The organism is Providencia sp. PROV156, assembly GCF_028480905.1.
GTDB lineage: Bacteria > Pseudomonadota > Gammaproteobacteria > Enterobacterales > Enterobacteriaceae > Providencia > Providencia hangzhouensis.
On the sequence record NZ_JAMPPE010000005.1, the window covers coordinates 57,672 to 115,342 of the forward strand.

At 40.7% G+C, this 57,671-nt stretch carries 46 protein-coding genes (2 of these 46 cut by a window edge); 38 read left to right on the forward strand and 8 right to left on the reverse strand.

Annotation, left to right across the window (positions count from 1 at the left end; genetic code table 11):
• The 10 genes from PSF31_RS04910 to PSF31_RS04955 all read left to right on the forward strand — a co-directional run.
• Positions 1–731, forward strand: the 3' portion of a protein-coding gene (locus PSF31_RS04910) for an efflux transporter outer membrane subunit (protein WP_096864503.1). The gene continues 682 nt to the left of window position 1, outside the view; 731 of the gene's 1,413 nt are visible here — the last part of the coding sequence; the start codon falls outside the window, past its left edge; the stop codon is at positions 729–731.
• Positions 728–1,981 (forward strand): beta-ketoacyl-[acyl-carrier-protein] synthase family protein, encoded by a 1,254-nt coding sequence (locus PSF31_RS04915; RefSeq protein WP_164560881.1) that lies wholly within the window; start codon positions 728–730, stop codon positions 1,979–1,981. The genes PSF31_RS04910 and PSF31_RS04915 overlap by 4 nt, the downstream gene beginning before the upstream one ends.
• On the forward strand, positions 1,978–2,787 hold the full coding sequence (locus tag PSF31_RS04920; RefSeq protein WP_096864427.1) for a MaoC family dehydratase: 810 nt from the start codon (positions 1,978–1,980) through the stop codon (positions 2,785–2,787). Before PSF31_RS04915 ends, PSF31_RS04920 begins: the two co-directional genes overlap by 4 nt.
• A 19-nt stretch (positions 2,788–2,806) precedes the next feature.
• Positions 2,807–3,058, forward strand: a complete 252-nt coding sequence (locus PSF31_RS04925; RefSeq protein ID WP_004259523.1) for an acyl carrier protein — start codon at positions 2,807–2,809, stop codon at positions 3,056–3,058.
• A 1-nt stretch (position 3,059) separates the two neighbouring features.
• Complete coding sequence (locus tag PSF31_RS04930; protein WP_004259521.1) at positions 3,060–3,800, forward strand: SDR family NAD(P)-dependent oxidoreductase; 741 nt, start codon at positions 3,060–3,062, stop codon at positions 3,798–3,800.
• Between the two features lie 410 nt (positions 3,801–4,210).
• Positions 4,211–6,655, forward strand: a complete 2,445-nt coding sequence (locus tag PSF31_RS04935; protein ID WP_096864428.1) for a DMSO/selenate family reductase complex A subunit — start codon at positions 4,211–4,213, stop codon at positions 6,653–6,655.
• An 11-nt stretch (positions 6,656–6,666) separates the two neighbouring features.
• A complete protein-coding gene (locus tag PSF31_RS04940; RefSeq protein WP_004259506.1) occupies positions 6,667–7,284 on the forward strand; it encodes a DMSO/selenate family reductase complex B subunit in 618 nt (205 codons plus the stop codon).
• Between the two features lies 1 nt (position 7,285).
• On the forward strand, positions 7,286–8,137 hold the full coding sequence (locus PSF31_RS04945; RefSeq protein WP_094962375.1) for a DmsC/YnfH family molybdoenzyme membrane anchor subunit: 852 nt from the start codon (positions 7,286–7,288) through the stop codon (positions 8,135–8,137).
• Between the two features lie 63 nt (positions 8,138–8,200).
• Entirely contained in the window at positions 8,201–8,839 is a 639-nt protein-coding gene (gene dmsD, locus PSF31_RS04950; RefSeq protein ID WP_096864429.1) for a Tat proofreading chaperone DmsD, read from the forward strand.
• Positions 8,840–8,948: 109 nt separating this feature from the next.
• Positions 8,949–9,695 (forward strand): GntR family transcriptional regulator, encoded by a 747-nt coding sequence (locus tag PSF31_RS04955; protein WP_096864430.1) that lies wholly within the window; start codon positions 8,949–8,951, stop codon positions 9,693–9,695.
• 31 nt (positions 9,696–9,726) lie between these two features.
• On the opposite strand, the gene PSF31_RS04960 is transcribed toward PSF31_RS04955, so the two are convergent.
• The 4 genes from PSF31_RS04960 to PSF31_RS04975 all read right to left on the reverse strand — a co-directional run bounded on the left by PSF31_RS04960 (position 9,727) and on the right by PSF31_RS04975 (position 14,787).
• Positions 9,727–10,710 carry a PfkB family carbohydrate kinase gene (locus PSF31_RS04960; RefSeq protein WP_096864431.1) on the reverse strand — a complete coding sequence of 328 codons (984 nt, stop codon included), beginning with the start codon at positions 10,708–10,710 and terminating at the stop codon, positions 9,727–9,729.
• The gene (locus PSF31_RS04965) at positions 10,697–11,716 is read right to left on the reverse strand and encodes an ADP-ribosylglycohydrolase family protein (protein ID WP_096864432.1); all 1,020 of its coding nucleotides are present in this window, start codon (positions 11,714–11,716) and stop codon (positions 10,697–10,699) included. Before PSF31_RS04965 ends, PSF31_RS04960 begins: the two co-directional genes overlap by 14 nt.
• Before the next feature lie 85 nt (positions 11,717–11,801).
• A complete protein-coding gene (locus PSF31_RS04970) occupies positions 11,802–13,073 on the reverse strand; it encodes a nucleoside permease (protein WP_004259450.1) in 1,272 nt (423 codons plus the stop codon).
• A 307-nt stretch (positions 13,074–13,380) separates the two neighbouring features.
• On the reverse strand, positions 13,381–14,787 hold the full coding sequence (locus PSF31_RS04975) for a cytochrome-c peroxidase (RefSeq protein ID WP_004259445.1): 1,407 nt from the start codon (positions 14,785–14,787) through the stop codon (positions 13,381–13,383).
• A 580-nt stretch (positions 14,788–15,367) separates the two neighbouring features.
• On the opposite strand from PSF31_RS04975, the gene PSF31_RS04980 reads away from it, so the two are divergent.
• The 6 genes from PSF31_RS04980 (at position 15,368) to PSF31_RS05005 (ending at position 25,297) form a co-directional block, all read left to right on the forward strand.
• A complete protein-coding gene (locus PSF31_RS04980) occupies positions 15,368–17,068 on the forward strand; it encodes a lysophospholipid acyltransferase family protein (RefSeq protein WP_096864433.1) in 1,701 nt (566 codons plus the stop codon).
• A 214-nt stretch (positions 17,069–17,282) separates the two neighbouring features.
• Positions 17,283–17,945, forward strand: a complete 663-nt coding sequence (locus tag PSF31_RS04985; RefSeq protein WP_096864504.1) for an ABC transporter ATP-binding protein — start codon at positions 17,283–17,285, stop codon at positions 17,943–17,945.
• A gap of 14 nt (positions 17,946–17,959) precedes the next feature.
• Positions 17,960–18,940 carry an ABC transporter substrate-binding protein gene (locus PSF31_RS04990; protein WP_096864434.1) on the forward strand — a complete coding sequence of 327 codons (981 nt, stop codon included), beginning with the start codon at positions 17,960–17,962 and terminating at the stop codon, positions 18,938–18,940.
• A 72-nt stretch (positions 18,941–19,012) separates the two neighbouring features.
• The gene (locus PSF31_RS04995) at positions 19,013–20,668 is read left to right on the forward strand and encodes an ABC transporter permease (protein WP_096864435.1); all 1,656 of its coding nucleotides are present in this window, start codon (positions 19,013–19,015) and stop codon (positions 20,666–20,668) included.
• 224 nt (positions 20,669–20,892) lie between these two features.
• Positions 20,893–23,178 (forward strand): AAA family ATPase, encoded by a 2,286-nt coding sequence (locus PSF31_RS05000; RefSeq protein ID WP_164560880.1) that lies wholly within the window; start codon positions 20,893–20,895, stop codon positions 23,176–23,178.
• 1 nt (position 23,179) lies between these two features.
• Positions 23,180–25,297 (forward strand): UvrD-helicase domain-containing protein, encoded by a 2,118-nt coding sequence (locus PSF31_RS05005; protein WP_164560879.1) that lies wholly within the window; start codon positions 23,180–23,182, stop codon positions 25,295–25,297.
• A 61-nt stretch (positions 25,298–25,358) separates the two neighbouring features.
• Here the strand turns inward: PSF31_RS05005 and yghU are convergent, their stop codons facing one another.
• Entirely contained in the window at positions 25,359–26,198 is an 840-nt protein-coding gene (gene yghU / locus PSF31_RS05010; protein WP_096864441.1) for a glutathione-dependent disulfide-bond oxidoreductase, read from the reverse strand.
• A gap of 497 nt (positions 26,199–26,695) precedes the next feature.
• Between yghU and PSF31_RS05015 the strand changes: the two genes are divergently transcribed.
• From PSF31_RS05015 to PSF31_RS05045, 7 genes are all read left to right on the forward strand, one after another.
• Positions 26,696–28,213: a class I adenylate-forming enzyme family protein gene (locus tag PSF31_RS05015; protein ID WP_096864442.1), complete on the forward strand. Its 1,518-nt coding sequence runs from the start codon at positions 26,696–26,698 to the stop codon at positions 28,211–28,213.
• Positions 28,214–28,280: 67 nt separating this feature from the next.
• On the forward strand, positions 28,281–29,849 hold the full coding sequence (locus PSF31_RS05020; protein WP_094962384.1) for an acyl CoA:acetate/3-ketoacid CoA transferase: 1,569 nt from the start codon (positions 28,281–28,283) through the stop codon (positions 29,847–29,849).
• Between the two features lie 26 nt (positions 29,850–29,875).
• On the forward strand, positions 29,876–30,613 hold the full coding sequence (gene fabG, locus PSF31_RS05025; protein ID WP_096864443.1) for a 3-oxoacyl-ACP reductase FabG: 738 nt from the start codon (positions 29,876–29,878) through the stop codon (positions 30,611–30,613).
• Between the two features lie 9 nt (positions 30,614–30,622).
• Positions 30,623–31,807: a thiolase family protein gene (locus PSF31_RS05030; protein WP_096864444.1), complete on the forward strand. Its 1,185-nt coding sequence runs from the start codon at positions 30,623–30,625 to the stop codon at positions 31,805–31,807.
• A gap of 120 nt (positions 31,808–31,927) precedes the next feature.
• The gene (locus tag PSF31_RS05035) at positions 31,928–33,268 is read left to right on the forward strand and encodes an MFS transporter (protein ID WP_004259371.1); all 1,341 of its coding nucleotides are present in this window, start codon (positions 31,928–31,930) and stop codon (positions 33,266–33,268) included.
• Between the two features lie 33 nt (positions 33,269–33,301).
• The gene (locus tag PSF31_RS05040; protein WP_096864445.1) at positions 33,302–34,465 is read left to right on the forward strand and encodes a glycerate kinase; all 1,164 of its coding nucleotides are present in this window, start codon (positions 33,302–33,304) and stop codon (positions 34,463–34,465) included.
• A 14-nt stretch (positions 34,466–34,479) separates the two neighbouring features.
• Positions 34,480–35,634, forward strand: a complete 1,155-nt coding sequence (locus PSF31_RS05045) for a CdaR family transcriptional regulator (protein WP_004259365.1) — start codon at positions 34,480–34,482, stop codon at positions 35,632–35,634.
• Positions 35,635–35,646: 12 nt separating this feature from the next.
• Here PSF31_RS05045 and narL read toward each other — a convergent pair whose 3' ends face one another.
• The gene (narL, locus tag PSF31_RS05050; protein WP_004259360.1) at positions 35,647–36,303 is read right to left on the reverse strand and encodes a two-component system response regulator NarL; all 657 of its coding nucleotides are present in this window, start codon (positions 36,301–36,303) and stop codon (positions 35,647–35,649) included.
• A 21-nt stretch (positions 36,304–36,324) separates the two neighbouring features.
• A complete protein-coding gene (gene narX / locus PSF31_RS05055; protein ID WP_096864446.1) occupies positions 36,325–38,067 on the reverse strand; it encodes a nitrate/nitrite two-component system sensor histidine kinase NarX in 1,743 nt (580 codons plus the stop codon).
• A 331-nt stretch (positions 38,068–38,398) separates the two neighbouring features.
• Between narX and PSF31_RS05060 the strand changes: the two genes are divergently transcribed.
• From PSF31_RS05060 to narI, 5 genes are all read left to right on the forward strand, one after another.
• Positions 38,399–39,799, forward strand: a complete 1,401-nt coding sequence (locus PSF31_RS05060; RefSeq protein ID WP_094962389.1) for a NarK family nitrate/nitrite MFS transporter — start codon at positions 38,399–38,401, stop codon at positions 39,797–39,799.
• Positions 39,800–39,866: 67 nt separating this feature from the next.
• Complete coding sequence (locus tag PSF31_RS05065) at positions 39,867–43,628, forward strand: nitrate reductase subunit alpha (RefSeq protein WP_096864447.1); 3,762 nt, start codon at positions 39,867–39,869, stop codon at positions 43,626–43,628.
• On the forward strand, positions 43,628–45,169 hold the full coding sequence (gene narH / locus PSF31_RS05070; protein ID WP_004259350.1) for a nitrate reductase subunit beta: 1,542 nt from the start codon (positions 43,628–43,630) through the stop codon (positions 45,167–45,169). Before PSF31_RS05065 ends, narH begins: the two co-directional genes overlap by 1 nt.
• Positions 45,166–45,888, forward strand: coding sequence for a nitrate reductase molybdenum cofactor assembly chaperone (narJ, locus tag PSF31_RS05075; protein WP_096864448.1), 723 nt, complete (start codon positions 45,166–45,168; stop codon positions 45,886–45,888). Before narH ends, narJ begins: the two co-directional genes overlap by 4 nt.
• Positions 45,885–46,562: a respiratory nitrate reductase subunit gamma gene (gene narI / locus PSF31_RS05080; protein WP_004259342.1), complete on the forward strand. Its 678-nt coding sequence runs from the start codon at positions 45,885–45,887 to the stop codon at positions 46,560–46,562. Before narJ ends, narI begins: the two co-directional genes overlap by 4 nt.
• A gap of 116 nt (positions 46,563–46,678) precedes the next feature.
• On the opposite strand, the gene PSF31_RS05085 is transcribed toward narI, so the two are convergent.
• Positions 46,679–47,461: an IclR family transcriptional regulator gene (locus PSF31_RS05085; protein WP_228677404.1), complete on the reverse strand. Its 783-nt coding sequence runs from the start codon at positions 47,459–47,461 to the stop codon at positions 46,679–46,681.
• 245 nt (positions 47,462–47,706) lie between these two features.
• On the opposite strand from PSF31_RS05085, the gene PSF31_RS05090 reads away from it, so the two are divergent.
• The 10 genes from PSF31_RS05090 to PSF31_RS05135 all read left to right on the forward strand — a co-directional run.
• Positions 47,707–48,702 (forward strand): 2-dehydro-3-deoxygalactonokinase, encoded by a 996-nt coding sequence (locus PSF31_RS05090; RefSeq protein ID WP_164560877.1) that lies wholly within the window; start codon positions 47,707–47,709, stop codon positions 48,700–48,702.
• A gap of 33 nt (positions 48,703–48,735) precedes the next feature.
• Positions 48,736–49,362: a 2-dehydro-3-deoxy-6-phosphogalactonate aldolase gene (locus tag PSF31_RS05095; RefSeq protein ID WP_004259334.1), complete on the forward strand. Its 627-nt coding sequence runs from the start codon at positions 48,736–48,738 to the stop codon at positions 49,360–49,362.
• An 18-nt stretch (positions 49,363–49,380) separates the two neighbouring features.
• Complete coding sequence (locus PSF31_RS05100) at positions 49,381–50,817, forward strand: N-acyl-D-amino-acid deacylase family protein (RefSeq protein ID WP_096864451.1); 1,437 nt, start codon at positions 49,381–49,383, stop codon at positions 50,815–50,817.
• A gap of 13 nt (positions 50,818–50,830) precedes the next feature.
• Positions 50,831–51,223, forward strand: coding sequence for a RidA family protein (locus PSF31_RS05105; RefSeq protein ID WP_004259329.1), 393 nt, complete (start codon positions 50,831–50,833; stop codon positions 51,221–51,223).
• A 24-nt stretch (positions 51,224–51,247) separates the two neighbouring features.
• Complete coding sequence (locus PSF31_RS05110; protein ID WP_096864452.1) at positions 51,248–52,699, forward strand: sodium:solute symporter family protein; 1,452 nt, start codon at positions 51,248–51,250, stop codon at positions 52,697–52,699.
• 21 nt (positions 52,700–52,720) lie between these two features.
• Positions 52,721–53,974 (forward strand): amino acid deaminase, encoded by a 1,254-nt coding sequence (locus PSF31_RS05115; RefSeq protein ID WP_004259325.1) that lies wholly within the window; start codon positions 52,721–52,723, stop codon positions 53,972–53,974.
• 244 nt (positions 53,975–54,218) lie between these two features.
• On the forward strand, positions 54,219–55,178 hold the full coding sequence (locus PSF31_RS05120) for a D-2-hydroxyacid dehydrogenase (RefSeq protein WP_096864453.1): 960 nt from the start codon (positions 54,219–54,221) through the stop codon (positions 55,176–55,178).
• A 30-nt stretch (positions 55,179–55,208) separates the two neighbouring features.
• Positions 55,209–56,018 (forward strand): class I fructose-bisphosphate aldolase, encoded by an 810-nt coding sequence (locus PSF31_RS05125; RefSeq protein ID WP_004259316.1) that lies wholly within the window; start codon positions 55,209–55,211, stop codon positions 56,016–56,018.
• A 36-nt stretch (positions 56,019–56,054) separates the two neighbouring features.
• Complete coding sequence (locus tag PSF31_RS05130; protein WP_164560876.1) at positions 56,055–57,095, forward strand: zinc-dependent dehydrogenase; 1,041 nt, start codon at positions 56,055–56,057, stop codon at positions 57,093–57,095.
• A gap of 20 nt (positions 57,096–57,115) precedes the next feature.
• A protein-coding gene (locus PSF31_RS05135; protein WP_096864455.1) for a xylulokinase crosses the window boundary here: on the forward strand, positions 57,116–57,671 show its start. 947 nt of this gene lie beyond the right edge of the window; the window shows 556 of its 1,503 coding nt (coding positions 1–556); the start codon lies at positions 57,116–57,118; the stop codon falls past the right edge of the window.

A 57,671-nucleotide genomic window follows, 5' to 3' on the forward strand; every position in this document is an offset into this window, starting at 1 on the left:
TTAGTCGAAAAAATGAATTACGACGGCTCATTAAAGAACGTGACAGCTCCCGTAATGCATTAGCGCTATTGTTAAACCGCCCTGCAGAGCAACATGTGCGTGAGCTCACCGCACTTAATCGAAATCAACGGATTGAAATTCTTAACGCGACACCGTTGGTCGTATTAGCACAGCGGCCGGATATTCAAGCTGCCGAGTCACGTTTACGTTCCGCGCTTGCTGATTCTGACGCTGCTAAATTGAGCTTCTACCCGACACTGTCTTTGCAAGGTGCGCTTAATGCGGGTAGCCAGCTGTTTTCTCAATGGTTTAGTGACCCGACACGGGTTGTTGGGGGTTCGATTTCTTTGCCATTTATTCAGTGGAACACAGTGAAATTGACCATTGAACAATCCGACTTACAAGTGCAACAAGCTGCGGTGGCATTTCGTAGTGCAGCTTATACCGCCTTGTCAGAAGTCGATAATGCCATGGAAGCCCGTTTTGCCGCGGATGAAATTCGTCAGCAATTACAACAGTCATTATCACTTAGCCAGCAGCGGCTAAAGCTAACCAGCAGCCGTTACCGAGCTGGTGCTGTGGATTATCAAACACTGCTTAATGCGCAAGATGACCTTTTAACTATTGAAAATTCATTAGCTCAAAATCAATACGATTATCTTTATGCAACGCTACAGCTTTGGTTAGCACAAGGTGGCGGTAGCGCCCAACAGGAGGACAACCCATTATGAACCAAAAATCTCAATTTAAGCGCGTTGTTGTCACAGGTTATGGGGCAGTCACTCCTTTGGGGGATACGGCTTCAGCATGTTGGCAAGCGATTATGGATAAAAAGCTCGGTTATCGTTACGTTGATAAAACTGCGCAAAATATCCACAGCCATTTTTTGGGGCTTATTGATAATGAACCCAGCTTAAAAGGGGTTCCTGCGGCTATTCGTCGTCGTTTACCACGCCATACGCGTTTAGCCTTGGGGGCAGCGCGAGAAGCCATGGATATGGCCTTCGCAGGCACGCCATTAACTGATTTTTATGACCCACTGATGTGCGGTGTCATTATGGGAACAGGATGGGCAGGGCTTGATGAAAGTTATATGTCAGTCAGTGAATTCGAAGCGACAGGGATGACCTCGCCTTTCAACTGTTTTTATGCAATGCCAAATGTGACAACGGCGGCTTGCAGCCAGTTTTGGAACCTGCGTGGATATCAAAACACGACCATCGCGGCTTGTGCGACAGGCACTATTGCGATTGGTGATGCTTTTGAAGCGATTCGTCATGGACGAGCCGATATGATGCTCGCTGGTGCAGGAGAGTCCTTGCGGACAGATTGTGCTGTATGGAATATCGATGTTCTTGGTGCTTTAACACGTGAAGCGGAAGACTCGACTCGTGCCAGTTGCCCATTTAGCGCAGATCGTAGTGGTTTTGTCCTTTCTGAAGGTGCGGCCGTGTTGTGTTTAGAAGAGCGTGAGAGCGCTATTTCTCGTGGGGCCACCATTTTGGGCGAGATTACGGGGTATGCAAATTTTTCTGATGCTTTTGATTTTACATCACCAGCAGAAGATTGTGTTGCTCGGGTGAAAACTATTGAAATGGCTTTACAACAAGCGGGAGCCGCTCCTGAATCTCTCGATTATATCAATGCCCATGGGACCTCAACAGCTCTTAATGACTTAAATGAAACAGAATCATTGAAAAAGGCATTAGGTGCGGCAGCTTACCAAGTCCCAATATCCAGTACGAAATCCTATACCGGACATTTAATCGCCGCTGCTGGTAGCTTTGAAACCATTATTTGCTTGCAAGCGATGGCGCATGGCGTGATGCCCGCAACCGCTAACTTACATCACCCGGACCCGCAATGTGACCTCGATTATATTCCTAACGAACACCGTATTGGTGAAGTTAAGCGTGCACTAAACCTGAGTTTTGGCTTCGGTGGGGCAAACGCGGCGCTGATTTTAGAGAAAGCGTTATGAGAACGTTACGTTATACCCTTGAGGATGCAAAACAGTGGGCATCATTTTCTGGTGATGATAACCCGATTCATTTCGACCTTGAATGGGTCAAAGCGAAGGGCGGAGATCAACTGAGTGTGCATGGCATGCGTGCACTACTCGATGTGAAACAATTCGCGAGTGAGTCATTAAATCACCCATTATTGGCTTCACAAGAGGTTATCGACTCTGAGTTTATCAAATGTGTCGTGCGGTTACGCAATCCGCTATGGAACGATAAAGATTATCAATTAGTTGCACGAAATAAAGCGGGATCGGTGGCTTTACTCTCTTCTGATGAGCAACAAAACTGCTTAACTTGCCAATTGTCACTCACCCCTCCACCGGTATTACATGAAATCGCGAATGAAATAATGATTTCGACCGCAGAGATGGTGAAATTGCAGTCAATATTTTCTCAGTTTTCCAACGAAATGTATGAATGGCAGTTTATTGACGCAGTTTTGTTCTGGTACTTAATTCATGATAGCTCGTTATTTGAACAACAAGAGATCGCACAATGGTTGCCGATCGGCTCAACATTGAAAGATATTTTTTGCCGTTATCCTATCGTACAAACCCACCAAGAGGTGGTGTTTGACCGTGAACTTCTAACGAAATGGGCTCCTATCACCTCTCCTGAGCCTATTTACCTACGTATTTTGCCGGCCTTAGTGATCGCGGATAGTGAGAGTGGTCGATTAGTGAGTATTAGTATCGCCGCCCGCTACAGAGAAAAAATAATAAATAATTCAATAACATTGAAAGTTAATTCAATAACTCAATAAGAATGCAAGGATAAAACAAATGAGCCAATATCAAGAAATTTATATCAAAATTAGTGACATGATCTGTGATGCAAAAGATTTAGAAGCAGAAGAGTTGAATGCGGAGATGACTTTAGTCCAGTTAGAGTTCGATAGCTTAGATTATGTTGAACTTATGGTGCTTGTTAAACGTGACTTTAATGTTGCTTTAGATGCGGAATTTTTCCTAGAACATCCAGAAATTTCGGTGAAAGCGCTGTGTGAACATATTGATAAGGAGTCGAAATCTTAAAATGGCAAATAATCAATGGATACTCGTGACGGGAGGAAGCCGGGGAATTGGGCTCGCACTAGTTAGTGAATTGCGACGCCACTGGAATGTGGTTTTTACTGGGCGTAGCGTTGATGGCGTTAATGAAACACAAGCGAATCTTGAAAACCCCAATTTAGATACATGGGTGAAAGGATCCCCGTGTGATGGTAAGAATGAAGCACAAGTTGACGCGCTTTCTAGCTCGTTATTGGAACAATTTGGGGCTCCTACGGCTATTATTCATAATGCGGGTATCACTAGGGACGCCTTACATATTCATCAAGATGCTGAAATCTGGCGAGATGTGCTAGAGAATAACGTCATTTCCGTGATGAATTGGCACCGTAAATTATTACCTGCAATGTTGATGGCGGGGAGCGGCTCAATCGTATTGATGTCATCAATTACTGGGTTAAAAGGCAATATTGGCCAAACAGCTTATGCGGCGAGTAAATCAGCGATGATGGGGTTGACGCGTTCATTGGCTCATGAAGTTGGGCGTTTTGGGTTACGTGTGAATTGTATTGCTCCGGGGCTTATTGATAGTGATATGACCCGTGCAATGCCTGAAGCTAAATTAAAAGCTATGTGCCAAAACATCCCGTTACGCCGCTTAGGGCAACCCCAAGAAGTGGCAGAGCTAGTTGAATTTTTGATTGGCAATAGCAGCCAGTACTTAACAGGTCAAACATTGGTCTTAGATGGTGGATTAACGGCGTAATTGCCCGTTTTAAGTGCTGTTAGCAGAACAAATATTCACTCGATAATTTATATTTTATATTTCCCCTTAAACGTCTTAGTCGATTTTCGTTTAAGGGGTTTTTTATGAATTGAGACTCGGAAATAAATGAAAAACAGTAAACTCAAGTTAAAGAAGAATGGAATTATATTTATTTCAATTTAATTCATTATTAAACATTAAAAATAATTATATTAATTTTAATCTGGCTTGAATGACTCGATATAACGCATTAAAACCACACAATTTATATTGGATTATTGATCGTGCACAATACCTCACGGTGCCTCGGTTATAGAATGGTAATTGGAAGTCGATAAATAAATTAAAGATAAAAATAAATTTCAAAAAAGCCATTTTAAAACTTTGAAGCAATGTTAAGTGAGGCAGATATGAGTAAAGCATTATCTGAGGGAGTACTCCAATCGGAGATCAGCCGCAGGAAGCTAATGCAAACCAGTACCGTCGGGGGACTCGCACTTGCAAGTGGAGCGCTAAGTTTACCTTTTAATAGTATTGCTGATACCAGTGAAATCACACCCAAAACAGCCATACCTGAAGAAAAAATAGTTTGGAGCGCATGTACCGTTAACTGTGGGAGTCGCTGCCCACTGCGTATGCATATTGTTGATGGGGAAATAAAATATGTCGAAACCGACAACACCGGCGATGATGTTTACGGAAATAAGCATCAAGTTAAGGCCTGTCTACGTGGGCGCTCAATGCGCCGTCGTGTCTATAACCCTGACCGCTTGAAATACCCGATGTTGCGCGTTGGGGCACGTGGTGAAGGTAAATTCAAACAAATTAGTTGGGATGAAGCCTACGATTTAATCAGCGATAATCTAAAACGGATTATTGCCGATTATGGCAATGAAGCTGTGTATTTGAACTATGGAACTGGCACATTAGGTGGCACAGTTGCACGTTCATGGCCGCCAGCGAATTCACCTATCGCCCGTTTGATGAACTGCATGGGCGGCTATTTAAACCATTACGGTACCTATAGTACAGCACAAATCAGCTGTGCGATGCCTTATACCTATGGTAGTGGGGCAGGTAATAGCGTTTCCGATATCGAAAACTCCAAGTTGGTGGTTCTGTTCGGAAACAACCCTGCCGAAACCCGTATGAGCGGTGGTGGGATCACTTATCAATTAGAGCAAGCGCGTGAGCGTTCTAATGCAAGAATGATAGTGATCGACCCGCGTTATACCGATACTGCTGCTGGACGAGAAGATGAGTGGATCCCGATCCGCCCCGGAACAGATGCTGCATTGGTGGCAGGGATCGCCCATGTGTTGATCACTGAAGATATGGTTGATCAACCCTTCTTAGACCAATATTGCGTGGGTTATGATGAGAAAACGCTACCCGCAGATGCTCCGAAAAATAGCCACTACAAGGCATATATTTTAGGGCAAGGGGATGACGGTGTAGAAAAAACACCACAATGGGCTGCGCAAATCACTGGTATTCCTGCTGATAAAATCATCAAATTAGCACGTGAAATCGGTTCCGCAAAACCTGCTTATATTAGCCAAGGTTGGGGGCCACAACGCCATTCGAACGGCGAGCAAACCGCACGTGCGATTGCGATGTTACCGATTTTAACCGGTAATGTTGGTATAAATGGGGGAAATACGGGGGCTCGTGAAGGGAACTATGATATTCCATTTGAGCGGATGCCAACGTTAGAAAACCCAGTCAAAGCAAGTATTTCCGTATTTTTATGGACTGATGCGATAGAGCGCGGCCCTGAAATGACTGCAACTCATGATGGGGTAAGAGGTAAAGATAAACTGGATGTTCCAATTAAGTTTATTTGGAACTACGCCAGCAACAGTTTAATCAATCAACACTCTGATATTAATAAAACGCATGACATTCTTCAGGATGATAAAAAATGCGAAATGATAGTAGTGATTGATAACCATATGACGGCTTCAGCGAAATATGCGGATTTAGTCCTGCCAGATTGTACCGCGTCTGAACAGATGGATTTTTGCTTGGATGGTGCCGCTAGTAATATGGGCTATGTGATTTTCGCTAGCCAAGCCATTGAACCACGTTTTGAGAGCAAAACGGTGTATGAAATGTGTACACAAATCGCACGCCGTATGGGGGTTGAAGAGAAATTTACCGAAGGGCGAACCCAAGAAGAGTGGCTACGCCATTTGTATGAAATTTCACGACAAAAGTTACCTGAGCTACCTGATTTTGAGACATTCCAGCAGCAAGGGATTTACAAAAAAATGAACCCACAAGGGCATGTCGTGGCACACAAAGCTTTCCGCGAAGACCCAATTGCGAACCCATTAAATACCCCGTCAGGAAAGATTGAGATCTATTCATCACAATTAGCGGATATCGCGAAAACATGGACGCTAGCGGAAGGTGATTTGATATCAGCACTCCCAATGTATTCCCCAGGCTTTGAAAGCCATGATGATAAGCTCACCGAAAAATATCCACTGCAATTGAGTGGCTTCCACTATAAATCGCGCGTTCACTCCACTTACGGCAACATTGATGTGCTTAAGGCTGCTTGTTTACAAGAGATGTGGATCAACCCTATTGATGCAAAACGTCGCAATATTAAAGATGGTGACATGGTGCGTATTTATAACGATAGAGGGGAAGTGCAGATCGCTGCCAAAGTGACTCCACGCATCATCCCAGGGGTTGTGGCCATGGGGGAAGGGGCGTGGTACGCGCCTGATGAAAACAAGGTGGACCATGGTGGTAGCCTAAACGTCCTGACGACTCAACGCCCGTCACCGTTAGCGAAAGGTAATCCGCAACACAGTAATTTGGTTGAAGTGGCAAGGGTATAGGGAGATAAATCATGACAACACAATATGGTTTTTATATTGATTCTGCACGGTGCACGGGATGTAAAACTTGTGAATTAGCGTGTAAGGACTACAAAAATTTATCTCCTGCGGTGAATTTTAGGCGCATTTATGAATATGCGGGGGGAGATTGGCAAGAAGATAACGGTGTGTGGCATCAAAACGTATTTAGTTATTATTTGTCGATTTCATGTAACCACTGTGAAGACCCTGCTTGTGTGAAAGTGTGCCCAAGTGGCGCGATGCACAAACGTGAAGATGGCTTTGTCGTTGTGGATGAAAGTGTGTGTATTGGTTGCCGCTATTGCCATATGGCCTGCCCATACGGTGCGCCGCAATTTGATAGCGAAAAAGGGCATATGACCAAGTGCGATGGTTGTTATGAACGTGTTGCCGTCGGTAAAAAACCGATTTGTGCCGAGTCTTGTCCACTGCGTGCATTAGACTTTGGTCCTATTGATGAGTTACGTGAGAAACATGGCAATTTGGCAGAGATTGCGCCACTACCAGAAGCGCACTATACCAAGCCCAATATTGTCATTAAACCCAATGCCAATAGTCGCCCTGTCAATGATACGACAGGCCATTTAGCCAATCCTCGGGAGGTATAACATGGGCAATGGATTACACGAATGGCCGCTGATTTTATTTACGGTATTAGGCCAAAGTATTGCAGGTGGCGTGATTGTGACAGGGCTTGCTTGGTTATCGACAGATGATAAGCCACAAAAACAGCGCATTGTGAACGCAATGTTCGCGTTATGGGTATTGATGGGCTTAGGATTTTTGGCATCGATGATGCATATGGGCTCACCGATGCGTGCATTTAACTCGATGAACCGTGTGTTTGCGTCATCATTAAGTAACGAAGTGTTGTTTGGCTCCATTTTCTTTGCTTTGGGCGGCTTATGGTGGCTGTTATCTGCAATGAAAAAGATGCCAACAGGGTTAGATAAAGTGTGGTTAATCATCACCATGTTGATGGGGCTGTTATTTGTTTGGGCAATGACACGAGTTTATATGATAAGCACGGTGCCAACATGGAACACACCACATACCACTATCGGCTTCTTTATGACCCTGTTTGTTGTCGGACCAATCTTAGGCACTTTGCTATTACGAGTGGCTAAATTTCCGTTTAATAGTGGTAAATTAGCGGCGATTAGTATCGTGGCTTATATTGTGACTATCGCGTCAGTACTACTGCAAAGCGGAGAAATTGCGCTAATTGCCACTTCTGTACAAAAAGCAGTGGATTTAGTCCCTGATTTTGGTGTTTTACAAGTGATACGTTTAGTGGTGACCAGTCTCGGGTTGCTGCTATGGATTTTGCCTGTTGTGCGACAAAATCAGCCTTCGGTATTGAGTTTACTTCTTGGTACCGTGCTGGTACTGATTGGTGAATTTATCGGTCGTGGGCTATTCTATGGTTTACACATGACAGTCGGCATGGCTGTGGCTTAATTGGTAAACCTTTCAGCGCAGGAGATGATTTCCCTGCGCTGATAACTTCAGAGACAATCAAATATGCAAGAAGCACGCTTTCTTGAACACGTCGCAGTGACAGGGCGAGTTCTGGGGTCTTTATTTTATTTCTCACCAGAAAATGAAAACAACGCAGAGATTATTTCGATTTTACAAGAGCCGACTTGGCATGAAGAATGGCCATTTGCGTTACCTTCTTTAGCGGAAATTAGCCTGCTTTTGCAATCCAGTGCTCAGGAAAATGAACCACTCAGTGAGGCATGGCAACGCTTGTTTATCGGGCCCTATGCTTTACCCGCTCCCCCTTGGGGCTCAGTCTGGCTAGACAAAGAAAGAATTGTTTTTGGTGATTCAACCGTTGAGCTGCGCCAATGGATGCGAGCCAAAGGTGTTGAACCCGTAACGACACAAAAAGAGCCAGAAGACCACTTTGGGCTGATCTTGATGTTAGCGGCTTGGCTCGCTGAGCAAAATCGCAGAGCTGATTTAGAAGAGTTACTCGCTTGGCATCTATTACCTTGGTCGGCACATTTTCTCGAAGTATTGATAGATTCGGCTAACAGCGATTTTTACCGTGCATTAGCAATATTGGCAAAAGAAACATTGGATGGATATCAACAGCAATTAACTTTACCTATATTAGAGAAAAGCGTGTACCTCAGTGGAAATGGTACCCTGTAGCATTTTGTTTTTCATTGGCAATAAATTTATCTAATTCAATTGCCTGCAATTAATCTATGGATAGTGGTACTATGGATTATTGCTGCGATTTTTAGGTGACTAACTCAATATGAATGATGCGCATTTATCTTTGATCCAACAACTTTGTACCCGTCTTGCTGAAATAGACAATACACCTTTATATGTAAAATTTGCTGAAACGGTGAAATTTGCCGTGCGAACAGGGGTTTTACATCAAGGTGATATGCTGCCCAGTGAAAGGGAGTTAGGTCAACAAACAGGCGTGTCGCGTATTACCGTTCGAAAAGCGTTAGAGTTACTTGAGCAAGAAGGCGTTATCATTCGGTCACAAGGCTACGGTACCCAAATTAGTGATAAGTTTGAGTATTCGCTCAAAGAAGCTAAGGGTTTTTCACAACAAGTTGTTTTACTTGGAAAAAAACCAAACACACTTTGGGTCAATAAAAGTATCGTGCCTTGTTCACAGGAAGTCGCAGAGTCGCTAGCGCTCCCCATCAATAGTGATGTATTTATGTTAAAACGCATTCGTTACGTGGATGAGCAGCCTGTCTCTATTGAGGAATCATATGTTCCTATTGGGCTGATTGGTGACGTAGACGATATTGGTTTATCTTTGTACGATTATTTCCGCAGCCAAAATATTTATCCTACGCGAACAAAGAGCAAGGTAAGTGCTCGAATGCCAGATGAAGACTTTCAAACGCACATTAAATTAGAAAAGACCGTGCCTGTTTTAGTGATTAAGCAGGTGGCTTTCGACCATAAAAATATCCCTATTGAATACAGTTTCAATCAATGCCGTAGTGATATGTATGTATTTGTATCTGAAGAATAAAAAGAGGGATGACCTCTTTTTATTCTGATGATTAATATTGCTGTAAATACGCGGCGAGTTGCTCAGACGAAGGCGCACAATCACCTCCGCGATGGCTAACAACATAGGATGCGACAGCATTTCCAAGTAATACGGCATCTTGTAGTGCCCAGCCGGACGCCAATGCAGCAATCACGCCTCCTGCATGGCTATCCCCTGCACCAATGGTATCGACAACGGTAGTTTTAAATGGTGCCACCCAGCCTGATGAACGACAACTTTCTTGAAAGAACGCGCCTTCTTTGTCGACTCTAACAATCACGGGAACTAAAAATTGAGAATGCCAAATATTGGCTAATGCTTCTGTATCCATTCCTTGGTGTGCGATACCAGGGAACAGCGTGACGATATGTTCGACTTCTTGACGGTTCAATGAAATGATAGGTTTTAAAGCCATCAATCGTAATAATTGTGTTTTCGAAAGGTCGGCGATCCGAGGGCCAAAATCAATAAATAAAGTGACGTTATCGGAGAGTGATTCCAGCCATGAAAGCAGAGTTTCGCCACATTTTGCTGCTAATTGGTAGCCAGAAAGATAGACAATGGTGTTAGATGTAATTGGTAAATCATCTAATGTATGGCGTTCCCACTGGTTTTCCACACCGCTAATTGAAAGAAATGTCCTTTCTCCATCGGGTTCGACTAAGGCTAAACACCAGCCATTATCACCTTTATTCGTTTCTATAACTGAACTCACACCTTTTTTATTGAGTTGGTTGCGGATGATATCTGCCCACACACCTTGCCCAATAGGTAATGCATTGAGTGATTGGATACCAAGGCGTTGCAAGGCCACAGCAATATTCAGAGCACATCCACCGATATTGACACTTTGTTGGTGCAATTCGATGTCACTTCCGCGATAAGGCAGTGAATACGCATCTGCAATCACATCAATAACGGCTGCGCCAATCAGGCAGACAGGACGATGTTCTGCTTGTAATGGAAGATGGGCAATAAGTTCAGCGGTTTTCATAAGCTTTTTCTCTTGCAGTTCTCAATGCCATAAAGGCTTGGCTATACTGTGTAAAATCAAGTTGATTCACATCATCTAATTGTTTTTTAAGTTGTTTGTCGATGGCATCAATGCCATGCAGTGCGCCACAAATGGCGGTGGCCATTGCCCCTATGGTATCGGTATCTCCCCCTAAATTAGCACACAGAATGGCACAGCGGTTGGGATCGGTTTCCGCTAATTCAACCATAGCAATGGCGGCAGGAACTGACTCAATGGTGCTAGTACCAGCGCCAACGAGTTGATAAAGCTGTTCCATTGCTTGCTCGGTGCCAATTGTGTTTTTCACCGTGTGTAAAGCAAGTTCAATACGTGCAGCTATTGATGGGCTAAAGGTTGTGACATGTTTTTCTTGTGCTAACTTCGCAATAGCGGGTAATTGGTCGCGAATTTGTGACCAATCTTCGCCATCTATTGCTTTAGATATTGCCCAAGCGATAGCGACCGCACCTGCAATTGCTACATCCGATTTATGAGTTGGCGATGAGGCGAGTGTAATTTCATCAATAAATTCATTAATAGAATGAGTTGGCAGTAAACAACCGAGTGGGGAAACTCGCATTGCGGCACCATTTGTCATGCCGTTGTTTTCTAACTGAGAAATTGGAGTCCCTTGTTTTATTGCATTTAATGCAATTTTAGAGGTTGGCCCTAGGACATTTTTGTTAAAGGCATCAAATTGCTCTGCCCATTTTAGAATATTACGTCCAATAAGTTCAGGGTTTACTTTGCCACCACATTCTATAATCGCGTCCGCAAGTGCGAGGGCCATTGAGGTATCATCTGTAAATTCTGCCGTATTGAAGTAGCAAGCTGCATTATTTTCTTTTGGCCCAGGTAAGAAGCGGTCTATCCAACCAAAATGTGCTTTAACACGAGAACGAGGCCATAATTCAGAAGGCATTCCCATTGCATCACCTAAGGCTTGGCCATAAAACGTGCCTAAAATACGGTTCTCTTTGTTCATTATAATTCCTTCAATTTTGGCTAAAAATAGCGCCTTCATGTGTTGGTTGTTGGTTAATAAAGGCGTTTAATTAATGATTGCTTGACTAATTGGATGTGGGTTTTACGCCACTTTTATTAATATCAATTTCTTGAATATCACGACTCGACTCTTTAAACATCAACATGAAGACAATCGTGATTACGACGATCATGGCAGCGCCGAAGCCCCACATACCGGCCCAGTTAAAGGTCTGGCCGTTGACAGGTTCACCGTAAGAAAAAAGTTTTTCCATCATTTGGCCACCTAGGCTATAACCCAGTAAGCTACCAAAGCCTTGGCAACAGAGCGTAATTAAGCCTTGAGCCGCTGTTCGCATATGCACAGGGGTCTTTTTGTCGACATAAATATATGCAGTGACATAGTAAAAATCGTAGCTAACTCCATGTAATAAAATACCGAGGAAGAGTAATCCATAGGTAAATAAGTGGTCTGCATCACCATAGATAAAGAAAGCATAACGGATAGCCGCAGTGATTAAACCAAGAAGTAATACCTTTTTGATACCAAAACGTTTGGTAAAGAAGGGCAAAGCAAGCATAAAAAAGATTTCGGAGAATTGCCCTAAGGTCATCCACCCCGTAGCATTTTTCATCCCAACTTCAGTAAGGTAGCCGTTAGCAAAAATATAGTAAAAGGCTAAAGGCATGGCGAAGAGGAATGAGCACACGAAAAATACTAAGAAATTCCGGTCTCTTAACAGTACAATGGCATCCAATCCAAGCATGACTTTAATACTCATTTTGCCTGTTCCTTTTGGTGGGGTGTCTGGCAAGAAATAGGTAAAAAAGCCCAGTAAAGCCGAGCTAGCGGCTGTCACTAAGAGTGGAATATTGGTCGCAGAAATATCACCAAAGCCCATCATGGAAGGTAAAAAACCACATGCAATACCCGATGCAATCCAGCCGATAGTCCCCATTACACGAATACGAGGGTAATCACGTTCCACATCTTCCACATTGGAAAAAGCAATACTATTGGTGAGCGCAATGGTTGGCATGTAAGTCAGTGCATACGCTAATAGTAGAGGGAAAAAGCTAGAAAATTCAGTTTGTTGAGCTGCGAAAAACATAAAAACTGCCCCTGCAAACATCAGTACCGCCAGGACTTTTTGTGCAGCAAAAAATCGGTCAGTAATTGATCCTACAAGGATCGGAGAGATAATTGCAGCAATGGCTGTACAGGCGTAAGACCATGCTATTTGAGAAGGGGTAAAGCCACTTTTATTCAAAAATAGCCATAAGGGAACAAACCAAGCTCCCCATATAAACCATTCAATGAACATCATGAATGAGAGTTTTGCTGTCGTTTTTTTCATCTTTCATTCCTTTATACGGCTAATTATAGGTATTGTAGGGTACGCAAACAACAATACCATTTAATAATACCTTTTAAATACCATTTGATAAAAACTTTGAGCTAGATAACATTGTTTCGTATGAATAGGAAACAGAAACTTTTTAAGTAATAACACAGTGAGGAAGAGGTGTTCGATAATGTGAATTGCTGTGAATACAGGTCAAGTCAGGGTTGTAGGTAGCTTATACGGCAGTGTTATATAAAAAATAGCACCGTTATTATTTGAACGGTGCTATTAGTTTTTTATATCAATCAGCTATTGATATTTACTGTTGTGACTCACTTTGTTGCACATAGGGTGTATATACCCCTGTTAAACTCTTAAGGAAGGCAACAATATCATCGACATCTTTTTGTGGCAGTTCTTTACCCACTTGATAACGCAGCATCAGTTTCACTGCTTCATCTAAGGTTGCTACATCGCCGCGGTGGAAATACGGTGCGGTTAGCTCGACATTACGTAGTGTTGGGACTTTTTGGCGTAACTTATCGCGCTCATCAGAGGTGACATTCATACGACCAATATCTTGAGCAGTGATTTCACCGAACTCATAGTCTTTTTTCAGACCCAGAGGTTCGAAGGAACGACCACCTAAGATCACGCCACCATGGCAGGTTGCACATTTGTTCTCTTTAAATAACTGGTAACCATGGAGCTGCTGTGCGGTTAATGCAGTTTTGTCGCCTCTTAACCAATTATCAAACGGAGAGTCTGGGGTGATTAAGGTTTTTTCGAACTCAGCAATCGCATCTGTGATGGTGTCACCTGTAAAACCTTCTGGGTAAACCGCATTAAAATCTTGTTTTAAGACAGGGTCTTTGTCCAATTTTTCAATGATTTCATCCCATGACTTTGATGCCATTTCGATAGGATTTAATGGTGGGCCACCGGCTTGGGCTTGTAAATCAGGTGCTCTACCATCCCAAAACTGCTCGACATTAAATACAGAGTTAAACACCGTTGGCGCATTGATTGGGCCTACTGCGCCACCAACACCAATTGATGTTTTACGGCCATCAACACCACCTGCATTGAGTGCGTGGCAGTGTGCACAAGAAATTGTGCTATCCCCTGACAGGCGTGCATCATGATACAAGCGGAAACCTAATGCGACTTTTGCATCATCAACATCCAGTGATTTTGGAATTGGTTGAATTGGTTCGTTGCGATGTTCAGCAGCGGTATCTTGGCTGGCATAGTGCTCTTCCCGCTGTTTAGCTATCCAATTCAATAGGTTATTACGTTCTTCATCACTGACACTGCTGGCCCAATGAAGTGCAACATAACGTGTTGGAGGCATGGTGTGGTTCTGCATAACCCACTCAATTTTATTTAATTCACTTTGTGGTACAGGTTCTCCTGCGATGAGTGCAGCGCGAGCAGCCTCAAGGTTGAATGACTTATAACCTAGCTGAATATCGTATTCCATCAGTTGCTTAGCAATGGGGAATGATGCGTAGGCAGGTAAATCAGTTGACGGTGTGTGACAGTAATCGCATCCCTTTTCGGCAAAGAATTGGAGGACTTGATTATTTTCTGCAATTTTAGATGTCTGAATGTCATTATTTTCTCTTCGTTGATTATCGTGATACCACACATATCCAGATAATCCAAAATAACCGAGTAAAAGCAAAAATATGACAGCGACCGTAATGCGAGTAAGTTTTTTCATTACACTATCCTTGAAAGATTGCGGTCAAATATATTTAAATATTTTTTAATTAATATAATTCTACAGCCGGACTATGATGGATAAATAAGTCCGAGAGGTTCTTGATTTTTATCAATGATGGCCATCGGTTTAAGCGATTGTTTAAATAAGATTTACCTATCAATGAAATAATAGTTAAAAAAATAAGCTGATGATTAAATTTTATTATATTGAATTTAAAGGATATTGTTTCAAATTAATCTTGCTGCAATAGGTTTTTAGTTCAATTTAATAGGTGGGTATTTATAAATGAATAATTCTTAATTATTAAAATAAATTAAGTAAAACTAATCGAAAAGTTTAGTTTTTACCTTTTTAATTGTTGTGGACTAAATGCATATTACAAAATAAGTAAAATATAAATTATTTAAGAAAACAATATTCCTGAAAATTATTGATTTTAGATAACCATAATATTGGCAAATAAAAAGTAATGATCTACATCATCATTTTTGTGCTTTCACCATTTTGTCATAAAATAAACATATTGTTGTTATGAATCTGACTTAAGTTCGTCGTAACTCAGTTAGGAGATAGCATTATGTTTAGTGTCGATACCCTGCTGCACGATATTTTTCCTCATCAAACACCAGGCAAATGGAAACGTCGCTTATTAAAAAAGCTTTTGTTTGAACAGGAATTTCACCAATTTGCTCAAGATTATCCGCACTTAAAGGGCTTGGATCTTATTGAACAAATCATGGAGTTCTTTGATATTTCTTGTGAAATGGTTGAGGGTGACTCAGAAAATATTCCGGCTCAAGGACCTGTTGTCTTAGTTGCTAACCATCCGATAGGTTCACTCGATGGCCTTGCATTATTACGTGTGGTTGCTGCCGTTCGTCCTGATGTAAAAATAGTGGCAAATCAGTTTCTCAATTATATAGAACCACTAAAAAGCTTATTTATTTCAGTGGATAATATGAATAACCGAACCAGTCGACAACAAGTTGAAGCCATACAACAGCATTTGGATAAACAAGGGGCATTAATTGTGTTTCCTGCGGGGGAAGTTTCTCGATTTGGTCGCAAAGGGGTTCGTGATGGCCACTGGCGTACAGGTTTTTTGCGTTTAGCCGCAAAGGCTAGAGCCTCTATCGTTCCCATCCATATTCAAGGGCGTAATAGCCATTTATTTTACTTAACTTCGCTGGTTTACAAGCCATTATCTACTTTAATGTTAGTCAGGGAAATGTTTAAGCAGCGAGGAAAAAGATTAAAAATTCGTATTGGTGGCAGTATCCCATTTATTCATTGGCATGATGGTCATACGGCGGCTCATGAGTTAGCAGGGCGCTTTCGCCGCCATGTCTATTTGTTGGGTAAAGGTAAGGAAGGGCTATTTATCAGTGAATCGCCAATTGCTTTACCAGAAGATAGAATTGAATTAAAAAAAGCGTTAGTGGCCTGTGAGCGGCTAGGAACTTCTCCTGATGGGAAAGCGATTTACCTTTATCACCGAAACCAAGAGGTAAGGTCACCGATCTTACGAGAAATTGGCCGATTACGCGAAATTGCATTTCGTGCTGTAGGGGAAGGTTCAGGTAAGCGCCGTGATTTAGACAGCTATGATGACGATTATTATCATCTGGTTTTATGGGATGAAAGCGAACTTGATATTGTTGGCGCTTATCGGTTTATACCGACTAAAAAGCAAATTGAGACCAAAGGCCTTGAGGGTATTTATAGCTCTAGCTTATTTCACTATGACCAAGCCATGATGCCAATATTAGCGCAAGGTATTGAGCTTGGTCGGAGTTTTATTCAGCCCAAATATTGGGGAAAACGGGGTTTAGATTACTTATGGTTAGGTATTGGCGCGTATTTGGCAAAATATCCACACTATCGTTATCTTTTTGGTCCTGTATCTATTTCGGGCTCAATGCCGATTGCGGCGCGTGACTTACTGATTACTTTTTATCGGCTCTATTTTTCAGCACCACACAGCATTGCACAGTCACATCAGCCGTACCCGGCTTCTTTGCCACAGGTATTAGCCCAATTTTCAGGGGACAATTACCATGAAGATTTGGTTAAATTGAAAAGCTTACTCAATAACATTGGCTGTTCGATTCCAACGCTTTATAAGCAATATACCGAATTATGCGAACCCGGCGGCGTACAGTTTATGGATTTCGGTACAGACCCCGCGTTTAACGATTGCATCGACGGCTTGGTGCTGGTGGATTTAACCAAATTAAAGCCAGCACGTTATCAAAGATATATTGGCGTTCACCAGTAAAATAAAGTGACTATTTTATTTGGTGATTATTTTTCAATTGAATTTGAAATTAATTAGCCACAAAACTGTCATCAATTTGACGTATTCAAGCCGTAGCATCATTGATAACGATTAAGTCCCAAAGAGGATAACAATGAACATGCAAAACGCTCTCTCTTCATCGAGTGAGTGCTCGGTCTTTTTGTCTCCTAAGCAAGAAGCGAGTGGCTTACAGATGATCTCAATACAAAATTTATCTCAGGCATTTTCACATCAATATGTGCTAAATGGCATTAATTTAACAGTAACCAAGGGCACCGTTCTTGCGCTATTAGGCCCTTCAGGCTGTGGTAAAAGCACATTACTGAAATTGTTAGCGGGTTTATTACAACCAACTGATGGCACTATTTATTTTGGCGAACAGCTTGTGGCGAGCTCACATCACCTTATCCCCCCAGAAAAACGCAACCTCGGCATGGTTTTTCAAGATTATGCGCTGTGGCCGCATATGACTGTATCCCAAAATGTTGCCTTTCCTTTACGGATGCGAGGTATTGGCCGCCTAGAAATACAGCAACGTGTGATGCAAGCTTTAGAACGCGTAGGGCTGGCTGATTTCGCCAAACGGAAACCTGCCGATTTATCAGGAGGGCAACAACAACGTGTGGCTCTTGCTCGCGCCATTATCGCTGAACCTGAAATTTTGTTATTCGACGAGCCCCTGTCAAACCTCGATATCGCATTGCGCCAATCTCTGTGTGAGGAGATGGCCCAGTTATTGCGAACTTTGAGGATCACTGCGGTGTATGTCACTCACGACCCTGCGGAAGCCCATGTATTAGCACACCAAATCGCCCATATGCGAAACGGTAATATTGACAGTTTGACAACACTATAAATAGAGAGATTGTTATGCGAAATTTACTATCAAAGAACGGATTTTCACTAAAGGGTATTACCATGAGTCTTGGCTTTTCCTGTGCACTATTTTCTGTTTCAACCCAAGCGATTACCGTGTATACCGCAGGCCCAGGCGCCATGGCAAAACAACTTGCCGCAGGGTTTGAAAAACAAACGGGTACTAAAGTCGATGTTTTCCAAGCGACAACCGGAAAAGTGATGGCGAGGCTGGAAGCAGAACAGGCGAACCCGCGTGCGGATGTGTTGATTTCCGCATCATGGGATACCGCGGTTGATTTGCAACAAAAAGGCTGGTTATTGCCTTATGAAAGCCCAAATGCCCAGCAAGTTCCTGAGCGTTTTAAAACGCCATACTATGTGGCGCAAGGGATCTCTGCACTGGGTATTGTGTGGAATAACCAAAGTGGTACCCCAAAACCGACAGATTGGCAAGATTTAGCCCAACCCGCGTTTAAAGATAAAGTCACAATGCCTGATCCCGCACTTTCTGGGGCGTCATTAGACTTAGTTTTAGGGTTACAGAATGCGAAAAAAGAAGCCGCATGGACACTATTTTCTGATTTGAAAGCCAATGGCATGGTGATTTCAGGGCCTAATGCTCAAGCCTTGACTCCTGTGTTACAAGGCGCTAAAGCGGCAGTATTTGGTGCGGTTGATTATGTCGCTTATGGCAGCATCGCGAATGGGGAATCGATTGAAGTGATTTTCCCAAGTAATGGCACTGCGATTGCCCCGCGCCCAATGATGATTTTAAAAAGTTCTAAGCAGCCTGACCAAGCTAAAGCATTTATCGACTATGTATTATCGCCAGAAGGGCAAGAAATTGTAGCTAGTGCATGGCTAATGCCTGCTAGAGCAGATATTGCAGGTAAACGCCCTGATTTTTCAACACTCAAATTGTTGCCAGAAGCTGCGACAGATAACGCTGAGCGCAGCGAAGTTCTCTCTCGTTTAAGCGCTTTATTCCGTTAAGGCTGGTTTTGTAAGCATATTAATTAGCAAACCGCTGGGTAGATTGTTTGCCCAGCAGGAGTGTTGTATTCAATGACAAAAACGCGTTTTCTACCACTTTTGGTGATGGTAACATTAGCGGTTTTAGTGGTGATCCCATTATGCTTTATTGTATTGCAGGCTATTTTCCCGCAATTAGGGCAAGGGCAGTTTGTCCAGCCGCTAAAGCCTATTATTCAGCTACTCAATGAGCCAGAACTTCCATCATTACTGCAAAATACATTATCACTAGGCATAGGTGTTGCAGCAGTCAGCGCCATTATCGCTATTCCGTTAGGGGCATTACGCGGGTTGTTTAATATCCCTTTCGCCAAAGGTTGGGATCTACTGTTTCTTATTCCTTTTTTAATCCCACCTTATATTGCTGGATTATCGTGGATGCTTACGTTGCAACCTAATGGTTATTCCCAGCAGTTAATTGGTGTGAGCCCCGGAAGTGCAATTTTCTCGCTGGGTGGCATGATGGGGATTATGGCGTTAAACCTCTTTCCTGTGCTGTATTTTGCAGTATCAAAAAGCATGGCAGCGAATGGTAACCGACTTGCCGATGTGGCTCGTGTGCATGGGGCTTCTCCTTGGAATTCCTTTTTCAAAGTGACGCTTCCTCTGTCATTGCCATCTATTGCAGCGGGGTTATTGCTGATTTTTACCTTAGCGATTGAAGAATATGGTATTCCCGCAGCCATTGGTGCCCCGAATGGTATTCGTGTTTTAACCACAGATATTGAGCAGCGTTTGGCGGATTGGCCGATTGATTTACCCGGCGCGGCCTCATTATCGTTGATTCTGGCCAGTGTGGCGATTTTTGCTTATACATTACAGCGTTCTATTGTGTCAGGGAAAAACGTGGCTACCACAACAGGAAAAGCGGCAGAAGTGGTGACTCGCTCACTTGGCTACTGGCGCTGGCCAGTCGTTGGGCTATTTGCTTTAACCGCATTTCTTGCGGTAGGAATGCCATTGTTAGCGATGTTTGGCACGGCATTTTCTTCAACGGTATCCGGTGGTCTGGCGTGGGATAACTTAACATTCAGGCATTTTTCTGGGTTAATTGGCTCACAAACTGAAGCTTTGTCTGCATTATGGACGAGCCTCTCTCTGGCGACGTTAACCGCTGTTTTCACTGGGGTACTCGGGTTTCTCTGTGCTTGGCTGGTGGTTGCTCAGCGCATTCGTGGTGCTGTTGTGATTGATGCGCTGTCTTTGTTACCTATTTCCATTCCAGGAATTGTGATAGCGGTAGGGATGATCCTCGCGTGGAACCAACCTTTTTGGCCAATAACGCCTTATCACACATGGGGCATTTTATTGCTTGCCTATAGCTGTTTGTTACTGCCTTACCCAGTTCGTTATTGCAGTGCAGCATTAACACAGATTGGTGGCAGTTTATCAGATGCTGCACGGGTGCACGGCGCATCTGCGGTGACAACGCTGCGTTTTATCTTGTTTCCATTAGTTTTACCGAGCCTTGTCGCTGCCATGATGTTAGTGTTTGCCGTGGCCTCGCGTGAATTAGTTTCTTCGCTATTACTCGCCCCAGCCGGTATGCAGACTGTGTCTATCTTTGTGTGGCGTCAATTTGAGCAAGGCTCAATTGGCAGTGGCATGGCGATGGCGTGTTTAGCTGTACTGATAAGTTTGAGCTTGATGTTATGCGCACAATGGGTGCAGGGGCGTTATCAAAAATAAATGTTCGATTGGTTTTTATTTATTTCTATTAAATTAATAACCAAAGGAAAATATAACACTTGGCATTAATATTAATGCTAAGTGTTTATTCATATGTTAAATTATTATTTTGTGACACAAATCTCTATTGTTAGAAAGAATATTTTATTTAATTTTTTTATAAATAGTATTAAGTTAAATTATTTATAGTTGTTAAATTGAGTTATTTCTAATAAGGGAATAGTATGCATTTAGAAAGCCTTAAAATTGTAAACTATCGAAAATTTCGCACAGAAGAAAATGTTATTCATTTTGTAGAGCCTTGTAGTATTGAGGATTCTGAGTCAAAGGAATATTCAGGGATTGGGCCATCCACCACGTTGATCATCGGGAAAAATAATGTTGGTAAAACAACAATTATCAATGCGTTAAAAATGATCTGTGAAAGTTCTCAGCCTAAAGCTGCGGATTTTAATATGCAATATTTATCAGAGATTTTTGACGAATACTCGAAAGGAAAGATAGAAAAATACCCTGAATTAGAATTTAAAATAGTTGTTAATGTAGATTTCGAAAATAATGATTTAGTATCAGTATTAGATGAATTTATGACTTTACAAAACAACGGTTCAGATAAAAAAAATATTGAAATTACGGTGAAGGTAGAAATCTCGGAGCAAGCCGCATTCAATAGTGCCATTAAAAATATTTTTGAAAATAAAAATAGCTCTGAACTAAAACGAATTGATGATTTTAATAATTTTTATGAGTTATTAGATCAAAATTCTGATTATTTAAAGCTAGAAGGAAGTAAAAGGCTATTTGAAATTAAATATTATAATTTAAATAATAGAAATGTGAGTAAGTTTACACTGAAAAAGTTGGTTAACTTAAAAGAAATTAAAGCTAACCGACATCTCAAAGAAGGTGTTCTTAGTGAGGTTTTCAATAAAATAATATCCTTTCAGTTTGATAGCGATGAAAAAAGTAAAAAAATTTTAAAGGATAATATTTATAAAATAAATAAAAGTTTAACTGGCAATGTAGACAAAAAAAGTGAGAATGTATCTTCTGTACTTGAAAAAATTGAAGGTAATAATCATGTAGGATTAAAGCTGCTCGGTAACGTGACTTATGATGGATTAATTAAGAACCTTATTAAGTATAATTTTTTGGATGATGGAGAGTTTATTCCAGAAAGTCAATTTGGATTGGGTTATATTAACCTTTTAAATATTATTGGTGAAATAATTCACTATGTAGATAGCTATGATAATGGTAGTCAAAATAGTTGTATTAATTTGCTCTTCATTGAAGAGCCTGAAGTTTTTATGCACCCACAAATGCAAGAGTTTTTTATTAAACGTATTGATGATGCAGTAAAACGAGTGCTTTTTCTTGCTAATGAGAATCTGAAAGATAAAATAAATAAAAAGTCATTACATTGCCAGATTACTATCACGACTCATTCATCACATATTGTTAATAGCAAAATACACAGTAGTAATTCTTTTAACAATATCAACTATGTCACTGTTTTAGAGAAATCAGCAAGGGTGATTAACCTTAATGATCATGTAATATCTAAAGGAATCACTGATGAAACTAAAAATCAGAGTGAAGGTAAAAAAGGTAATAAAGGAAAAGAAGGAAATGAGGTAAATGAATTAAAATTCATTAAAAAACATATCAAGTATAAGGTTTCTGAGCTGTTTTTTTCCGATGCAGTTATTTTTGTTGAAGGGGCGACCGAAGAAACATTAATTCAATATTATTTGGAAAAAAATACAGGTTTAAGTCAGTTCTATATTTCTGTTTTTAATATTAATGGTGCACATGGTAAGGTTTATTTCCCATTAATAAAATCACTAAAAATTCCTTGTTTAGTGATAACTGATTTAGATATTAAAAGAAGTTGTTGTCAGAGAAAAGTAAAACATAAGATAGACGATGAAGATTGTATTTTTTGTGGACATGAAAAGAATAAAAAAGATACTGAAAAGGTTTTGATTTGTCTAGAATATAGCCAAATCGATGAGTTGACTGACTATACTACAACAAATCAAACTATTATTTCTTTTAATAAAAAACATTGTATATCTGAGGGAAAAAATAATACTGAGTATAATCTTTTAAAAAATATTAATTATTTTACAGAAAATAATATACATGTTGTTTTTCAAAAAGAGAGCATAGAGGGATATTATGCAACAAGTTTAGAGGAAGCATTTATTTTATCAAATTTAAAAAATAACATTCTAAAGAAAACCTTAAAAAATTGTTTGCCTGTTAAAACGTATAAAGAATTAATTGGTAATAAAAAAGAAAGTGAACATGAATCACTGAAGAATAAATCATTTCAAGCGCAAAGGAAGCTTGCTAATTCTAAAAGTGATTTTTCTAATCAATTATTATATGAATGTATTACTTCAGATGAAAAAAATATACCTAATTTGCCAAAATATATAATGGATGGATTTGAATGGCTGATAGTAGAACTAAATGGCACTAAAATTCAAGAGGAAGCCTAGTATGTTAACTAATGAACATGAAGAACAAAAAATACAAGAGTCGCTTTATGAATTAGTAAAAAGTCGTACTAGCTTTCGCTTTAATGCAGGGGCTGGTGCAGGCAAAACCTATGCTTTAGTCGAAGTATTAAAGTTTTTATTAAGTAACAATTTAGATACCCTGAGTAAACGCAATCAGAATATTTACTGTGTGACATACACTAATGTGGCTGTAAATGAAATCAAAAATAGGTTAGGAAATACAGATACAGTTATCGTTTCGACTATTCATGAGATGTTGTGGAAGGTAATAAAACAACATCAGCTAGAGCTAGTAAAATGCCACCTTGAAAAATTAAAATATGAATTGAAAGAAGTGAATGATGATTTAAGTGGTGAGTCAGATAATAAAAGTTTTAGTTTTTATTGTAATCTTACTAGTAAAAATAAAGAAATTTTCGAGGAGCTTGTTGAGTCTACAAAAGATATTTTTTATAAAACTAAAGATTCTGGGCTAAGAGATGCTTATAAAGAACTACAGCCGTTAACATTAGGAAAGGCAGATTTAGTTAGTTGCCTGAAAAATATAGCTAACTTTAAAAAAGTAACAAAGGCAATTTATAAGAAAAATAGATATGAAAAATGCATAAAGAACATAGAAGAAAAAAATCCTAAGTATACAGAAGTTTTGTATGACAATGTGTTTAACTCGGATAGACTAGATAAAATGCGATTTAGTCATGATACATTACTTGAGTATGCTAAGGAACTTATAGTCGGTAATGATATATTGAAGCGTATTATTATTGATAAATATCCCTTTATTTTTATCGATGAATATCAGGATACCAGTGAGCCTGTTGTTGAGATAATGGCTGCTATTCATCAATATGCGATAAGTAAAAATAAACATTGGGTTGTGGGATATTTTGGTGACACCGCGCAAAACATTTATGGTGATGGCGTTGGAAAGAATATTATAAATATTCATTCCGAACTTACGGACGTTAATAAAAAATTTAATAGGCGATCACATAAGCAGATTGTAGATGTTGCGAATAGTATCAGAAATGATGAAATAAAACAAAGTCTACTAGATGATAAAAAAAACAAAGGGATATTTAATATTTATAATTTTATAGGTACTGTAGATAAAGACAAAGAAAATAAAATAGTACAAGAATTTATTAGGTTTTATACCTCTAAATTTTCAAAAAGTAATAAAGATACAAAAGTTGATTGCTTAGTTCTAACGAATGAGTTAGTGGCTAAATTAAATGGTTTTGGTAGCTTGTATGATGATTATAAGAAAAATTTAAATATTTATTATAAAGATCAAAGCCAAGGGATACTTTCTCATGAAGTGAACAAGTTAAATGTCATAGTAAGGATGATATTTAATATTACTAATGCCTGTTTGAAGGTGAATAATGAAAAGAGTACATATTATGATGTTTTCGGTGAGAATGGTAAAAAATTAAAATTTTCATCTATAAAGCCGTTTCTAGATTACATGCATAATCTTACACCGAAAACCTTAGATGATTTAGTTAATAGTCTTTCCGATTTTTATGATTTTAAAGAAAATAGAGAACCATTTGAGGTGTTTATTAATAATGCTTTAGACTGGCAACTAAATGATAACGATAAACATAATGACTTTTCTTCTATTTTCAAAGGGCAACTAATTGAACTCATTGAGTTGAATAAAAAAAATGAGGATTTTTCTGCTATCGAAACGGTGGATAAACTTTTAAATATAAATATGGAAGAACTGGAATTATGGGCTAAATATATAAATAGAGAACAAGATGGTGATATCAGATACCATACTTACCATGGAACGAAAGGTGAAGAGTATGAAAATGTTATAGTTATCATGGAACATAGCTTTGGAAGAATGAATAAAGATAAATTTAAAAGTTTTTTTGAGATTCGAGGAGTGAGTGAAGAAGAAAGGAAGAAAAAACTAAAAAATATGAATGATATAAAAGAATTCGAAAGTACTCAAAATTTAGTCTACGTTGCTTGTTCGCGCGCGATTAAAAATTTAGCAATACTTTATCTAGATGATATAAAAGAAATTAAAATTGGACTGGAAAATGTATTTGGTGAGATTCAAGAATGGTCGCCTGAATAAAATGATATTTTATAACAAAAAGGAAGCGTAACGTTAAATTAATTACGCTCTCCAGAGTTAACTAACTTATATCACTCGCATCGTGGCGTTCGCGTACTTGCCGTGCGGCGTCACCTTGTAGGCGATTAACACGGCGGCCGCGCTGTACCGCTGGGCGTGCATAGATTTCATCAGCCCAACGAATAACATTTTTATATTCATGGACAGATAAAAATTCTGCAGCATCATAAAGCCAACCTTTCACTAAAGCGCCATACCATGGCCAGATAGCGATATCTGCAATACTATAGTTCTCGCCTGCGACATATTTGTGTTCTGCTAAACGCTTGTCTAATACATCTAATTGACGTTTAGTTTCCATCGCAAAGCGGTTAATAGGGTATTCAAATTTTTCAGGGGCGTAGGCATAAAAATGCCCAAAACCGCCACCTGCAAAAGGTGCTGAACCCATTTGCCAGAATAGCCAGGATAAGGTTTCAGCACGTTCTGGTTGAGTTGTAGGTAAAAAAGCAGAAAATTTTTCAGCTAAATAGGTCAGAATAGAACCTGATTCAAATACTCGGATAGGCTCCTTACTGCTTCTATCGACTAAAGCAGGTATTTTTGAGTTAGGGTTAATTTCAACAAAACCCGAACTAAATTGGTCGCCTTCACCAATATTAATTAACCAAGCGTCGTATTCAGCCTCTTTAATGCCAAGGGCTAACAGCTCCTCTAACATGATAGTGACTTTTTGTCCGTTGGGAGTTCCTAATGAATATAGCTGTAGTGGGTGCTTACCTATAGGTAAAGATTTTTCGTGAGTTGCACCAGAAATTGGGCGATTAATATTGGCGAACTTTCCGCCATTACCTTGCTCCCATTGCCAGACTCTCGGGGGAATATAGGGGGTGTTTGCCATGAGTTATCTCCTTAACCATTTTCAAAGGTGGCGATTATTTTCTCATCAATTCTTTAATTATAAAGGCCCCCCACTGTAGCAATCTGTCGTGAATTCTCCACTGTTTTTATCATATTTGCTTTGGTGGGTAGGATAAATAGCACAGAGTGCAAGAACACATAGGGGATAAACGAAAGAGTTAATTATTAGTTCTAAACTATTTTTGGGTTTATGAGTAATTGTATATACGCACAATGATGACCGAGCTATTCATAGGAATTTATATGTTTTTTGAGATGGCTTGATAATAACAAAAGGTAAATATGTTCATTTGCAATAAAAACCAGAGCTTAAAATGAGACTTAAGTTAAAAATTTGTTAACAATCGAATTGTGCAGATCACTAATTCAAATAAAAAAAGGGTGTGAATAATTTGTGAAGATTGGCACTAATTTATCGGAGTGTATTTTATACATTGATAGCATATCAGTCATATTCAGGTGTATCGGAGTGTGTCCATGCTTGCGCCAAATTCAAACATCTACCAAAGCTTATTACAGAGAGCAAAAGTGCAGCCAGACGCTGTTGCGATTGTATTTGAAGAGCAAAGTTGGAGTTATCACCAATTACTTGTGAAAGTAAACCAAACAATGTTGTGGCTAACAACCACCGTGCAGTTGAAAAAAGGCGATCGAATTGTACTTGGCTGGGGAAATACGATTGAGTTTTGCCAATTATTTTATGCCGCGGTAGGTCTGGGCATTCAGGTAATTCCCTTGAGTACCAAAATGAAAGAGTTTGAAGGTAAAGAGCATTTGTCTTGTATTAATGCAGATGCTGTTTTTTGGGATGATACATATCAACCATGGTTAGCACAGCTCAGTGCAAAAGGGGTGAGTCTTTCTCAGTGGCGTAATGTAATATTCACTGATGAAATTAATTTTATTAACCAAGTTAATGAAGAAGACCCTGCTGTTATAATATTTACCTCGGGTACAACAGGGGCGCCAAAAGGTGCGGTGATCACGCATAAAAATATATTGTCTGCAGTATATGCCTATCAGGAAACATTAAAGCTATCTGAACACGATAAAACAATTTTAGCAGTGCCGATTTATCATATTACTGGCCTCTCTGCTATTTTGGCGTTATTTATCCATATTGGTGGGACGATTTATCTTCATAAAAAATTCAATGCAAAAGATATTATTTCAACAATTGCAAAAGAAAAAATAACATTTTTACATGGTTCTCCAACAGTATTTATATTGTTAATTCAGAAAATAAAAGAAAATAAAAGCATTAACCTAGAAAGATTTAATTCATTAAAAATGATTGCTTGTGGTGCAGGGCATTTAAATGAAGGTACGATTAAAGAGCTTTCTTATATATTTGCTAAAACATCCATTCATTCTATTTATGGTTTGACTGAAACCTCTTCACCAGCAACTGTATTTCGTGAAGATATTCGTTATAGCGATAAGAAGTCTAGCTCTGGTACACCAGTTCCTGGGTTACAGGTGACCATACGTAATGATAAAGGTGAAAATCTTCCCGCGAACTGCACAGGTAATATTTGGGTTAAGGGGGATGTTGTTATCCAACGTTATTGGCCGGATAGTCCTGCGAATACCACATCATTTAATGATGGTTGGTTTTTCACAGGGGATATTGGCTATATGGATAATGATGGTTTTCTTTATATTCAAGATAGAATTAAAGATATGATTAACCGTGGTGGTGAAAAAATATATTCTATTGAAGTCGAGGATTTAATTTCTAATTATCCAGGAGTTAATGAGGTCGCTGTTATTCCAATTGAAAGCACAATTTATGGTGAAGAACCCATTGCATTTATTATTCCTGAGAATCAAGTGTGTTTAACCAGTAAAGAAATTATTGAGTGGTTAAAAGATAGGGTGCCAACGTATAAAGTTCCAGTAAGAATTATGTTTACGCGTAACTTCCCTAGAACTTGGAATGGGAAAATAAGCAAGAAAGATTTGAAATTACGATATTACTCTTTAAATAACTAAAATATAAATTAGTTTTTAATTAATCAAAAAGGGGCTATGAAATATTAGCCTTCAGGTAGGTTTTATCATGAATAATAAATTTATTTCTAAACAAGATGCCGCTAAATTAATTAATAATGGCGATACAATTTGTACTGTGGGAATGACATTAACCAGTGCTGCTGAATCTATTTTATCAGCAATTGAGCAACGCTTTTTATCCGAGGGTACACCAAATCAATTAACACTGGTTCACGCAGCTGGGCAATGTAACCGTATTCGAGGGAATCAACACTTTGCCCATGAAGGGATGGTGAAACGGATTATTGGTTCCCATTGGGGGCTAGCACCTCGATGGATGCAAATGATTAATGACAACCAAGTTGAAGCATATTGCCTCCCTCAAGGGCAAATGGTGCATTTATATGGTGCAATGGCCGCGGGCTTACCGGGGCGCTTATCCAAAGTAGGGTTAGGAACATTTATCGACCCTGACCTTGAAGGCGGTAGGATGAACGCTAAAACGTTGGTACTTCCCCCTTTGGTTGAAAAAGTGAATTTCAAAGGGGAAGAATGGTTATGGTACCCAGAAATTCCCTTAGATGTGGTGGTGATCAGAGGAACTCACGCTGATAGTAAAGGCAACCTCACCACCGATGAAGAAGCCATGGCCCTAGAGGTCTTGCATGCGGTACTGGCGGCTAAACGCTTTGGTGCCAAAGTGATTGCACAAGTGAAATATTGCGTTGAAGAAGGGACTTTACATCCCAAGCGTGTCACTGTTCCTGCGAGCTTTATTGATCATATTGTCGTGTGTGATAACCCTGAAGAAGACCATCGCCAGTCTTCGAGCTGGTTTTTTGACCCAACGCTATGCGGTGATATTCGCACGCCTATCCAACAAACTACGCCATTACCTTTAGATATTCGCAAATTGATTGGGCGAATTGCATGTCGTTATCTATACGAAAACTGCGTGATTAACTTAGGAACGGGTATTCCAAACGATGTTATTGGCTCAATTATTCAGGAAGAAAATGCAACCAAGCGCGTCGATATCACCGTGGAGTCAGGGATTTGGGGGGGCGTCCAAGCAGGCGGTATTGATTTTGGCATAGGCCGTAACCTGTCAGCGATGATTAGTCACCAAGACCAAATGTTGTACTACAACGGTGCAGGCGTTGATATCACGTATATGGGCGCAGGGGAAATGGATGCCAGTGGCCATGTCAATGCGACGTTGTTAGGCAATATTTGCCCTGGTGCAGGTGGGTTTATTGATATTACCCAAAATGCTCGACACGTGGTGTTTTGCTCAACGTTCACAGCAAAAGGGTTAGATATTCGTTGTGAAAATGGGCAATTAAATATTGTGCGGGAAGGGGATATTAGAAAGTTAGTTAACCAAGTACGGCAAATTTCATGGAATGCGGATGTCGCGCGAAATATTAACCAAACCATGCATTTTGTCACGGAACGTGCGGTGTTCACTTTAGGGGGAAAAACCCCGGTACTGGTTGAAATTGCCCCCGGTATTGACCTAGAGCGTGACATTCTTGCCCATATGGACTTCGTACCTGAAATTTCTCCTGATTTGAAAGTGATGTCTTCTTCACTATTTGAAGAAGCGCCTTTTGGACTGGTTTCGTATTTGTAGTTTCAATATTAAAGAGGAATTTATCCATGTTAGTAAAAGATAAAGTCGCCATTGTGACGGGTTCTGCAAGAGGTATTGGTTTTGCGATTGCTCAGGTACTTGCAGAAGAAGGGGCAAAAGTCGTTATTTCTGATTTAGCCATGTCATCAGGTGAAGAAAGTGCAAAACAGCTACAAGAGCAAGGCCATCAAGCCATTTTCATTCCTTGTGACATTGCCAAACGTGAAGAGGTAAATGCCTTATTTTCTAACGCATTAGCGCATTTTGGGGCGATTGATGTACTGGTAAATAATGCGGGGATCAACCGAGATGGCATGCTGCATAAATTAACGGAAGATGATTGGGACAAAGTGATTGATATCAATCTGAAAGGGACATTTAACTGCATGCAAGAGGCGGCAAAGCTAATGCGTGAACAAGGAAATGGCCGAATTGTCAATATTTCCTCGGCAAGTTGGCTTGGGAATGTTGGGCAAGCCAACTATGCCGCATCCAAAGCTGGGGTTATTGGCCTGACTAAAACGGCTTGTCGTGAACTCGCCCGTAAAGGGGTCACAGTCAATGCGATTTGCCCAGGGTTTATTGATACGGATATGACCCGTGGTGTGCCTGAAAAAGTGTGGGACATCATGATCAGCAAGATACCTGCGGGTTTTGCAGGAGATCCGCGCGATGTTGGCCAATGTGTTGCATTTTTAGCCTCTGATAAAGCGCGTTATATCAATGGCGAAGTAATCAATGTTGGCGGCGGAATGGTGTTATAGGGGGAAATAATGAAACAAGCGAATGATATTGTCATTGTGAGTGGTGTGAGAACGGCAATTGGCACGATGGGGGGAAGTTTTGCAAATACGCATCAACATGACCTCGGGGCGGTGGTTATCCGTGAAGCCGTGAAAAGAGCTGGAATTGCTCCCGAAGATGTTGATGAAGTCATTGTGGGTAATGTTGGGCAAATCGCAGAAAGTGGTTTTATCGCTCGTATTTGCCAACTGCGAGCAGGGTTACCAAAAGAAACCACCGCTTATTCTGTTAACCGCCAATGTGGTTCAGGGCTACAAGCGTTAGCCGATGGCATGATGTTGTTGCAGACCGGCCAATCAGATGTTGTGGTGGCGTGTGGTACTGAAAATATGACAATGCTGCCGTACTACTTACGCAAAGCGCGCTATGGCTACCGCATGGGAAATGATGTACTGGAAGATGGGTTAACGTCCATCCTAACTTGGCCAGAAGGCCCTTACCACAACGGAATGACGGCAGAAAATGTTGCAGAGCAGTTCAATATTACCCGTGAAGAAATGGATGATTTTGCATGGGATAGCCAGCAAAAAGCGTTAAAAGCGATTCAAGCCGGTTATTTTTCTGACCAAATATTACCAGTAGAAATACCCGAAGGCCGTAAAGGTATACGTATTTTTGATACCGATGAACATCCGCGTGATACACCACGTGAAAAATTAGCAAAATTGCGCCCTGCATTTAAAACTGATGGTGTGATTACGGCAGCAAACTCTTCAGGTATCAATGATGGTGCTGCGGCATTAGTGATGATGCGTCGTGAAGAAGCGGAAAAACGTGGTCTGAAGCCAAGAATGAAAGTGGTCGATTGGGCTGTAGCAGGTTGTGAAGCGGCCATTATGGGCTTTGGACCCGCGCCAGCAACCCGTCGATTAATGGAAAAGCTCAAAATGGATGTAAAAGACATTGATTTAATTGAGCTAAATGAAGCATTTGCTGCACAAGCCATTGCAGTTATGAATGATTTGTCTCTTGATAGCACTAAAGTGAATGTGAATGGTGGGGCAATTGCTCTGGGTCATCCAGTGGGTGCCAGTGGGGCTATTTTACCTGTGAAGTTAATGTATGAAATGGAACGCCGTCAGGTTACTACCGGGTTAGTGACTATGTGTATCGGTGGTGGTCAAGGGATATCAATGTTGTTCGAAAGAGAATAAGAAAAGCTGCAAGCAGAAAGCCCGACGTGGGGCGTCGGGCTGTTGCTGAAGTAAAACAACAGGTATGTCACTTATTGCCAAGAGCCGTACCTGTTTCACTACAACATGAGGATCTTATCTATGTTTTCTACAAATGCAAAGTTAGATTATGTGGCTCAGGGGAAAAAAACCAACGCAAAGATATACCGTAACCTGATGCCGTTGTTGATTTTAGCGTACATTATTAGCTTTATTGACCGAACAAATATTGGCATGGCAAAAAATGCGATGTCGATTGATTTAGGATTATCTGCAACCGCGTTTGGTATTGGTGCGGGGCTTTTTTTCTTAACCTACTCGATTCTTGAGATCCCAAGTAATTTGATAATGGAGAAAGTAGGCGCGCGTTTTTGGATCACGCGGATCATGATCACTTGGGGGTTATTATCTGCGGCGATGGCGTTTGTGACAGGGCCGACTTCTTTTTATATCTTGCGGTTATTACTGGGAGCGGCTGAAGCGGGCTTATATCCTGGGGTTATTCTATATATGACATATTGGTTTAGCCAAGAAGAACGGGCTAAAGCAACAGGGTTATTTTTACTTGGGGTTTGTCTTGCAAATATTATTGGGGCGCCGCTGAGTGGTTTATTGCTGAGTATGGATGGCTTATTAGGCTTCCATGGTTGGCAATGGATGTTTGTTATTGAAGGCTTGCCAGCAGTTATCCTAGCATTTGTTGTGTGGTTCGTGTTGCCGAATAAACCAGAAGATGCAAAATGGTTAGATGAAGATGATCGGAATTATATTAAATATAAACATGATCAAGACAAAAACAGTATTAGTGTGAGTAACAGTAAATTCTCACTCAAGGCGGCATTTAAGAATAAAGCCTTTATGATGATTGTTGCTATCTATTTTACTCACCAGTTCTCGGTCTATGGTTTAAGTTATTTTTTACCGACTATTATCGGTGAATATGGCAAATTAACACCTATTCAAATCGGCTTATTAACAGCGATTCCATGGATTTCAGCCGCAATTGGTGGCATTTTTGTCGCGAGAAAAGCTAATACACCGCGTCGTTCATCACGTATTTTAATTTCAGGTTATGCAGTAATGGCCGTAGGGTTAGTGATTGGTGCACTGGGTGGCCCAGTTGTCGGTTTAATTGGCTTTTGCTTAACGGCATTTATGTTTTTTGTGGTTCAATCGATTATTTTCTCGCTTCCTCCGACTTATATGAGTGGCAGCATGTTAGCGGGAAGTTTGGCACTATTGAACTGCTTAGGGCTGTTTGGCGGCTTCCTTGGCCCGTTCATTCTTGGCTTTTTTGAAGATTATACAGGAACAGCCACTTCTGGATTATGGTTTGGTGTCGGTTTGCTAGTTATCGGAACGATTATTGCGTCACGAGTGAATACTAACGGTATGAGCGAAGCTGAGCCATTACAAGTATCGACTTCAGTGGAAAGCAAATAATTCAACATCGCCATTTACAATAGGAAAGTCTGCATGAAAATTGTTATCGCACTTGATTCCTTTAAAGGAAGTTGTTCTGCAAGGTTAGCATGCCAAGCCGTTGCTGAGGGTTTCAAGCGTGTATCCTCTGAGTTAGATATGACGTTATTACCCATATCTGATGGCGGAGAAGGTTTGTTGGAGTCACTAGAGAATAGCCCCGCGCTTTCTGGTGTAACACCTTACATTTTTAGCTGTACTGGGCCTTATGGTAGTAAGGTTGATGCAGGGTTATTAGTATTGGAGGGAAAAACCGCTTTTATCGAAATGGCGCAATGTTGTGGGCTGGAACTCGTTCAACGTGAGCATCGTCGAGTTGAAAATGCCTCAACTTATGGCTTGGGTGAAATGGTCAAGCATGCACTCGATATGGGTTGTTCTCGTATTGTTATCGGGATAGGAGGAAGTGCAACTAATGATGGTGGTGCTGGGTTTGCTCAAGCATTGGGTGCTCAGTTTTACGATAAAAATTCTCAGCTTATTGAGACGCCAATTTGCGGAAAAGACCTCATTAATATTGCAAAGATTGATTTTGATAAATTTGACTCGCGAGCCGCTAAGGTTGAATTTAATGTCTCTTGCGATGTTGAAAATCCTTTATTAGGCAAAAATGGTGCGACTTATGTTTATGGTCCCCAAAAGGGGGCCGACCAAGCCACACTTGACCAGCTTGAAATTGGGATGGCTCACTATGCGAAATTAATGTCAGCAATAACGGGAAAAGATGTTTCACTGGAGGCTGGCAGTGGTGCAGCGGGTGGATTAGGTGCGGGGCTTCGTTGGTTTGTTTCGGCAAAGCTCGAAAAAGGAATCGATCTCGTTTTGGGACTCCTTGGCGCAAAATCTTATATTCAACAAGCGGATTTAGTCATTGTAGGAGAGGGGCGGCTTGACAGTCAAAGTGCGAATGGTAAGGCTCCTGTGGGAGTGGCTCGTATGGCCAGTCATTATGGTGTGCCTGTCATTGCGCTTTGTGGGGGGTATAGTGAAGATAGCCGTATCTTATTCCAACATGGCATTACCGCAATGTGGTCGCTTTGTCCGGGGCCAGTTTCCCTTGAGCAAGCCATGACAAATGGTGAACGTTATTTGGCAGATACAGCAGAAAATTTGCTGCGTACCGTACTCGCAAATCCGAATACGCAAATAAAACCCTAAAGTGAGGCGGTAATATGCTACTGACTGAAAAACTAGCCAATGATATTGTCACGCGTGCAATGGGAATTATCCATCACAACGTCAATGTGATTAATAGTCAGGGCGTGATTATCGCTTCAGGTGAAAAAAAGCGTATTGGTGAAACCCATGAAGCCGCAGTGGAAGTGATCCGCTGCGGCAAACGGATCACCATCTACAATGAAAATGAAGCACGAGCTTATTCGAATGTGGCACCGGGGATAAACCATCCGATTGTTGTGGCTGATAAAGTGGAATTAGTGATTGGCGTGAGTGGTGACCCTGTTGTGATCCAGCGTTATGCCGAGCTCGCTATACTGACGGCTGAGCTGCTAATTCAACAAGAAATTGAGCGGCGTAGTATTAACTGGCAGCATCGTTTGCGTGACATGCTATTTGTCCAGTTTATAGAAAGCACAACGCCAGCACAGGGGCGCAGTGCATTACTAAAATTACATAATTCCGGTTTTGCGTTCACTTTACCGACTATTCCTGTGATTATTAATATTGAAGCTATTCAGTACCGCCCTGAAATACTCGATACGATCATTACTGAATTATCAGCTATGGAAAAAAGTGATGTGTTATTACTCAATAGCCGCGAAATTTTGATGCTATTCCCATCAACGCATTATCAAAATGAATCGTTTATTTCTAATCTTCATTTCATTCTAGATAGCCAGCTTAGCCAATATTATATTGGTGTTGGTGTTCAGGCAGATACGCAAGAACATGTGAGGGATGCAGTACATTTTGCACGTTCAGTTATTGAAGTTGGACGGCTAACGGTTCCCGATAAACAAGTCTTTTTATTTAAAGAAATGGCATCTTTATGCCTCTTTAATGAATTGGAAAATAGCTATCTATTTAATTTCTTTTTAGATATTTGCCATAAAATATTGTTGCATGATTCGGGCGATATTTTGCTTGAAACCCTTGAGCTGTTTTTATCGCAAAATGGCGAAATAGGTAGCACCGCGCAGCAATTAGGCATTCACAGAAATACATTAAGTTATCGGTTACAACAAATTAAAAAGCAAACCAGTTTGGACCCGACAAGGTTTACGGATCTCATTCAGTTATCTGTTGCGATGCATGGCTACCGTCGACGTTACCCAAAACAACAGCCATGGCTCGATGCATTAAGTTAAGGAGCAGTATCATTACTTTTGTTGTAAAACCCAAATAGCGGCTTCAACGCGCGATTTTAAATTAAGTTTCTTTAGTAAGTGCTTGACATGGACTTTGACGGTGCTCTCTGTGATTTGTAATTTATTCGCAATCATCTTATTTGATAGCCCCTGTGAGATTAAATCTAAGATATGGGTTTCTCTTGGGGTTAGTGCTGATAGATTATGCTCTGTAGGGGCTCGGTTATCTCTTAAAGATTCAGCTAAAATGGAAGCGAGCGTTGGGCTAACGACCATTTTACCACTTGCGGCTTCTTTTAATGCAATAATTAATTTTTCAGGCTCCATGTCTTTGAGTAAATAGCCATCAGCACCTCGTTTTAACGCATTAATTAAGTCTTCGCCATAATTGGACACCGTAAATAAGATAATACGGCCCGAAAGTTCGCGGTTACGTAAGTTATCGAGTACTTCAAAGCCATTCATACTAGGCATATTGAGATCTAATAGGATTAAATCTGGGTCTTGTTCTTCCGCAATTTTAATACCCGTTATTCCATCGTCTGCTTCACCAATTACCTTTAATGTGGGTTCTAAACTAATTAATTGTTTAACACCATTACGTAGCATCGGGTGGTCATCAATCAGTAAAATGGTAGATTGCCCAGTCAGTTTATTTTCATTTTTCATTAATGAGTTACTCCAATTTAATTAAGCCACAGTCAGTGGAAATGCGACATTAACAATAGTGCCACCTTGAACTCTTGGGGAAATTTGATATTTCCCATTTAGGCTTAGCGTTCTTTCTCTCATAATAATCAATCCATAATGGTTATTTTTTGTTGGCTGAGGCTGAATACCTTCCCCATTATCTTCTATTGTCATGGTGATTAATCCGTTATTTTCGATTAATGAGACTTGTGACCAGTTCGCATTAGCATGTTTGAGAATATTGCTTAAAGCTTCTCGGATTATCTGGATAATATGAATAGATTGATGTGGAGAGAGGCTTTTGGCTGGAATTTGGTAATTTAATCCAATTTGAAAACCAAGGCGCTGACTGAATTCTTGGATTGTGCTTTCTAAGGCAGGGAATAGGCCTGGTTCAGTTAATTTTAGTCTGAAGGTTGTTAAAAGCTCACGTAATTGACTATAAGCGGAATTTATTTCATTGCGCATTTCGTTTAATAGTTCTTGGTGCTTAGTTGGCAATGTTTTAGGTTGCATTTGCAGATAACTAATTTGCATTTTGAGGCAAGATAATGATTGTGCGATGGAATCATGCAATTCTCTCGCAATCGCCGATCGTTCATCCATAATCAGTAACTGCTGTTGTTGCTCTAATTGGTGCTCCATCGCTAGCATTCCAGCGATTTGTTTAACTAGCATCAGCACTAAATTATTTTGTTCTTCAGATAATGGCTGGTTTATATCCATTTCAGCTAAAATTATGCCATAACGCTGTAAATTATCAGAAATCTCCCATGATATTACTTTAAGGTGTTCAGCCATCTTGGGTGAATTGAGAGAGTGCTCCTCGTTTTCTGGGCAATGAATTTCATGAAAGCAGGCATCATTGTTTTCTTCGTATAGCCTCAATCTAATATTTTGCAGTGGTATTAAGCTTTTAAGCTCAAATAACACTTTTTCTAACCTTATTGATAGTGGCCCAATGGCATGTAGGGTTCGATTAGATTGGTATAAATAGAGTAATACTTTATTTTTCTTTTGCAGATCGGCGGTTTTTTCGATAACTCGAGATTCTAATTGATGGTAACTCTGTGCGAGCTCATCCGACATTTGATTTAACGTATGGCCCAGTGAATTTAGCTCATCTTGTTTTTTGCCTACAGGAAAGCGCTGACTAAAGTCTTGGTGACTAATCGCGTTCACCATATGAAGTAACTTAAGCCAAGGTGTATAAATTTTCTTTCTAAAATGGCAGATAGCAAAAATAAGTAGCAATGAAACGAGGCCAATAAATACCATTTGAGTGATTGCTACATAGGTTATTTTTCGTTCTGTTTTTTCATCAATATTACGAACTAATGCATCGAGTTTATTAACAAAGGTAACGACCGCGAGACGTGCATCATTAGGAGAAACTGCATGGTTAAGAGCAGGTTTTAATTCTGTAACCCAATATTGATAAAGCTCAGCAAATTGCGGATTTAAATCTTCTATATCGACAACTTGTGTTAGTTCATTGCTTAATAAATTTTTTTCAAGCTCACTAACATATACGTCAGAATATTGGTTGAGTGGCACTAATGAAAGTAAATGATAACTTTGCATCCGCAATGAGCCTGATTTATTTATTGCATGTGCATTTCCTTGCACACTAATAATCATACTATTTGAAATTGTCATGCCAATAATACCGAGTACGGCAATCAATAGCATTAAACCAATAACTTGGTTAATGATTGAAAATCGGTGATAAGCAATAGACATAAATGATCCTTTCTACTCTATACGTTTATTTATTATTTTTGATAACGTAGATATTGTTTCTCTATTATATAAAATTGAATATGCCACTTCGGTATTACTCCTTAATATCCCATTGAATTATTCGCTTTAAATTTCAACAAATAAAATTACCGGGCAATGATTTTTTTTGTTTTAATTCAATTAATTATTGTTTTGTACTCCTAATACTCCTCTAGTGGTTAACGAGAAAAATCACGCATATTTCATTTAAATCTCTCTTGATTTAGATCAGCTTCACGGTGGTCTATTCGCCACACACTGCGAGCAGAAATTGTATTTATCGGGGTGATTTATGTCTCAACGAGATAATGTTAATAGTGTAGCTGCACAGTCAAATAATGGTGTTATACAGGATTGGCGTCCTGAAGATACTCGGTTTTGGCAGCAAACAGGGCAGCGTATTGCCAATCGTAATTTATGGATTTCTATTCCATGTTTATTGCTTGCATTTTGCGTATGGATGTTATTTAGTGCAGTTGCGGTTAATTTAAATAAAGTGGGTTTTAATTTTACGACAGACCAATTATTTTTATTAACCGCATTACCTTCCGTTTCAGGTGCTTTATTAAGAGTCCCTTATTCATTCGTTATTCCTATTTTTGGTGGGCGCCGTTGGACTGCTATTAGTACGCTGTTTTTAGTGATCCCATGTATTTGGCTAGGTTATGCGATTCAAAACCCTGCCACGCCTTATCAAGTCTTTGTCATTATTTCCCTACTTTGTGGTTTTGCCGGCGCTAACTTTGCATCCAGCATGGCCAATATCAGCTTCTTTTTCCCTAAAGCTCGCCAAGGCGGTGCACTTGGCCTGAATGGTGGGCTAGGAAATTTAGGGGTCAGTGTCATGCAATTGGTGGCGCCTTTTATCGTTGGTGTTGGTGTATTTACTTTCGTTGGTGGGACTGGAGCAGCTCAGCCTGATGGCTCAACGTTGTGGTTAGAAAATGCCGCTTGGATTTGGGTGCCATTTCTACTGCTTTTTACGGTGATGGCTTGGTTTGGCATGAATGACTTAGCGGCTAATAAGGCATCTCTTAAAGCACAATTACCTGTTTTGAAACGTGGCCATCTATGGGTATTAAGCCTGTTATATCTGGCGACATTCGGCTCGTTTATCGGTTTTTCTGCTGGTTTCGCGATGTTATCGAAAACCCAGTTTCCAGACGTCATTATCTTGAAGTTTGCCTTTTTTGGCCCTTTCCTCGGTGCGTTAGCTCGCCCAGTCGGTGGCATGTTATCTGACCGTTTTGGTGGTGTGAAAGTCACATTACTGAACTTTGTGGTCATGGCTGTTTTCTCCGGCTTGCTGTTTTTTACGTTACCAGAAAACGGTCAAGGAGGCTCTTTCGGGGCGTTTTATGGCGTATTTATGGTGCTGTTTTTAACGGCAGGGCTAGGCAGTGGCTCAACCTTCCAAATGATTGCTGTTGTTTTTCGTAAATTAACCATGGACAAAGCCATCTTAAGAGGAGCTTCAGAGCAAGAAGCCCAAAAAGAGGCGGTAACAGAAAGTGCTGCAGCTTTAGGGTTTATCTCTGCTATTGGTGCAATAGGTGGCTTCTTTATTCCAAAAGCGTTCGGTACATCATTAACACTGACGGGTTCACCGGCAGATGCAATGAAAGTGTTTTTTATATTTTATCTTTCCTGTGTGTTTATCACGTGGCTGGTATATGGCCGTAAACACAAATAATAACAAGTCATAAAAATCAATTTTAGCAATGTACGGCGCCGGTCGCCGTCTCTTTGGAGGCAATCCGATGAGCAAGTTTTTAGATAGATTTCGGTATTTTAAGCAGTTGGGCGAAACCTTTTCAGGTGATCACGGGCAAGAGTTAAATGTAAACCGTGATTGGGAAGATGGTTATCGTAGCCGCTGGCAGCATGACAAAGTCGTGCGTTCCACCCATGGTGTCAATTGTACGGGCTCTTGTAGCTGGAAGATTTATGTCAAAAATGGGTTAGTGACTTGGGAAACTCAACAGACGGATTACCCACGAACTCGCCCTGATTTACCTGATCATGAGCCGAGAGGATGCCCTCGTGGTGCGAGTTACTCTTGGTATTTATATAGCGCAAACCGTGTTAAATACCCAATGATGCGTAAGCGCTTACTTAAACTATGGCGTGAAGCAAAAGCGGAGCAGCAAGACCCTGTTGCAGCGTGGCTATCTATTATCAATGACCCGCAGAAGGCACAAAGCTATAAACAAGCTCGTGGTCGTGGTGGTTTTGTTCGCTCAAGCTGGCAGGAGGTGAATGAACTGATTGCGGCAGCGAACGTCGCGACGATTAAAGAATTTGGTCCTGACCGCATTGTTGGCTTTTCACCAATTCCCGCGATGTCGATGGTTTCCTACGCCTCGGGTGCTCGCTATTTATCGTTAATTGGTGGCTCATGCTTAAGTTTTTATGACTGGTATTGTGACTTGCCACCTGCGTCACCCATGACGTGGGGCGAACAAACTGACGTACCTGAATCAGCGGATTGGTACAACTCGTCTTATATTATTGCTTGGGGTTCTAACGTACCGCAAACGCGTACGCCAGACGCACACTTTTTTGCAGAAGTGCGTTATAAAGGGACGAAAACGGTCGCGGTGACGCCAGACTACGCGGAAATTGCCAAATTATGTGACCATTGGTTGAACCCGAAACAAGGAACGGATAGCGCCATGGCAATGGCGATGGGGCATGTGATCCTCAATGAATTCCATGTAAAACGTGAAGCGGAATACTTCCGTGAATATGTGCGCACTTATACCGATATGCCGATGCTTGTCATGCTAGATAAGCGTGAAGATGGTTCTTATGCCGCAGGCCGCATGCTACGGGCATCTGATTTACATAATTCATTAGGCGAAGAAAAAAATGCCGAATGGAAAACTATTGCGATTGATGAAGAGACAGGTGAATTATGTGCTCCACAAGGTTCAATGGGATTCCGTTGGGATGGTGGCCAAAAATGGAATTTAGAACCGCGTGCTGGACAAGATGCACATAACATTAAAATGAAACTCAGCTTGGCAGATAGCCATGATGAATTTGTCGATGTTGGTTTTCCTTACTTTGGTGGCTTAGAAAGTGAGCACTTCCAGCATGTTGAACTTAAAGATGTTTTATTACATAAACTGCCCGCTAAACGTATTCAGTTAGCTGATGGTAGCGAATCATTGGTTACTAGTGTTTATGATTTAATGCTAGCGAACTACGGTATTGACCGTGGTTTTGGTGATGAAAACTGTGCGGTTGATTACGATGATATGAAAGCGTATTCACCTGCGTGGGCGGAAAAAGTCACAGGGGTTAGCCGCCAAAATATTATTCGCATAGCGCGTGAGTTTGCCGATACCGCAGAGAAAACCCATGGCCGTTCTATGGTGATTGTTGGCGCAGGGATTAACCATTGGTATCACATGGATATGACCTATCGTGCGATTATCAATATGTTGATTTTCTGTGGTTGCGTTGGGCAAAGCGGCGGTGGCTGGTCTCATTATGTTGGGCAAGAGAAATTACGGCCACAAACGGGTTGGTTACCTTTAGCCTTTGGTTTGGACTGGCAGCGCCCACCTCGCCATATGAATAGCACATCTTTCTTTTATAACCATTCAAGCCAATGGCGTTATGAAACAGTCGCAACAGAAGAGTTGTTATCGCCTCTAGCCGATAAGCAAGCCTTTAGCGGCAGTTTGGTTGATATGAATGTACGTGCAGAACGCATGGGGTGGCTGCCGTCAGCACCACAATTAAATGTCAACCCATTGAATATTGCGAAGAATGCACAAAGTGAAGGAATGTCACCCACTGATTATACTGTTAAACAGTTGAAAGAAGGGAATATTCGCTTTGCTTCAGAGCAACCTGATGACCCTCAAAATTTCCCACGAAATCTGTTTATTTGGCGTTCAAATTTATTGGGTTCCGCAGGGAAAGGCCATGAATATTTATTGAAATATTTATTGGGTACTGAAAATGGTATTCAAGGCAAAGACTTAGGCCAACAAGGCGGCGTCAAACCAGAAGAAGTGGAATGGCAAGATAAAGCGGCAGAAGGGAAAGTTGACTTAGTGGTGACTCTCGACTTCAGAATGTCGAGCACCTGCCTGTTCTCGGACGTTATTTTACCGACTGCTACTTGGTATGAAAAAGACGATATGAATACCTCGGATATGCATCCATTTATTCACCCATTATCAGCTGCAGTCGACCCAGCTTGGGAATCTAAAAGCGATTGGGAAATTTATAAGGGGATTGCCAAAGCATTTTCTGAGGTCAGCGTTGGTCACTTAGGCAAAGAAACGGATGTGGTGACGCTGCCGATTCAACATGATAGTGCAGCCGAGATGGCACAGCCTTTTGATGTTAGAGATTGGAAAAAAGGGCAATGCGAGCTTATTCCAGGGAAAACAGCGCCGCATATTATCTGTGTTGAGCGTGACTACCCAAATACTTATGCACGTTTTACCTCTCTTGGCCCATTGATGGATAAATTGGGTAATGGTGGTAAAGGGATCAATTGGGATACACAAGATGAAATTGATTTCTTGAAAAAACTCAATAAAACCCAGCCTGACGGTACCAATGCTGGGCGGCCAAAAATTGAAACGGCAATTGATGCCGCGGAAGTCATTTTAACACTTGCACCTGAAACCAATGGGCAAGTGGCAGTAAAAGCATGGGATGCATTAAGCAAAGTAACGGGCCGCGACCATACTCATCTTGCTCGTTATAAAGAAGACGAAAAAATCCGTTTTCGCGATATTGTTGCGCAGCCGCGTAAAATTATATCAAGCCCTACATGGTCAGGGCTGGAAGATGAACATGTTTCCTACAATGCCTGTTACACCAACGTGCATGAAATGATCCCATGGCGGACGCTCAGTGGTCGTCAGCAATTATATCAAGATCACGAATGGATGCGCGCCTTTGGGGAAAGCCTTGTGGTGTATCGCCCACCAATTGACACTCGAGCGGCTCAGCCACTTATGGGGAAAAAATCCAATGGATTCCCAGAAAAAGCACTGAACTTTTTAACACCGCACCAAAAATGGGGGATCCACTCTACTTACAGCGACAACTTATTAATGTTGACGTTAGGCCGCGGTGGCCCAGTTGTTTGGCTTAGCGAAGAAGATGCCCGCGAACTGGGTGTTGAAGATAACGATTGGGTTGAAGCTTTTAACAGTAATGGTGCATTAACCGCTAAAGCGATCGTTAGCCAACGTATTCCTGATGGCATGATCATGATGTACCACGCCCAAGAACGACTGATCAACTTACCAGGCTCTGAAATTACGGCTCAACGTAGCGGAATTCATAATTCTGTCACGCGTGTTTGCCCGAAACCTACGCATATGATCGGTGGCTATGCGCACCTTGCCTATAGCTTCAATTATTACGGAACAGTAGGTTCTAATCGTGATGAATTTGTGGTTGTTCGCAAAATGAAACAGGTTGACTGGCTGGATGGTGAAGGTGATGCCTACCAGCAGACCTTGAGCGGAAAGGAGAAAGCATAATGAAAATTCGTTCTCAAGTCGGCATGGTGCTAAACCTTGATAAATGTATTGGTTGTCACACTTGCTCAGTGACCTGTAAAAACGTGTGGACTAGCCGCGAAGGGGTAGAATACGCATGGTTTAATAACGTCGAAACCAAACCAGGTATTGGTTACCCCCATAATTGGGAAGACCAAGAAAAATGGAAAGGAGGCTGGATCCGCACCATTAAGGGTAAATTGGTTCCACGTATGGGGAACAAAGTTGGCGTTTTATCAAAAATCTTCGCTAACCCAGATGTACCTGCTTTGGATGATTATTATGAGCCGTTTAATTATGACTACGGCCATTTAAAAAATGCTAAAGAAGGCAAACACGTACCAACCGCGCGCCCTCGTTCATTAATTACGGGTGAGCGAATGAGTAACGTGAAAATGGGACCAAACTGGGAAGATGATTTAGGCGGCGAATTCGCCAAGCGAGCCCAAGATAAAAACTTTGAACATATTCAAAAAGAGATGTACGGGCAGTTTGAGAATACGTTCATGATGTATTTGCCACGCCTGTGTGAACATTGTTTAAACCCAGCTTGCGTCGCGACCTGCCCAAGTGGTGCAATTTATAAGCGCTCAGAAGACGGTATTGTTTTGATTGACCAAGACAAATGCCGTGGCTGGCGTATGTGCTTAACTGGTTGCCCGTATAAAAAAATCTATTTCAATTGGAAAAGCGGTAAATCAGAAAAATGTATTTTCTGTTACCCACGTATTGAGTCAGGCATGCCAACGGTTTGCTCTGAAACCTGTGTTGGTCGTATCCGCTATTTAGGGGTATTGCTGTATGACGCCGATAAAATTGAGTCAGCTGCCAGTGTCGAAAAGGAAACCGACCTTTACCAAAGCCAACTAGATGTTTTCCTTGATCCCCATGATCCAAAAGTGATTGAAGAAGCGCAAAAACAAGGGATCCCATTAAGTGTGATCGATGCGGCACAGAAATCTCCAGTGTACAAAATGGCGATGGAATGGCGCTTAGCTCTGCCATTACACCCTGAATACCGCACGTTACCAATGGTGTGGTATGTACCACCTTTGTCACCGATCCAGTCAGTGGCGGATTCAGGGCTATTAGCTAATAAAGGTGTATTGCCGGATGTCGAAAGTTTACGCATTCCAGTGCAATACCTTGCGAATTTGTTAACCGCAGGGGATACCGAACCGGTGTTATTGGCGTTAAAACGTATGTTAGCGATGCGCCATTTCAAACGGGCAGAAACCGTGGAAAACCAATGTGATACCAGTGCATTAGAGCAAGTCGGCTTAACACAAGCTCAGGCACAAGAAATGTACCGCTATTTAGCCATTGCTAACTATGAAGACCGTTTTGTCATTCCATCCAGTCATCGAGAATTGGCGCGTGAAGCATTCCCTGAAGCGAAAGCTTGTGGCTTTAGTTTTGGTGATGGTTGCCATGGCAGCGATAGCAAAGCGAATTTATTTAATAGCAGGCGCATTGACGCCATTGATATCACACCAAAAAATAATCAGGAGAAAGCACTATGATGACACTAAAAGTGATTTCTCGGTTATTGGAATACCCTTCGGAAGCGCTTTGGTTACATCGTGATGAGCTCATTGAAGCGCTAGAACAGGCTGATGAGCTGCCTGTCACACGGGCTGTTCAACTGATGGTGTTTGTGCGTGAGTATCTCAACGAAGACTTACTTGATATGCAGGCGCAATATTGTGAACTGTTTGATAGAGGGCGCGCGACATCATTATTGCTATTTGAGCATGTACATGGCGAATCCCGAGACCGAGGGCAAGCGATGGTTGATTTAATGGCTCAATATCAGCAACAGGGTTTGCAAATTGATTGCCGTGAATTACCCGATCATTTGCCCATTTATTTGGAATACCTCACGGCATTACCGACCGATGAAACTATCGAGGGGCTACAGGATATTGTGCCAATTTTAGCGCTGTTAGGGGAAAGGTTGAAACAGCGAGAAAGCCGTTTCTCTGTTTTATTTGATTTTTTACTTGAGCTTTCCCATAGCGACATTGCTGCGGAGCAATTAAGCAAACAAGTCGCAACCGAAGTACGGGATGATACCCCAGAGGCGCTAGATGCAGTTTGGGAAGAGGAGCAAGTGAAATTTTTTGCCGATGAAAAAACATGTGGTAGCGAAGTTGCAGCGCATCAACATCGCTTCGCCAATGCGGTGGTACCACAGTATTTGGATCTCAGTGTGGGCAGCCATGTAGGAGTTCAAAAATGAATTTTATCAATCAATTTTTCTTCGATATTTACCCCTATATCGCTGGGACGGTATTTATTGTCGGTAGTTGGTTACGTTACGATTACGGGCAATACACGTGGCGAGCGGGTTCCAGCCAAATGTTGGATAAAAAGAACATGCGTTTGGCATCAAACTTATTCCATTTGGGGATTATTGGGATTTTTGTCGGGCACTTTTTAGGTATGTTAACGCCTCATTGGATGTATGAATCTTTTCTGCCAATGCACATTAAGCAGTTAATGGCGATGATTGGTGGGGGATCAGCAGGTGTGATGATGTTAATTGGTGGCGCGATGCTATTGAAGCGCCGCCTGACAAACCCACGAGTGAGAGCAACTTCATCCTTTGGTGACATCATGATCTTAACCTTGCTGGTGGTGCAAGTTTGCTTAGGATTACTCACCATTCCATTCTCAGCACAACATATGGATGGTAGCGAAATGTTGAAATTAGTGGGATGGGCACAGTCTATTGTGACATTCCATTGGGGGGCATCCAATTACCTTGAAGGGGTTGGCATTGTTTTTAAACTGCATATTGTGTTGGGGATGACGATATTTTTACTCTTCCCATTCTGCCGTTTAGTGCACATTTGGAGTGCACCTATCGAATACCTGACTCGTCGGTATCAATTGGTGAGAAATCGCCATTAGGTTTGGGTTCCACAAGGAGGTGGGCCAGTACATTGCTTTTGTACAACTTGTTCTTGTGTAAACAACAAATATTGCTATTTTGGCGCCCCATCTCATAGGAGATGGGGTTTTTTGTTTTATTTAGTGTTGGTTGGCTCAATATAGCCAAGGCGGCGGGAAATCAGTAAGCAAACGTGGGCAAGTTCTTCATTAACACGGTCTATTTTGGAAACCATTCTGTGAGTCGGCCCAGCGACACTAATCGCGCCGATAATATTACCGGTATAATTAAATATCGGCCTTGCCACACAGGTGAGCCCTTCTTCATTTTCTTCATCATCTAAAGAAAAGCCTTTTAAACGAATATCAGCCAAAACTTCATACAGTTTCATGCGATCGATAACTGTTTTTTCAGTGTATTTGGTTAATGGTTTATCTAGTACAGCATCAATTTCTTCTAACGGCTGGAAGGCTAATAAAGCTTTCCCTATACCAGTACAATAAGCGGGTAGTCGAGCACCCAGTTTTGCGGAGGTTTGAATGGATAGCGTTCCTTCACTTTTATAGAGGTAGACCACATGGCCACTGTTATAAACCCCTAAAAAGCAAGTTTCAAACGTTGAACTCGACAACGTTTTTAAATAAGGGATTGAAACTTCAACTAAATTAACATTCATTAAGCCTTTAATGCCTAATTCGAGGCTTTTTAAGTCAAGGTTATAGCGTTCTGTAAGATGGTCTAAGCTGACATATTGACGCTCTTTTAGTGTTTCTAATACACGAAAAGCCGTGGTTTTTGGAATCTCCGTATTTTTGACCAATTCGGCCAAAGAAATTCCGTCAGAATGGTTACTAATCTCTTCAAGTATGGTCAGTACTCTGTCGATATTCGACGAGTTTGCTTGACTTTCTTTCGTCATCGTAGGTTCCTCACTCACGCTAAGCCCTCTCATTGTACTCATTTTTTAAACGTCGTTCCATTTTTACCTCGATGTTACCTTTTTCTCTGAAAAAACATGCAGTACGTAATGTATTGATCTTCATTGAGTTTGACTTTTTGATTGTGATCGCTGTCGTTATTCTTATAAAATCGGAACGACATTCCTAATTTTTGATGTATGTTATTAAAAGAGGAACGATGTTCCGTTATTTTAAAGGGATAAACATGTTGATAGTGACCATTGATACAGGGACAACGAATACCCGAGTTAGAGCATGGAAAAATAACACGGTTGTTCGTGAACAAAGTGTTGAAGTTGGTATTAGGGATTGTGCAAAAAATGGCGATAAAACGCTGTTAATTCAATCGATAAAAACAGTACTAGATAAGCTGTTGTCAGGGGTGAGTGCTGAAGAAAGAGAAAATTATCAGCTCGTTGCATCAGGTATGATTACATCCGAAATTGGGCTGTGTCACTTACCTCACCAAGTGACTCCTGTTTCAATGCAGCAACTTGCTAAGGCCACAATGCCTTGTGTTATCAAAGAGATCAGTGAAAAGCCGATTATTTTTATACCAGGCGTTAAAAATAACGTGACAAATATGACGTTTGATTCAATTGAAAGTATAGATGTAATGCGCGGTGAAGAAGTTGAAGTTTTTGGCATTTTAACACAGCAACCGGATCTTGGCCCAGCCTTAGTCATTTTGCCCGGGTCACATTCTAAGTTTGTACGTCTTGATGAAAATAATAATGTGGTTGCATTGGCAACAACGATGGCAGGGGAAATTTTCGATACATTAACGCACCAGACTATCTTAGCCAGTTCTTTAGAACACCAGTTTGTTCAATATTTAGATAAAGAATATTTACGCAGAGGTGCTGAACTTAGTCTACAAGTGGGGATTGCGAGAAGTTGTTTTTCGGTGAGGCTACTAGACCTTTTTACGGAAGCGACACTTGACCAACGCTCAAGTTTTTTATTGGGAGCTATTTTGGCGTCAGATTTACTCGCAATAAAACATAGCCAAGCTCTTAATATTACTAGCGATATAAAAATCGTTATTAGTGGAAAACCTATTTTAGCAGATGCACTTAAAGAATTAATTAAAAATGATAGTTATTTCACTGGGGAAATACGCCTATTAGACGATAAAAAGGAACAACCTTTTTCTGGATTGGGTGCAATTTCAATATTAAAAGAAATGCAATACAAATAAATACTATTAATGGTTTTTTATTAGGTGATTGTTATGAATTCTAAAAATGAAATACCACTTATTGCAATATTACGGGGAATAAAACCTGACGAAGTTTTAGAACATATCGCTATCCTTGCAGATGAAGGTTTTAATTATATAGAAATTCCTCTTAACTCTCCCGAGTGGGAAAAAAGTATTCCATTAGCGATTGAAAACTATGGAGATAAATTGAAAATTGGTGCCGGTACTGTACTCAATAAAAGTAATGTTGAAAAGTTGGCAATAATGAACGCTAAAATTATTGTCACTCCCAATATTAACGTTTCTGTGATCACTACTGCTCTTGAAAATAAGATGGAAATATTTCCAGGTTGTGCAACAGCAACAGAAGCTTTTACCGCGATTGACGCCGGTGCTGTTAATTTAAAAATTTTCCCTACAGCGCCTTTTGGGGTTAATTATGTGAAATCGCTGATGTCAGTGCTCCCAAAAAATATTGCTATTTATGCGGTAGGAGGCATCACTCCGAATAATCTGCATGAATACCTAGGTATTGGCTGCCATGGTGCAGGACTGGGAAATGATCTTTACCAAATAGGCCAAACACCAGAGAAAACCAGAGAAAAAGCGAAAGCATTTATATCTGCATATATCGCATTTAAAAATCAAACTAATTAATCCTAAAGAGATATTAAAATGAAATACGATTATGTTTTTAAAAATGCCACTGTAATAGATGGTAGTGGTAAAAGCGAGTTTGTCAGTGATATTGCAGTTAAAGATGAACGGATTATTAAAATATCAAAAAATATAAGTGAAGATACTGAAAAAATAATTGACTGCTCAGGCTTGATTTTATCACCTGGATTTATTGATGTGCATACTCATGACGATTTAATTGTGATTGATAAGCCTGAATATATTGAAAAAACATCACAAGGTGTAACGACAATTATTGTTGGTAATTGTGGTATCAGTGCAGCGTGTGCAACATTAAAGGATGAAGTTCCTGACCCAATTAATTTATTAGGTGAGTTAAACGAATTTCAATTTTCTGATTTAGCCAGTTATAAACAAAAAATTAATAATGTGATGCCAACCGTTAATGTTGCGACGTTAATAGGGCATACAACCTTAAGAAATAATTGTGTGACAGACTTATTAAAACCCGCGACACAAGACAATATCGCTCATATGAAGCAAGTATTGGCCTGTGCGTTAGATGAAGGGGCTTTAGGATTAAGCACTGGTTTATCTTACGGTAACGCAATTAATTCTTCGACTGAAGAAATTTGTGAGTTGGCTGAATTATTAGCAGAGCATCAGGGAATTTATACCACTCATATGCGAACTGAATATGACGGTATCATTGATGCGATGCATGAAGCCTTCCATATCGGCCGTCATGCAAAAGTTCCTGTGCAAATTTCCCACCATAAGTGCGCTGGTGCAAAAAACTGGGGACGCACAAAAGAAACGCTTGCCCTCATTGAAAAATACCAAGCCATGCAGGATATCAATTGTGATTGTTACCCATATCGTGCGGGTTCATCAAACTTAGATATCACACAAGTTACTGAAGACTATGACATCCTAATAACTTGGTCGACACCATTCCCTGACGTTGCGGGTAAGACATTAAAAGAAATAGCCGCTATGTGGAGTAGCGATGTTTTCCAAGTTGCTGAAAAAATTGTTCCTGCGGGAGCGATTTATTTCCAAATGCACGAAGATGATGTTCGTCGTGTGTTACAGCATCCAAGCAGTATGGTGGGTTCTGATGGCTTACCACGTGACCCTAATCCACATCCACGCCTTTGGGGAACTTTCCCACGAGTTATTAGCCACTATAGCCGTGATGAGCAGCTTTTCCCAATGACCACCGCGATTTACAAAATGACAGGCATGTCAGCACAACGTTTTTCTTTAAAGGATAGAGGCCTTATCCAAGAAAATTATTTTGCAGATATCGTTGTATTTGACCCTAAAAAAATTAATGAAACAGCCACGTTCCAAGACCCAAAACAAAAAGCGGATGGTATTGAATATGTGTTTGTTAATGGTGTTCTGACCTATACCAAAAAAGAAATGACAGGGAATAGAGCAGGTAAATTCTTAGAAAGAAATAAATAAAAGAGAGATAAAAATGATTAAAAGATTCGGAATTGAAGGCTCAAAAGGTACTGGCGGGCAATCTTTGCCTTTTGCTAAGGCCGTGTTAGCTGACGGATGGCTGTATGTTTCAGGGCAAACACCCATGATTGACGGGGAAGTGATTGATGGCGGAATTATCGCTCAATCTAAATTGGCTATCGAGAATTGTTTAAACATTATGAAAGATGCGGGATTTGCGACGCAAGATATTGTGCATATGAAAGTGGTATTAAGTGATGCGCGCTATTTCCAATCTTTTAATAAAGTATTTCAGCAATTCTTTGCAGATAATCCACCTGCACGGGTGTGCTTTGTCGCTGACCTTGTCGTCGATTGTATGGTTGAAGTGGATATTACCTGCTTCAACAGCAAATTCAAATCTTAATTGCTAAGGCGATGAGAGGCTACTATGGAACATAATAATTTCTTAATGTGGTTTTTGTTATATGCATTTGTGATGATGTTTGTGGGTTGGTATGTCACAAGGCATCAAAAAACGGGTGAAGATTTCATTCTTGGTGGAAGAAAGCTCCCGATGCTACTCACTCTCGGTTCAACCGTCGGGACGATGGTGGGAACGGGCTCGAGTATCGGTGCAGTCAGTTTTGGCTATTCCAATGGCTGGGCGGGAATGTTGTATGGGATTGGTGGAGCGACGGGGATCTTACTAACGGCTTGGCTATTTGCACCAGTAAGAAATTATCGCTTTATGACCATGAGTGAAGAGATCTGCTATTACACAGGCGGCAGCCGTTTAGTGAAAAACTTGGTTGCGCTATTAATATTCTTGGCATCGATAGGCTGGCTCGGCGCTCATATTCTTGGAGGCGGCTTATATCTAGCATGGGCGGCAGATATTGATATTACTGTTGCGAAGATCATTATCGCGGTTGGCTTTGTTTTTTACGTGGGGATTGGTGGCTATAAAGCGGTTTCATGGATTGATACACTGCAATCAATTGTTTTATTCCTCGGATTTATCATTCTAGCGGTTGCTTCGGTAAGTTATGTCGGTGGTTGGGATGTTGTTGTTAAGAGTACAGACCCTGACGCCTTTACTTTATTTGGTATTGGTAAATTAGGCATTTTACCTGCGATATCATTGGCTGTGGTAATTGGTATTGGTGTGTTAGCGACACCGTCATATCGCCAACGTATTTATTCAGCGGCATCCACTAAAGCTATCCGTCAGTCCTTTATTATTACAGGTTTACTGTATATGGGCTTTTCGTTCCTACCAGCGATTATCGGCATGGCAACTCATGTGATGGAACCGAATTTAGAAAACAGCAGCTTTGCTTTCTTATATGCAACTAACGCTTTACCGCACGTATTAGCAATGGTGGTATTGATTGCAGGTATGTCTGCCAATATGTCATCAGGTAGCTCAGATGCTATCGCGGGTGTTTCTATTATCCTACGTGATATCTATACGATGGTAACTGGTAAGATGCCACCACCTGAGAAAGCGATCAATTTATCTCGTATCTTCTTACTTGGCGTCATCTTGTTAGCACTTGTCTTTGCATTAACTTCAAATGACATTATCGGCTACATTACAAAAATGATTTCAATGATTATGTCAGGCCTGTGTGTGACCGTGTTATTGGGTAAATTTTGGCATCGTTTTAACTGGCAAGGTTGTATTGCTGCATTGGGTGCGGGAAGTTCAACATCATTAGCGATTATTTTGACGCCAGAATGGTCTGCAAAATTAGGCAACCCAGTAATCCCTGCATTAGTCATCAGTTTGGTCTGTGCGGTTGTTGTGACATTGATAACACCAAAGAATAAACTCAGTCGTGAAGAAGTACTAGAAAACATTACTCACGAAAGAGAAAACACAGCCAAAAGTCAGTAACCAGCAAGTTGAGGGAAGATAATGACGAAACTGAATGCATTGGCGGGCGTAGTTCATAAGTCAGCCATATTAAATCAGGATGGTATTTCGGTGAATGTCCTACATGAGGATGTGTGTTTACCAGCGGTGGTAGTAAAGCGTAATGAATTGGAGAATAACATTGCATGGATGCAGCATTATTCGAATGTGGCGAATGTTTCGTTGTCTCCACACGGTAAGACCACCATGACGCCTGCCATTTTTAAACGACAAATTGCTCAAGGTGCATGGGGGCTAAGTGTAGGAACAGCTTATCAAGCCAAGGTGGCAGTGGAGTCAGGTGTTAAGAATATCATTATTGCTAATCAAGTCGTGGGTAAAAGCAATATTCGATTACTTGCGGAACTAGTGCAATTAAATCAAGCCAATATTTATTGTTGTGTTGATAATGTGATTCATGCAAAACAGCTGGCTGCCATTTTTTCATCATTAGATTTAACCATAAATGTTCTGATTGAGTTAGGGGTTAATGGTGGACGCTGTGGATGTCGAAGTGAAGAAGAAGCCATCACATTGGCAAATGAGTTAACCAAACTTCCTTCTTTAATGATTGCTGGCATTGAATTCTACGAAGGCGTTATTCATAGCGATGATGCCCAAAAGGATATTGAAGAGATACAGCAATTTTTACAGCGAGTGTTAACCACCAGTCAAAAACTGGATAACTTAGGTGTATTTGCACGCTATTCAGGGGAGTTATTAATAACTGGGGCAGGTTCAGTTTGGTATGATCTGGTCAGTAAAAAGATGGCAGAGTTTCATCTTTCTAAACCTATTCGGTTTGTGATCCGCCCTGGATGCTATATTACACATGACCACGGTATTTATGATGAAGCCCAGAACGCATTGAAAATGCGGGACAGCGTGGCCTGCCAGTTAGATGGCGATTTAATGCCAGCGATGGAAATCGTGGCATTAATTCAGTCTGTGCCTGAGAAAGGACGAGCGATTGTTAATTTTGGTAAAAGGGATGTCGCCTTTGATGCAGGTTTGCCTCAGCCTCTAATGCAATATCGAGAGGGTAAGCCAGTCTGTTTTCAAACTAATAGTGCAAAAACAGTCGGTTTAATGGACCAACATGCCATTTTATCTTTTGATGAAAATTGTGATTTCCAAGTTGGCGATATACTAATATTTGGGACATCTCACCCCTGTATTACATTTGATAAATGGAAAGTGATTTATCTTGTTGATGATAAATATGATGTTATAGAGGAAATGCCGACCTTTTTCTAATGTTGTATTATTAACTCACTTTATTTTATATCGGTCACTTGTTTTAAGTGGCCGATTTTTTTATTCATCACATTCTTGTGATCGAATTCATAACAAATTGTGCATTTGCACAATTATATTCAATTTTTCACGTTAAAAACTAGTCATTCTTACAATGCCTTCCTGATAAGCGAATTATATAATTTTATTAAATAAAAAAGTCTAATTGACATTCATTTTGTTGATTAATTGGGTGGTAATAAAAATGACAGTTAAAATCGTGTTTCTCGATCATGACACTTTCCCTGAAGGAATAAATATTAAGAAAATAAATAAAGAATATAGTTTAGAACTATATGGGAAAACATCGGAAGATGAAATTATTGAACGAGTTAAAAATGCAAACATTATTATTACCAATAAAGTAAAAATCACTAAAAAAATTATTGAATCTGCAAAGCAACTCAAATTCATTTCTGTCGCTGCAACAGGAACGGATGTGATTGATATTGGTGCTTGTAATGAGCGTAATATATTAGTTTCTAACATCAGAAATTATGCAATAAATACAGTGCCTGAGCATACGTTTACCTTGATTTTAGCCTTACGTCGTAGCTTATTAGCCTATGCACAATCAGTACGAAATGGTCGTTGGCAAGAATCAGGCCAGTTTTGTTATTTTGATTATAAAATTAATAATTTAGCTGGGTCGACGCTTGGTATTATTGGTGATGGTGTCTTAGGTAAGGCAGTTGCTGATATCGCAAAAGCTTTTGGTATGAAGGTGTTATTTTCCACATACAAAGGCACGAATAATATGGGCCCACTATATACACCATTTGAGGATGTTATTGCGAAAAGTGATATTATTTCTATTCATTGTCCATTACTCAAATCCACCAAGGATTTAATTAGTTTTTCAGAATTCGAACAGATGAAACCGTCTTGTATTTTAATTAATACAGCACGAGGTGGGATCGTTAATGAAGAAGCATTATATGGCGCTCTAATAAATAATAAAATATTAGGTGCAGGGTTTGATGTTTGTATTTCAGAACCACCCGAAAAAGAAAGCTATATGATGAAATTAACTCAGTTATCAAATTTTATTCTTACCCCTCATATTTCATGGGCTAGTTTTGAAGCCATACAAACCTTATCAGACATGATGATGGACAATATCGAAGCCTTTTTATCTGGCCATCCTCAAAATTTAGTTAATTAATTCACTCATTGATTTAAAGAGGTCATTAATATGTTTTTAGGAAAAGAAATTCGTTTAAAAAGATTATTAAATAAAAAATCTGGCCGCCTTCTTGCGATTACTATGGATCATCCGATTACACGTGGTGTATTACCGGGAATTGGTGATATTAAATCTGTCATGAAACAGGTTGTTGCGGGTGCACCTGATGCCATTACGATGCATAAAGGTATTATTGAAAAGGTTTATCCCCCGTATGTTGCTTCCGATGTTTCTATCATCATGAAAGCGACAAGTTATTCCATACCTTACCATGAAGCTTATGACACACCCGTTGCTGACGTTGAAGAAGCGATTCGTTTAGGAGCAGATGCAATTTCAGTCGGTTGTATTATGGGAGGACCTGAACAAGCACAGCAATTGACATTTTTAGGTCAAGTATCAAAAGCCGCTGCTTCCGCGGGACTGCCTTTAGTCGCGCATATTTATCCAAAAGGTCCAATGATTGAAGATAGTTTTGATGCGAAAAATCTCGCTTACTGTGTTCGCGCAGGCGCTGAGCTAGGTGTCGATATCATCAAAACACTTTGGTCAGGTTCTCCTGAGACATTTAAATCAGTCGTTGATAGCTGCCCAGCAATGGTTGCTTTAGCTGGTGGTGATATGGGGAGTGATCTTGTTAGCTTCCTAACAAATACACGTAAAGCATTAGATATTGGTGTTGGTGGTGTGACATACGGGCGCTTTGTATGGCAGCACGAAAACCCAACAGCAGTCATTAAGGCTCTGAATGCATTAATTAATGATGATTGTTCGGTTGACCAAGCTATCGCGGAATATAAGCAAGCTGGTGGCAAATAACTAACGTTCATAGCTGTTATGCATGGGGGAGGAAAAATGAAAGCAGCGGTATTGTATGCGCCTAATGAACTTAGAGTGGCAGACGTTAAATATCCACAAGTTGGTAAAGGCGATGTGGTTATTAAAGTCAAAGCAGCCGCGATTTGTGGAACTGACGGACGGATTATTTCAGGTAAAAAAACTAAAGGTGTGCGTTACCCTTCTGTAATAGGACATGAATTTTCAGGGGAAATTGTCGAAGTCGGTGAAAATGTGACTGACCTAAAAGTCGGTGACACAATCGCTGTTGATCCTGTCGTGCCATGCCGTTCTTGTGTTTATTGTCGTATCGGTAAAGAAAATGTCTGTTTAAACCGCCAAGCAATCGGTTATGAATTTGATGGCGCTTTTGCGGAATATGTTCGAATACCAGAGGTTGCTTTGTCATCGGGTAATGTCTTTAAGATACCGCAAGGGATGTCTTTTGAAGCCGCAGCGTTAGCTGAGCCGTTAGCTTGCTGTATCAATGGACAAAAAAATGTGGGTATTGAGCTTGGTGATACGGTGGTCATTATTGGTGCGGGGCCTATCGGGTTAATGCACGTGCAACTTGCGCGTTTCTCAGGTGCGACAAATATTATTGTGAGTGAACTCAATGAACAGCGCCAACAGGCTGCGTTAAATTGCGGTGCAACACGCGTCGTTAATAGCCAGCAAGAAAACTTACTGGATGTCGTAAAAGGCTTGACGGAAGGTGTGGGGGCAGATGTTGTGATTATTGCCATTGGCATCCCTGGATTAGTTAATCCTGCGTTGGAACTCGCTAGAAAAGGCGGGCGAGTTAACTTGTTCGCTGGTTTTTCAAAAGATGATATGGCGCAAATTGATGTCAATATTATTCACTACAACGAGCTTATTCTTACGGGAGCCAGTGCGTTAAGCCGGGAAGGATACCAACAAGCTTTGACACTGATTTCTTCTGGCTTAATTGATATTGAGAAATTAGTGACTCACCGATTTGTTTTAGATGAGATCAACGAGGCCATGGCAACCGCTCAAAAAGGTGACGCGATTAAAATTATTATACATAACAATTAAAAGCAGGCGTTGGAGGCAGCATGATGGACAGTGTCTATTTGGGAATTGATGCAGGTAGCAGTAGTGTGAAAGTTTGTGCGTTTAATTTCCATGGAGAATTATTGGCAAAGGCTTCACGTGATACCAATATTATTTCCAAATCTCCCAAAAATCATGAAATTGACTTAAATGATTTTTGGAGAAAGACCGCAGATGCAGTTAAAGAAGTGACTTCTCAAGTAAAGAATATCGTATCTGTGAGTTTCTCTGTTGCTTGCCCAACGCTGGTTTTATTGGATAAACATAATAAACCTGTCGCAAATGGGATTACTTACCTCGATGGGCGTTCCGAAGGCTTCATACAGCAAACACTCGGGGAAAATATAACGCATGTTCGGGCGCTTTCTTGTAATAGCCCAAGTCCGTCTGCATGTTGGGTAGGAACGTTAGGATGGCTACAAGAACAACAGCCGGAATTAATGCAAAAAGTTCATAAAGTCGTGCTACTTAATAGTTTTTTATCTTTAAAGTTAGGGAGCCAAAAAGCCGCCATTGACCCGACCCAAGCCGCGTATTCTGGCGCAGTGGTTTTGGCGA

Bases quoted from the DNA above. Each gene is read 5' to 3' on its own strand.
- PSF31_RS04915 (WP_164560881.1), top strand. From the start codon at position 728: ATGAACCAAAAATCTCAATTTAAGCGCGTTGTTGTCACAGGTTATGGG.
- PSF31_RS04920 (WP_096864427.1), top strand. From the start codon at position 1,978: ATGAGAACGTTACGTTATACCCTTGAGGATGCAAAACAGTGGGCATCA.
- PSF31_RS04925 (WP_004259523.1), top strand. From the start codon at position 2,807: ATGAGCCAATATCAAGAAATTTATATCAAAATTAGTGACATGATCTGT.
- PSF31_RS04930 (WP_004259521.1), top strand. From the start codon at position 3,060: ATGGCAAATAATCAATGGATACTCGTGACGGGAGGAAGCCGGGGAATT.
- PSF31_RS04935 (WP_096864428.1), top strand. From the start codon at position 4,211: ATGAGTAAAGCATTATCTGAGGGAGTACTCCAATCGGAGATCAGCCGC.
- PSF31_RS04940 (WP_004259506.1), top strand. From the start codon at position 6,667: ATGACAACACAATATGGTTTTTATATTGATTCTGCACGGTGCACGGGA.
- PSF31_RS04945 (WP_094962375.1), top strand. From the start codon at position 7,286: ATGGGCAATGGATTACACGAATGGCCGCTGATTTTATTTACGGTATTA.
- dmsD (WP_096864429.1), top strand. From the start codon at position 8,201: ATGCAAGAAGCACGCTTTCTTGAACACGTCGCAGTGACAGGGCGAGTT.
- PSF31_RS04955 (WP_096864430.1), top strand. From the start codon at position 8,949: ATGAATGATGCGCATTTATCTTTGATCCAACAACTTTGTACCCGTCTT.
- PSF31_RS04960 (WP_096864431.1), bottom strand. From the start codon at position 10,710: ATGAAAACCGCTGAACTTATTGCCCATCTTCCATTACAAGCAGAACAT.
- PSF31_RS04965 (WP_096864432.1), bottom strand. From the start codon at position 11,716: ATGAACAAAGAGAACCGTATTTTAGGCACGTTTTATGGCCAAGCCTTA.
- PSF31_RS04970 (WP_004259450.1), bottom strand. From the start codon at position 13,073: ATGAAAAAAACGACAGCAAAACTCTCATTCATGATGTTCATTGAATGG.
- PSF31_RS04975 (WP_004259445.1), bottom strand. From the start codon at position 14,787: ATGAAAAAACTTACTCGCATTACGGTCGCTGTCATATTTTTGCTTTTA.
- PSF31_RS04980 (WP_096864433.1), top strand. From the start codon at position 15,368: ATGTTTAGTGTCGATACCCTGCTGCACGATATTTTTCCTCATCAAACA.
- PSF31_RS04985 (WP_096864504.1), top strand. From the start codon at position 17,283: ATGATCTCAATACAAAATTTATCTCAGGCATTTTCACATCAATATGTG.
- PSF31_RS04990 (WP_096864434.1), top strand. From the start codon at position 17,960: ATGCGAAATTTACTATCAAAGAACGGATTTTCACTAAAGGGTATTACC.
- PSF31_RS04995 (WP_096864435.1), top strand. From the start codon at position 19,013: ATGACAAAAACGCGTTTTCTACCACTTTTGGTGATGGTAACATTAGCG.
- PSF31_RS05000 (WP_164560880.1), top strand. From the start codon at position 20,893: ATGCATTTAGAAAGCCTTAAAATTGTAAACTATCGAAAATTTCGCACA.
- PSF31_RS05005 (WP_164560879.1), top strand. From the start codon at position 23,180: ATGTTAACTAATGAACATGAAGAACAAAAAATACAAGAGTCGCTTTAT.
- yghU (WP_096864441.1), bottom strand. From the start codon at position 26,198: ATGGCAAACACCCCCTATATTCCCCCGAGAGTCTGGCAATGGGAGCAA.
- PSF31_RS05015 (WP_096864442.1), top strand. From the start codon at position 26,696: ATGCTTGCGCCAAATTCAAACATCTACCAAAGCTTATTACAGAGAGCA.
- PSF31_RS05020 (WP_094962384.1), top strand. From the start codon at position 28,281: ATGAATAATAAATTTATTTCTAAACAAGATGCCGCTAAATTAATTAAT.
- fabG (WP_096864443.1), top strand. From the start codon at position 29,876: ATGTTAGTAAAAGATAAAGTCGCCATTGTGACGGGTTCTGCAAGAGGT.
- PSF31_RS05030 (WP_096864444.1), top strand. From the start codon at position 30,623: ATGAAACAAGCGAATGATATTGTCATTGTGAGTGGTGTGAGAACGGCA.
- PSF31_RS05035 (WP_004259371.1), top strand. From the start codon at position 31,928: ATGTTTTCTACAAATGCAAAGTTAGATTATGTGGCTCAGGGGAAAAAA.
- PSF31_RS05040 (WP_096864445.1), top strand. From the start codon at position 33,302: ATGAAAATTGTTATCGCACTTGATTCCTTTAAAGGAAGTTGTTCTGCA.
- PSF31_RS05045 (WP_004259365.1), top strand. From the start codon at position 34,480: ATGCTACTGACTGAAAAACTAGCCAATGATATTGTCACGCGTGCAATG.
- narL (WP_004259360.1), bottom strand. From the start codon at position 36,303: ATGAAAAATGAAAATAAACTGACTGGGCAATCTACCATTTTACTGATT.
- narX (WP_096864446.1), bottom strand. From the start codon at position 38,067: ATGTCTATTGCTTATCACCGATTTTCAATCATTAACCAAGTTATTGGT.
- PSF31_RS05060 (WP_094962389.1), top strand. From the start codon at position 38,399: ATGTCTCAACGAGATAATGTTAATAGTGTAGCTGCACAGTCAAATAAT.
- PSF31_RS05065 (WP_096864447.1), top strand. From the start codon at position 39,867: ATGAGCAAGTTTTTAGATAGATTTCGGTATTTTAAGCAGTTGGGCGAA.
- narH (WP_004259350.1), top strand. From the start codon at position 43,628: ATGAAAATTCGTTCTCAAGTCGGCATGGTGCTAAACCTTGATAAATGT.
- narJ (WP_096864448.1), top strand. From the start codon at position 45,166: ATGATGACACTAAAAGTGATTTCTCGGTTATTGGAATACCCTTCGGAA.
- narI (WP_004259342.1), top strand. From the start codon at position 45,885: ATGAATTTTATCAATCAATTTTTCTTCGATATTTACCCCTATATCGCT.
- PSF31_RS05085 (WP_228677404.1), bottom strand. From the start codon at position 47,461: ATGACGAAAGAAAGTCAAGCAAACTCGTCGAATATCGACAGAGTACTG.
- PSF31_RS05090 (WP_164560877.1), top strand. From the start codon at position 47,707: ATGTTGATAGTGACCATTGATACAGGGACAACGAATACCCGAGTTAGA.
- PSF31_RS05095 (WP_004259334.1), top strand. From the start codon at position 48,736: ATGAATTCTAAAAATGAAATACCACTTATTGCAATATTACGGGGAATA.
- PSF31_RS05100 (WP_096864451.1), top strand. From the start codon at position 49,381: ATGAAATACGATTATGTTTTTAAAAATGCCACTGTAATAGATGGTAGT.
- PSF31_RS05105 (WP_004259329.1), top strand. From the start codon at position 50,831: ATGATTAAAAGATTCGGAATTGAAGGCTCAAAAGGTACTGGCGGGCAA.
- PSF31_RS05110 (WP_096864452.1), top strand. From the start codon at position 51,248: ATGGAACATAATAATTTCTTAATGTGGTTTTTGTTATATGCATTTGTG.
- PSF31_RS05115 (WP_004259325.1), top strand. From the start codon at position 52,721: ATGACGAAACTGAATGCATTGGCGGGCGTAGTTCATAAGTCAGCCATA.
- PSF31_RS05120 (WP_096864453.1), top strand. From the start codon at position 54,219: ATGACAGTTAAAATCGTGTTTCTCGATCATGACACTTTCCCTGAAGGA.
- PSF31_RS05125 (WP_004259316.1), top strand. From the start codon at position 55,209: ATGTTTTTAGGAAAAGAAATTCGTTTAAAAAGATTATTAAATAAAAAA.
- PSF31_RS05130 (WP_164560876.1), top strand. From the start codon at position 56,055: ATGAAAGCAGCGGTATTGTATGCGCCTAATGAACTTAGAGTGGCAGAC.